Raw genomic sequence first — 56,872 nt, forward strand, 5'->3', positions numbered from 1 at the left:
ATCCTGGACAACGGGAAGCTGCGGTTGCCGAAGGTCGGTGACCTGCGGGTGCGCTGGTCGCGGCCCCTGCCCTCGGACCCGTCCCCGGTCACGATCGTGAAGGACGCGGCGGGACGGTACTTCGCCTCGTTCGTGGTCCAGACCGGCGAAGGCGAGACGCTGCCGCCGGCCGCCTCTGAGGTCGGTATCGACCTGGGGTTGACGCATTTCGCGGTCCTGTCCGACGGCACGAAGGTCACGGCGCCGAGGTTCCTGCGCCGCGCGGCCCGCGCACTCACACGGTTGCAACGAGCCCTGTCCCGCAAGAAGCGGGGCAGCCAGAACCGCAAGAAGGCCGTCGTGAAGGTCGCTCGGGCGCACGCCCGGGTGGCTGACACGCGGCGGGACTGGCAGCACAAGCTGTCCACGGCGATCATCCGCGACAACCAAGCGGTGTATGTCGAGGACCTGTGTGTGGCCGGTCTGGGCCGGACCCGGTTGGCCAAGTCCGTGCATGACGCCGGCTGGGCCGGTTTCACCGCGATGCTGGAGTACAAGGCCGCCCGCTACGGGCGCGCCTTCGCCAGGGTGGACCGGTTCTTGCCGTCCACCCGCATGTGTTCGGACTGCGGCAGGGTCAATGAGAAGATGGCGCTCGACGTCCGGTTGTGGACTTGCCCATGTGAGTCGGTTCACGATCGGGACGTCAATGCCGCCAGGAACATCAAGGCCGCCGGGCAGGCGGACTTCAACGACCGTGGAGCGCGGGTAAGACCGGGACTCGTCCCGGTACCGCGCGGCGAAACGGTAACCCACCCGGACGCCGCGCGGTCCACGCGCGGCGTGGAGGGAATCTCCGTCCTTAGACGGAGAGGATGTCAACCGTGCAGGCGGCGGTAGGCGGCCGCCGCGCCGGGATGCAGCGGCAGCCCCGCCGTGCCGATCAGCGTGCGCACGTCCAGGAACTGGGTGCCCAACGCCTGGTCCGGCACCAGCCGCGCGGACTGCTGCACCAGCACCCGCACCACGGCGGCGGCGATCTCATCGGGCAGCGTCGGCGCGCACACCAACAGGTTCGCCACCCCGACCGTCGGCACCTCGCGCACGAGCCGGTACGCCCCGGACGGCACCGGGGCCTGCTCGTACACCGCGCCGTACCTGGCGCGCAGGCGGTCGGACGCCTCGCCGAGCGGCAGCAGCCGGATGCCGACCTGCTCGTCCAGCTCGGCGAGCTTCGGCGTCGGCACCCCGCCGGACCACAGCAGCGCGTCGATCCGGCCCGCGCCGAGCGCGGCGACGGCGTCGGCCAGCGACAGGTGCTCCACCCTCGCGGCCAGCCCGAGCAGCTCGAACATCCTGGCCCCGACCACGGCCGCGCCGGAGCCCTGCGCGCCGAGCGACACCAACCGGCCGGCCAGGTCCTCGACCGCCTGCACCGGCGAGTCGGCCCGCACCACCAGCTGCATGTAGTTCTCGTACACGCGGCCGAGCGCGTGCAGCGGCACCGGCTGGTCGAACGGCGCGGTGCCGGCCGAGGCGGCCAGCGCGGTGTCGGCCAACACCAGCCCGAGGTCCGCGCCGCCCGCGCGCACCCGGTTCAGGTTGTCCTGGCTGGCCGAGGTCTCCATCGCGGAGCAGCGCAGGTTCGGCTCCGCCCGGTTCAGCTCGGCGGCGAGGAGCCTGGCGAAGTCGAGGTAGAAGCCGCCGACCTCGCCGGCCGCGATCACCAGGGCGCGCGGCGCGCCCCGGTACTCGCTGTCGGCGCAGCCACCCAGTGCGGGCAGCAGCGCGACCGCCGCGCCGCCGATCGCCAGCCGCAGCACCGATCTCCTGGTCGGGTTCACAGGGCTGGCTCCAGCCGCAGCACCGATCTTCTGGTCGGGTTCACAGGGCTGGCTCCAGTGGGAGGCGGACGTGCACGGCGAGGCCGTGTGGCTCGACCGCGCGGACGTCCAGTCCGCCGCCGCGCGCCGCCACCAACTTGTCGGCGATGGCCAACCCGAGGCCGGTGCCCCGCGCGCCGCCGTCGCGGCTGGACCGCCAGAACCGTTCGGTGGCCCTGGCCAGCTCGTCGGCCGGTAGTCCGGGACCGTCGTCGGCGACCACCACCGTGGCGATCTCGGCCGTGCGGTCGGCCGAACAGGTCAGGCGCACCCGCGCGCCCCGGCCCGCGTACTTCACCGCGTTGTCCAGCACCACGTCCAACACCTGGGTCAGGTCCGAGTCGGAGCAGTGCGCGAGGATCGACAGGCCGCCGTCCTCCGGCACGCACAGCAGCACGCCCGCCTGCTCGGCGGCGGGCTGCCAGGCGTCCACCCGTTCCACCAGCGCCGCGCGGACGTCCGCGAACTCCGGTTCGTGCCGGCCGGCGGCCAGGGCCGTGCCGGCGCTCTCCGCCGAAGCCAGCGCCAACAGCCCGTCCAGCAACGACTCCAGCCGCTCCACCTCGGTCACCGCCGAGTGGTAGGTCCGCTGTCCCTCGTCGGCGACCCGGCCGGCCAGCGAGTCCATCCGCAGCCGCAGCGCGGCCATCGGGTTGCGCAGCTGGTGCGAGGCGTCGGCGACCAGCCTGCGCTGCTGGTCGGCGGCCTCGGTCACCGCGTCAGACATCCGGTTGAACGAGCCGGCCAACGCGCGCAGCTCCCGAGGCCCGGCCGTCACGCCGACGTGCGCGGCGCGCTGACCGGCCGCCACGGCCCGCACGCCGCGCTCCAGCTCGGTGAGCGGCCGCAGCACCCACCTGGCGACCACCATCACCAGCAGCACGGACGCCACGGCGGCGGTCAGCGCGCCCGCGAGCACCAGCGCCCACCGCTGCGTCACGTCGCCGGCCGCCACCCGCACCGAGGCGCGCAGCAGCACCGCCCCGGTGACCCGCGTCCCGGTGCCGACCGGCCGCGCGAACAGCACGTCCTCCCGCGACCACGGCAGCACCGTCGCCACCGGCTGGCCCGCCTGGTTGCGCAGCGCCGCGTCCAACCGGGGCGCGAGCGACGGGTCGGTGGCGCGCAGGCCGCCGGACTCGACCACCGGGCGCCGCCGCGCGTCCACGACCACCACCGAATCGCCGTACAGGTCGGTGTAGGCGCGCACCTCGGCGTTGAGCTGGCCGGCGTCCCCGCCGCCGGTGGCGGGCTGGGCGAGCGCGGCGAACCGGTCGACGTCGGCGGTGCGGTCGATCACGAACCGCTGGGTGCGTTCGGCCGCCGTGCTGGTCAGCAGTGGAAGCGCGAACGCGGTCACGGCGGTCGCCGAGAACAGCAACAGCACCACCAGCAGGCGTTTGCGCACCCTGAGGCTCCTCAAGTACCGAGTCGGTAGCCGAAGCCGCGGATCGTGACGATCAGGCCGGGGCGGTTGAGCTTGGCGCGCAGCTGGGTCAGGTGCACGTCCAGCGACCGGGACACCGCGAGGTAGGCGTCGCCCCAGACCTCGTCCATCAGCTGCTGGCGGCTCACCGCCGTGCCCTGCCGGCTGGCCAGCACCGCGAGCACGTCGAACTCCTTGGTGGTCAGCCCGGGATCCGCGCCGCCCACCAGGACCAGGCGGGCGTCCAGGTCGATCTCCACGTCGGCGACGCGGACCGTGCGGCCGACCGGCGCCGTCCGGCTGGCCGCGCGGCGCGCCACCGCGTCCATCCTGGCCAGCAGCTCGGCCAGGCGCGGCGGCTTGACCAGGTAGTCGTCGGCGCCGAGCCGCAGGCCGCGGACCATGGTGCGCTCGTCGGCGCGCGCGGTGAGCACCAGCACCGGCACGGCGTCGACCCTGCGGAGCTTGCGCAGCACCTCGAGGCCGTCGCCGTCGGGCAGGCCGAGGTCCAGCAGCACCAGGTCGGCGTCGCGGTGCCTGGTCAGCGCGTCCGCGCCGCGCCGGACCCTGGTCGGGATGTGGCCATGCGCGCCGAGCGCCTCGACGAGCGCGCCGGCGACCCCGTCGTCGTCCTCGACGATCAGCACCCGCACCGCGACATCCTCTCCACCCGACCGCACCGACAACGCGAGACACCAGTAGACCACCGGCGCGGGCCGGGGACCGCGTCGCGCGGGGTCTCCGTCCTAAGGCAGTGCAAGGTCTTGCCGCGCCGCCTTGCCCCGCGTCGCGTTGGTGCCGAAGGTGAGGGCCGTCACGCGAGGAGGCTGGAAATGACAGTTGGGGCGGGTCAGCGAGGACAGCGCCTGGCCGGGGGTGATCGGCGGGTCACGGCGAACGTGGTCCGGGGTTCGCTCGGCAATCTGATCGAATGGTACGACTGGTACGCCTACAGCGCGTTCAGCATCTATTTCTCCAAGGTGTTCTTCCCGGACGGCAATCAGACCGCGCAGCTGCTCAACACGGCCGCGGTGTTCGCGGTCGGCTTCCTGATGCGGCCGATCGGCGGCTGGCTGCTCGGCCGGTTCGCCGACCAGTTCGGGCGGCGCAACGCGCTGACGGTGTCGGTGCTGCTGATGGCACTCGGCTCGCTGATGATCACCTTCACGCCGGGCTACAAGTCGATCGGCATCGCCGCGCCCGTGCTGCTCCTGTTGGCCAGGCTGTTGCAGGGCCTGTCGGTCGGCGGCGAGTACTCGACGTCGGCGACCTACCTGTCCGAGGTGGCCACCCCCGGTAAGCGCGGCTACTACTCCAGCTTCCAGTACGTGACGCTGGTCGGCGGGCAGCTCATCGCCCTTGGCGTGCAGTTGGTGCTCCAGAGCTGGCTGACCAAGCCCGAGCTGACCAGTTGGGGCTGGCGCGTCGCGTTCGGCGTCGGCGCGTTCGGCGCGCTGGCCGTGATGTGGCTGCGGCGGGGCATGGACGAGTCGGAGAGCTACCAGCAGGAGACCGCCAAGGGCGCGCAGGCGCCGGGTTCGCGCGGCACGCTGCGGGTGTTGTTGCAGTACCCCAAGGAGTGCCTGCTGGTGGTCGGCCTGACCCTCGGCGGGACGGTTGCCTTCTACACCTACAGCACCTACGCCAAGAACTTCATGGTGAACACCAGCGGCATCGACGCCAAGACCGCGACCTGGATCATGTTCTTCGCGCTGCTGGTGTTCGCGGCGCTGCAACCGTTGGCCGGCAAGCTCTCCGACCGGATCGGCCGCAAGCCGCTGCTGTTCGGCTTCGGCATCCTCGGCACGATCCTGACGGTTCCGCTGCTGACCCTGTTGGCTGGCACGAAGAATTCATTCGCCGCGTTCCTGATCATCTTGGCCGGCCTGCTGATCGTGACCGGCTACACGTCGATCAACGCGATCGTCAAGGCGGAGCTGTTCCCGACGAAGATCCGCGCGCTCGGGGTTGGCCTGCCCTACGCGCTGACGGTGGCGATCTTCGGCGGCACCGCCGAATCGATCGGCCTCTCGCTGAAGCAGGCCGGCAGGGAACCGCTGTTCTACTGGTACGTCTCGGCGTGCATCCTGATCTCGCTGGTCGTCTACTTCTTCATGCGGGAGACCTCCAAGGACTCCCGGCTGGAGCAGGGGTCCGCGACCGTCACCGAAGGCTGAGCCCGCGTCGGCCGCCGTGCGCCGGCACGGCGGCCGAGCTCAGCCGATCCCCTGGCCGGGAGCCAGGATGTGCCTGGGGTCGAAGCGATCCTTCGCCTCGCGCAATCCCGGCCAGGCCGGCCCGAAGTGCGCGGCCCAGTCCGCCTGCGCGAGCGCGACCGCGCTGACCGGGTAGCCGGTTCCGCCCGTGGCGCGGACGAGGTCGTAGAGCGCGCGGTTGGCCGTGGCCATCCGCCGCGCCAGCTCGGCGTCGTTCGGCGGGAAGCGCAGCACGTTGAACTGGAAGACGACGTCCTCGTCCGGCAGGCGCAGCAGGGGAGTGGCGAACCGGTCGGCGCGCAGCGGGGACAGCACGATCCGGCCGAACTCGCCGAGGTCCGCGCCGGTCAGGTCGGCGAGGACGCCGCCGACGAGGTCGTCGACGGCGGAACCGCCGACGAACGAGGTGAACCACGGATGGGGATCGGACCACCGGCCGATCGACCGCAGGTGCTTCTCCAACGGGGACAGCCGGTTCAGGAAGTCCACATAGGACAGTTCGGTGATCGCGGCGTCGGCGCGTTCGTCGGACAGCCCGGCGAGCACGAGGTCGTCGTCGGGCCGCGCGTCCTGGGAGTGCAGGACCGCGGCCTCCAGCTGGTGCCGCCAGCCATCGCCGTCGACCAGAACGGCGCCCTGCACGACGTCGACCCGTTGGGCCGCAAGCAACAGCCGCTGGTCGGCGGTCAGCGCGGGCAGGTCGCGGTAGCGCAGCGTGTACTGGCGCGCCCGGTCCATCGCCGGCACCAACCGCAGGGTCGCCCTGGTGATGACGGCGCACTGGCTGAGCCCGCCGCGCACCGCGTCGAACAGGTCGCGGTGCCGGTCGCGCGAACAGGTCAGGGCCCTGCCGTCGCCGGTGACGACGTCGAGTTCGATGACCTGACAGCTCGCCGCGCCGTGCCGGTGGGTGGTGCCGCCGATGCCGCCCGCAGACACCGTGCCGCCGACGGAGAGTTCGAGATAGTCGGGCAGCACCGGGGGTGTCAGACCGTGCGGCAGGGTGGCGGCGAGCACCGTGCCCCAGGTGGCCCCCGCGTCGACGACCACGCGGTCGCCGCCGACCTCGTGCACGGTCCGGAAACCGCTCAGGTCGAGCACGACGCCGTCCTCGACCAGCGACCTGCCGTACACCGAATGACCTTGTCCCCGCGCGGCGAGCGGCAGCCCGAGACCGGCCGCCCAGCGGACGACAGCCGCGATGTCGGCCGTCGACGCCGGCCGCGCCACCCAGCGCGGTTGCCTGGTGACGAGCCCGCCGAAGTCCGTCGCCGCCGCGTCGAGCGCGTCGGGATCGTCGGTGAGCTCGCCGTCCAGCGCGGGCGGCCGACTTCCCTCGCTCGGCCCCGAAACGGGCGGAACACCGGCTATGTTCATGCGTCACATCGTATCGACGCAGCGGTTGGGGACTGGCGACAATGCACCCGCGTTCGGCACTCCTGGTGCTCGACCTGATCAACGACCTCGTGCACCCCGACGGCACGCTGGCCGCCTCCGGCCCGCTCGCGCACGCGACCGACCGTGGCGTGCTGGACCGCGCGGCGGTGGCGGTCGGGCGCGCGCGGGCGGCCGGTGTTCCGGTGATCTACGTGGTCATCGGCTTCTCGCCGGATCTCTCGGACTTCCCTGCGGACTCGCCGCTGTTCGGCGTGGTGCCAGACGAGCTGGTGCCGAGGCTGGGCACCTGGGGCACGCAGGTGCACGACGCCGTGCGGCCGGCCGACGGCGAGCCCGTGGTGCGCAAGAGCAGGGTGAGTCCCTTTCACGGCACCGAGTTGGCCGAGCTGCTCGAGGCGCGCGGAGTCGACACCCTGCTGCTCGCCGGCGTCACCACCGACCTCGTGGTGCTCTCGACCGCGCGCGAGGGGCACGACCGGGACTACCGGATCGAGGTCCTGGAGGACGCCACCGCGACGGCCGACCAGGAACTGCACGAGGCGGCCCTGTCCGTGCTGCGCCGCACCGCGACGATCACGACCGTGGAGCAGGCGCTGCCCGCCTGACGGGCGCTCGCGGGTCACGCGCGGTCGGCCAGGGCTGCGGCCATCCGGTCCAGCGCCTCGTCGAGCACGGCAGGCGCCGCGGCGAAGGAGATCCGGACGTGTCCGGCGCCGCCGGGCCCGAACGCCGTGCCCGCCACCACCGCCACCCCGGCCGTGCGCAGCAGCCACTTCGCGAACTCCGCCGAGTCGGCGAAGCCCGCGCCGCGCACGTCGGGGAACGCGTAGAAGGTCCCGTCGGGATCCGCGCACTCGACACCCGGCATGGCGGCCAGCGCGGCGACCGTCCGCGACCGCCGCCGCCCGTACTCCTGCGCCATGTCCAGGACGAACTGCTGTCCGCCGGTCAGCGCCGCGATGCCGCCGCGCTGGGCGAAGGACGCGGCGCAGCTGACGGTGTGCTCCTGGACCTTGACCGCCTCGCCGATGAGGTCGGTCGGGCCCGCGACGTAACCGAGGCGCCAGCCGGTCATGGCGTAGCTCTTGGAGAACCCGTTCACCGTCAGCGTCCGGTCCGCGCACCCCGGCAGGGCGGCCAGGCTCAGGTGCTTGCGGCCGGCGAAGATGATCTTCTCGTAGATCTCGTCGGCCACGACGAACAGGTCGTGCTCGGCGGCGAAGGCCGCGATGTCCTCGGCCTCCTCCCGCCGCAGCGCGTTGCCGGTCGGATTGGTCGGCGTGTTGACCAGGATCGCCCTGGTCCGGTCGGTGACGCAGGTGTCGAGCAGCCGCCTGGTGATGCGGAAACCGTTGGTGGGGCTGAGCTCCACCGGAACCGCGCGGGCCCCGACCAGGTGCGCGATCGACGTGTAGCTCACCCAGCCCGGCGACGGGACCAGGATCTCGTCGCCGGGGTCGAGGATGGTCATCATGGACACGAACAGGGCGTGCTTGGCCGACGGCGTCACGATGACGTCGGTGCGGGGATCGACGGCGATGCCGTTGTCCTTGGCCAACTTCGCGGCGATCGCGGTCAGCAGTTCCGGCAGGCCGCGGCTGCCCGTGTAGTGGGTGAAGCCCGCTTCGAGCGCGGCCGCCGCCTCGGCGGCGATGTGCCCGGCCGTGGCGACGTCGGGCTGCCCGCCGCCGAGGTCGAGGATCCGCGCCCCGCCGGCACGGAGGTCCTGCACGAGGTCGTGTATGGCCACCGTCGCGGATCTCGTCAACCCGGCGAACCGTTGCGCCGCACGGGACTTCACGCGCTCACCCGCTCCCAGTCGGCGGCGGCGAGGACGTCGGCCGCGATCGCGTCGGAGTCGTGCACGAAGTCGCCCCACAGCCCCGGCCGGTTGCTGCCGACCTGCATGAACCAGCGGGTGTGCTCGGTGGGGATGCCCACCACGTACAGGCCCGTGTCCGGCTCGCCGTCCCGCGCGACCGGGTGGTACGGGCTGCCGGTGACCGCGACGCCGCCGGTGTGGAACGCCTCAGCGCCGTCGCCGTTGACGTAGCCGGTCCAGATGCCGCGCTCGCGCAGCCTGCGGGTCAGCGGGCTGAGGTCGCGTGGCAGGTCCGGGTACGGAATGCGGGCGTCGATCACCACGTCGACCGCGACCTCGGCGCCGGCGACCTGCGGGGAGGACACCGTGAAGCGGCCGCTGGCGGCGTCGCAGGCGAACCGCGCCCTCGGTCCGATCACCCGCAGCACTCCGCACTCGATCAGCGCGAGGAGCTGCCGGAGCCTGCTCGATGGCGGCCCTGCGGCGAGGAACGCGCTGCGCGGGACGTACCAGCCGAGGAAGTCGTCGCGGTGCGAGGACGGCGTGAGGCCCGAGTAGTCCACCAGCTGGCAGATGAACCGCCGGCAGTCCCGCAGCACGTCGAGGGCCGCCTTGAGCGGCGAGTCCACGTTGCCCCGGTCCGCGTCCACCAGGTCGCGCCGGATGATCGAGGCGAGCTCCCGCTCGAAGGAAGGCCGGTCGGGGAAGGACCGGTCCGCGAACGGCCGGGCCAGCGCGTCGAGGTTCAGCCGGGGGAGGTCCGCGATGCCGTGCTCGGCCGCGATCGCCACCACGTCGGGCAGTTCGGCGCGGGCGGCGACCGCCGAGGTGAACGCGGCGGCGCGCGCGGCGTCGAACCGTTGCCGCAGCGCGGTCGCGTAGTAGACGAGGTCGATCTCGGCCAGCAGCCAGGGCAGCACGTCGGCCCGGAAGTCCAGCGCTCGCACGGAGTTCCGCCGCACGCGCTGCTCGGTGAACAGCACCGGCCGGTAGCCGAACCTCGGCGGCTTCTGGTTGCATCCGCGCGCCGGCAGCGGCATCCCGCTGCGCGAACCGGCCACCAGCACCGGTTCCCGGCCGCTCGGGTGGTAGCGCAGCCCGCCGTCGTCCGCCTCGGTGAACCGGCCGCCCCTGCCGAGGCTGAACGCGGCCATCACGTCGTAGAAGGACAGGCCAAGGCCGAGCACGCCGACCGGGGTGCCCGCCGGGATCGCGTCGAGCGGCATGTCCGCCGCGGAGTCGCCCCGCAGGTAGCGCAGCCGGGGCCGGTCGGCGGCGAACTCGGCGAGGTCGCGCAGCGGCCCGGTCAGCTCCGGCTGCGAGTGTCCCGTGGTGAGCACGACCCGGTCCACCGCAAGGGATTCGCCGCCGGTCAGCGTCAGGAGGTAGCCGGTGCCGGTCGACTGGAGGTCGGCCACCCTGGCGCGGATCCGGCGCAGCGTCGTGGTGTCCGGCAGCCCGCCCTCCACCGCGTCCAGCACGAAACGCAGGTAGCGGCCGTAGTCGGCGCGCGCCGCGTAGCCGTCCGGCGAGGCGTTGACCGGGTCGATCGTCCGCCACCACTCGTACAGCGAAGGGCCGGAACCCGCCCTGGTCGGGCCGTCGTCGGGCAGTCCGGAGAACGCGGACACCATGCCGGCCACCGTGTTCAGCAGGAACCAGGGCGGCTGGTTCGTCCGGTAGATCCGGCCGGCGCCGACCTCGACCGCGTCGATCAGCAGGATCTCCACCGGCCGCCGGACCGGCCGCTCGGCCAGCCTGGCGGCCATCCGCTCCACCGCCATCAGCCCCCTCGGGCCGCTGCCGACCACCGCGACGCGGTACGCCGATTCGGCACGAGGCGCGCTGAGTTGAACTGTTCGCTCGCGCACCGCGTCAGTCGCCGATCCGGCCGACGACGCCGTCCTGCCAGCGCCCGTTGTGCCGGTCGGCCGCCGCCCGGTCGCGGAACGCGTAAGTCTTGAGCAGCCAGCGCGTGCGGGCTCGCTCGGGGTCGTTGATCTCGATGTGCTCGCGGCTGTGCAGGCCGTCCTGGTTGGCGAAGGTGAACAGGTCGCCGGTGCGGATGCGGTGCCGCTGCTTCTCCGACCTGACCAGGACGTTTTTCAACGCCAGCAAGGCGTTCTTCGCCGAGGCCGGGGCGTCGGCCGCGACGGTGGTGTGGGTGTCCACGTAGCGGACGCTGTGGTCGTTCTCCAGGATGGGGTGCGCCTCGGACACGGTGAGGGTCCGGTTGTTGTCCTTGGACAGCACGTCGAACGGGGTGACGAAGTAGGGCAGGCGAAGGGTGTGCTGGTCCTGCTCGCTCAGCCCGGCGAGTAGGGTGCGGCCGTCCACGAAGCTGGTGTAGGTGAAGTCGCCGTCCGGGCACCGCATGCCGAGCAGCGTGATGTAGTCCGCGCGGACGGGGTGGGCGGTGCGGTCGTTGTGGAACGCGAGCTCGCCGTCGCTGAACCCGGTCTGCTTGCCCCGGTAGCGGTTGATGGCGATCACGTCGATGAAGAAGTCCCCGTTGAACCTGGCCCCGTAGGACAGCAGCGGGGTGGCCACCAGCTGGCCGAACAGCTCGAGGAACGCCTCGGCCACGAAGGTCTTCTTCTTGGCGTACTTGTCCGCGAGCGGGTCCTCCTGGTCGAGCACCGGGACGACCTGGTCGACGGGGCAGTTGCGCAGGACGTGCGCGGCCGAGACGCCCTGTTCCCGGTCCGTGCGGATCCGCTCGGTCACCTCGAACAGAAAACGCGGGACCTGACCTCTGTCGATCACATCGGCGACGGCGCGAGAGAACACAGAGTAGTCGCCGTACGGATTCTTGTCGACGGTCTCCAGCGCGGCACGCAGGTCGTCGCGCTGACTGTCGGTGAAGACATGGGAAGGTTGCATGACCGTCTTTCTCAAACGTGTCGGCTCGGCGCACGGGGAACGATGTCGCGCCATACTTTGTGCCTTATCGACTAAAAGCGAGGCCACGTATTCGCGGAGACAGTTATCTAGTTGTTATCGGAGACGATGGGATGATGGGACTGCTGCCGGATCCGCCGAGGCGGCACGATTGGGGCAATTGTCGCTTCTGGCGGATGTTGCAGGCGCGATTCGGCCCAGTAGCGACCCGTCGCGGCATCGGCGACCGGGGCGTGCGGGAATGCCCTTTCCAGATCCGTGATCAGCCGTCGTAGATCGACTTTCGGCCATTCGGCCGTATTTCCTGCACGGTGTTGACGACGACTGTTCGGTGGGGTTTGATCACGGTGGCCTGGGGGCCTCGGCGCTATCGTCACCGTCGATGATAGGACGTCCGAAACCAATCATCGTACCTCGAAAAGGGATTTTCTGTGCCATTCCGAGTGACTGCCGCGCGAGTTTGACGCGAGTATGAACGATCAACAATCCGAGTCGATGTCACACCATCCCGCCTCGGTCGAGGTGATCGACTGCACACTGCGTGACGGCGAGCAGACGCCGGGCGTGTGGTTCACGGTCGAGGAGAAGGTCCACCTCGCCGAGGCGCTGTCGGCCGCCGGGGTGCGCGTGCTGGACGCCGGCTTCCCGGCATCCTCCGGCGCCGATCTCGAGGCGATGCAGGAGATGCGGCACCGCGGCGTGCGCGCCAGCATCGGCGCCACCGCGCGGCCCCTGCCGCAGGACGTCGCCGCGGCCGAGAAGGCGGGTGCCGACGAGGTCTTCATGTTCATGCCGACCAGCGACCTGCGGCTGCGGGAAACCCTTGGCATCACTCGGGATCAGGCGAGCGAGATCATGCGGGCCGGCGCGCGCGAGGTGCTCGGCAGGGGCATGGGCCTCAACGTCGTCTTCGAGGACGCCACCAGGGCCGATCCCGAGCACATGGCCGCGCTGGTCGACGAGGTGTGCAGCGACGGAACGGCCGCGCGGCTGATCCTGGCCGACTCGGTCGGCTGCGCGCACCCCGCCGGCATGCGGAAACTGGTGCGCTTCCTGGCCGAACGGCTCGACCCGGCCGTCGCGATCTGCACGCACGCGCACAACGACTTCGGGCTGGCCACCGCGAACACCCTCGCCGCGGTGGAGGCGGGCGCCCGGGCCATCACCTGCACGGTGAACGGGATCGGTGAGCGGGCCGGCAACGCCGACCTCGCCGAGTGCCTCGCCGCGCTGACCCACCTGCACGGCATCGAGCACGGCGTGGATCCCGAGAGCCTGCCCGCGTTGTCCCGGCTGGTCGAGCGGATCAGCGGCATCCACATGAGCGCAACCAAACCGGTGACCGGGTTCAACGTCTACCGGCACGAGTCCGGCCTCCACGTCGACAGCATGTTGAAGAACACCGCCAGCTACGAGTTCCTGCCGGCGTCGTGGACCGGCGGCGAACGCGCCTACGTACTCGGCAAGCACAGCGGCACCTCGCTGGTCCGGCACATCCTCGGCCGCGCGGGCGCCGAGTGCGACGACGCGACCGCGCACGAGCTGCTGCGGGAGCTCAAGTGCGTGGCCGACGAGCGGGACAAGACCGGGCACGACAGGGCGTTCCTGGCCAAGGAGGAGTTCACCTCGGCGGCGCTGGCGGGCGTTCCCGAGGACGTGCTGATCAGTGGGTACCGACGGCGTGTTGAGGAGGACCGTGGCCGGCAGGACCATCAGTGACAAGGTCATCGACGCGCACAGCGCGGACGACGACGGCACGGCCGCCTACCGCCTGGTCAGGGTGGACGCGGTGCTTGGCCACGATGCGACCACCGCGCTGCTCATCGACGACTTCGAGCGGCGCGGCCTGACCATCTGGGACCGGGACCGGGTGCTGCTGACCAACGACCACTTCTCCCCGCCGTCGACCATCGAGTACGCCGACATCTCCAACAAGTTCCTGCGCTTCGCCAGGGACAACCAGGTGACGAACCTGATGCTGGACAGGGGGATCTGCCACCAGCTCCTCGTCGAGCACCGGCTCTGCCAGCCGGGCGGACTCGTCGTCGGCGCCGACAGTCACACCGTGATGGGCGGCGGCATCGGCACCTGCGCCACCGGCATGGGCGCGACGGACATCCTGTTCACCCTCGTCACCGGCACCACCTGGCTGCGCCGGCCGGAGACGATCGCGGTGCGCTTCCACGGCGAGCTGCCGCCGACCTCCAGCGGCCGCGACATCGTGCTGGAGCTGCTGCGGCTGCTCGGCGAGAGCGGCGCCCAGTACCGCTGCCTGGAGTTCCACGACGAGTCGCGGCCCAAGCTCTCCCAGGACGACCGCTTCGCCGTGGCCAACATGGCCGTCGAGCTCGGCGCGAAGTTCGGCGTGTTCGTGCCAGACGAGGTCACCGCCGACTACTGCGTGCGACGCGACGGCGAACTGCTCGCCACGCCCGTGTTGCCCGACGCGGACGCGGTGTACGAGCGGGTACTCGACATCGACCTCAGCGCGCTGGACGCGCGGATCGCCAGGCCGTACTCGCCGGGCAACGTCGTGCCGGTCAGCGAGGTCGAGTCCGTGTCGATCTCCACCGCGTTCCTCGGCTCCTGTTCGAGCGGGCGGCTGGAGGACATCCGCGACGCCGCCGAGGAGGTGGCGGGCAGGGCCGTGCATCCGGCGGTCCGGTTCATCGTGATCCCGGCCTCGGTCGAGGTGTTCAAGCAGGCGCTGCGCGCGGGCTACGTGGAGACCCTCACCGACGCTGGCGCGACCTTCAACCACTCCAGCTGCGGCGCGTGCGGCGGCATCGACAAGGGCGTGCTCGGCGCGGACGACGTCTGCGTGTCCACCTCGAACCGGAACTTCCGAGGCAGGATGGGCCACTGGGACAGCCGCACCTACCTGGCCAGCGCGCGCACCGTCGCGCGGGCGGCGCTGCTCGGCCGCATCGGCCCCGACCTGTACCGGAACGAAGGCGCGCGGTGAACGAGATCAGCGGTCGGATCTGGCTGTTCGGCGACGACGTCAACACCGACGTCATCCATCCGCCCGCGTTCTACAGCCTCGATCCGGACAAGGTCAGGCGCGGCCTGTTCCACGGGTACGACCCGAAGATCCAGCAGGAGATCCGGCCGGGCGACGTGTTGGTTGCCGGCAGGAACTTCGGCTGCGGGTCGAGCAGGGAGACCTCGGTGCGCGCCATCAAGCTCAACCACGTCGGCGCGGTGCTGGCCGTCGACTTCGCCAGGATCTTCTTCCGCAACGCCACCAACAACGGGTTGCCCTGCCTCACCTTCACGCGGCAGGAGGACCTGCTGTCGCTTCGGCAGGGTCAGCACGTGACGGTGAACCTGGAAGACGCCACCCTGGTCACCGAGGACGGCGTGCGGATCCCGCTCGACCAGCCCGGCGCGTTCGTGCGGCGGATCTGGGCGGCGGGCGGCCTGCTCTCGTTGCTGCCGAACGGTTCCGACGCCGCGCGGTGATCTGACGCCGGCGCTCGGCCGGGCCCGCGCCGGGAGTCCTGGGCGGCGGGGACTCCCGGGCGCGGCGGAGATGTGGCAGAAATTCGTCGATCGGTGGTTTGCGCGGGGGTCGGCCGGGGTATCCCGTGGCACTGACCCGCGCGGACGAGACGGACCACGACATGGCTGAGCAGACACCGGAGTGGGGCGCCACCCTGGAGAGAACGACGGACGGCGCTGGCGGCCGCCTGATGACCACTCGCGCGTTTGAAGGGGAGCGCGGGGTGATCGTCCGGGTGGCCGGGGAGATCTCCGGCCAGAGCCGGGACGAGCTGGCCGGGCTGCTGGTCGCCGCCGTGGAGCGGTGGCCGCTGCTGGTGGTGGACCTGACCGGGGTGAACTATCTCGGCGTCGCCGGCCTTGGCGCCATCGTGTTCGCCGACCGGCACGCCAGGGAGCGCGGCCACGGCGTGCGCGTGGTGGCGAGTTCGGCGGCCACGATGGCCCTGCTGTCCAGGGTGCCGAGGAGCCTCGGGCTCGCGGTGTTCCGCTCGATGATCGACGCGCTGACCGTGTCGGTCCGCTGAACCCTCCGTGCCGCGCCGGGTGATCGCGCGCCGCACCGCTGCCCAGCCTGTCTGATGGCCGGGGTCGGGCCGTCGAACGCTCGACCCCGCGCCACCCGGCCGAAAACCGGTTGTGTCAGGCGGGCGCGTCGGCGAAGCTGGCGGCCAGCACACTGCGGTGCGTCGGCTTGGCGGCGGCGTACAGCTCGCGGCCCGCGTCGGTGAGGCACACGGAGATGCCGCGCCGATCGCTGTCGCACATGCTGCGCACGACGAGGCCCTTGGTCTCCAGCCGTCCGATCAGGCGGGACAGCGCGCTCTGGCTGAGGAACACCATGGCGCCGAGTTCCTGGACGCGGTACGCGTCCTTGACGCCCTCGGCAAGGCGGTCCAGCACCTCGAACTCGCTCGCCCCGAGGCCGTAGCGCTCGTTGAGCTCGCGGTCGAGTTCGCACCACGTCGAGGCGTGTCGACTCAACAGCTCACGCCAGGCGTTCACGACGTCTGTGTCGGTCACCACCGCATCCTAGCAGATGCACGAGCACTATGTGCAACTGAATAAAATGCACTTGCACTAGATGCAGATGCATGGAATGTTCTCTTCCGTGACCCCCTCAACGACCGCTCCGGCCACAGGCGAGCGCTGGAGCCCGAAGCTCTGGGGCGCGCTCGTGGTGCTGTGCGGAGCGCTCTTCCTCGACGGCCTCGACATCTCGATGGTCGGTGTCGCCCTCCCGTCCATCCGCCACGACCTCGGCCTGTCCACGTCCTCGCTCCAGTGGATCGTCAGCGGCTACGTGCTCGGCTACGGCGGCCTGCTGCTGCTCGGCGGGCGCACCGCCGACCTGCTCGGCCGCCGCCGCGTGTTCCTGATCGCGCTCGCGGCCTTCGCCGTCGCCTCGCTGCTCGGCGGCCTGGTCAGCGACCCGACCCTGCTCATCGCGACCCGCTTCATCAAGGGCGTCGGCGCGGCCTTCACCGCCCCGGCCGGCCTGTCCATCATCACCACGACCTTCGCCGAGGGCTCGGCCCGCAACCGCGCGCTGAGCATCTACACCGCCTGCGGCGCCAGCGGTTTCTCCCTCGGCCTCGTCCTGTCCGGGCTGCTGACCGAGGTCGGCTGGCGCTGGACCTTCCTGCTGCCCGTGCCGATCGCGCTGATCGCCCTCGTCGCCGGCCTGCGGCTGATCCCGAGGGAGCACGCCGAGGACCGGGCCGTCGGCGGCTACGACGTGGCCGGCGCGGTGACCGCCACCGCCGCCATGCTGCTGCTCGTCTACGCCGTGGTGCAGGCCCCGAGCGTCGGATGGCTCTCGGCGCAGACCGTGATCTCCTTCGTCGTGGTCATCGCCCTGCTCGTCTCGTTCGTGATCATCGAGCGGCGCACCGCGCATCCGTTGGTGCGACTGGGCATTCTCCGCTCCGGCACGCTGGTGCGGGCCAACCTCGGCGCGGTGATCTTCTTCGGCTCCTACGTCGGCTTCCAGTTCGTCGTCACCCAGTACATGCAGACCCTGCTCGGATGGACGGCGCTCCAGACGGCGCTGGCGTTCCTGCCGGCCGCGCTGATCGTGGCGTTCGCGTCGACCAAGATGGGCTCGCTGGTCGACCGCGTCGGCACCGGCAGGCTGATCTTCGTCGGCTTCGTCGCCCTGGTCGCCGCCTACGCCCTGTTCCTGCGCGCGGGCGACGCGCCGAGCTACGCGGCGGTGATCCTGCCGAGCATGCTGCTGCTGGGCATCAGCTGCGCGCTGACCTTCTCGTCGCTGAACATCCAGGCCACCGACGGCGTCGCCGACGACGAGCAGGGCCTCGCGTCCGGCCTGGTGAACACGTCGATGCAGATCGGCGGCGCGGTGGTGCTGGCGATCACGACGGCCGTGGTCACCGCCAACGCGGGCGAGGGCACGACCGGCCCCGCCGCGCTCTCGGCCGGCGTCCACCCGGCGCTGGCCGTGGTGACCGGCATCGCGGTGATCGGCGCCCTGGTGTCGCTGTTCGGCCTGCGCCGCCGCCGGGCCGCGCAGGCCGCCGTGCCCGCCGGGTCCGTCGAGGACGCCGTGCCGGTGTCCGCGGGATAACCCTCCGGTCCACTGGGGGTGGGGGCCTGCTCGCGCACGGGGGCGCGAGCAGGCCCCTTTGCCTATCACGGCAGGCCCTGGTCACGGCAGGCCCGAGTCCAGGCCGGGCCGGCCTCGGCTCAGCGCAGGCCGAGGGCGCGGGCCAGCGCGGTGGCCAGGTGCACCGGCTCGCGGTCGGTGGCCTGGCGCAGCTGGGTGCGGCAGCTGAACCCGTCTGCGAGCACCGCGGTGTCCCGGTCGGCCGCCCGCACCGCCGGCAGCAACGCCTGTTCGGCGCAGGCCATCGACACCTCGTAGTGGCCGCGCTCGAAGCCGAAGTTGCCGGCCAGCCCGCAACACCCCGCGTCGAGCACGGTCGCGTCCAGCCCGGCCGCCGCGAACACTGTCCGGTCCGCGTCGGAGCCGAGCTCGGCGTACTGGTGACAGTGCAACTGCACCACGGCAGGCGACGGCCTCGCGGCGGGCTCGGCGGGCGCCAGCCGCTCGGCGTCCGGCGCGACCTGCTCGGCGAACGTGCGCACGGACCCGGCCAGAGCCCGCACGTCCTCGTCGTCGCCGGCCAGTTCCAGCGCGTCCGAGCGGAGGAACGCTGTGCAGCTCGGCTCCAACCCGACCACCGGCACCCCGGCACTGGTCCACGGCCGCAGCGTCCGCGCCGTGCGCCGCAACACCCCGCGCGCCACGCCGAGCTGCCCGGTGGACATCCAGGTCAGCCCGCAACACACCGCGCTCCTGGGCAGTTCAACCCCGCAGCCCAGCCGCTCCAACACCGCGACGGCGTCCTGGCCGACCTCGGGATCGAAGCGATTGGTGAAGGTGTCCGGGAACAACAGCACCCGGCGCTCGCCCGTCGACGCGGGCCTGCCGGCGAACCAGGACCGCAGCGACCGCGCCGCCAGCCGGGGGATCTCGCGTTCCCGCGCGATGCCGCCGACGCGCTTGACCAGCCAGCCCAACGGCCCGCCGGTGATCGCGTTGACCAGGCGCGGCACCCGCTGGCCGAGCGCGAGCCACAGCGGCAGGAACCCCATCGAGTAGTGCGCGGCCGGCCGCAGCCTGCGCTTGTAGTGCCGGTGCAGGAACTCCGCCTTGTAGGTCGCCATGTCCACGTCGACCGGGCAGTCGCGCTTGCATCCCTTGCAGGACAGGCACAGGTCCAGCGCGTCGCGCACCTCGCGGGAGCGCCAACCACCGCGCACCACGTCCCCGGTCAGCATCTCGAACAGCAGCCGCGCCCTGCCCCTGGTGGAGTGCCGTTCCTCCCTGGTCACCCGGTAGCTCGGGCACATCACCCCGCCCGAGGAGTTCAGGCACTTGCCGACCCCGACGCAGCGCCGCGTCGCCGCCGCGACATCGCCGCCGTCGGCCCGCAGCGCCAGCTCGGCGCGGCTGGGGATGCGCGCGGGCGCGACCAGCACGCGCAGGTCCCGGTCCAGCGGCAGCGGGTCCACGATCCGGCCGGGGTTCAGCAGGGCGTCCGGATCGAACGCGGCCTTGAACCGGCCGAACGCGGCGATGGCGTCGGGCGGGTACATCCGTGGCAGCAGCTCCGAGCGGGCCTGCCCGTCGCCGTGCTCCCCGGACAGCGAGCCGCCGTGCGAGACGACCAGGTCCGCCGCGTCCTGGAGGAACGCTCGGTAGCCGGCGGCCCCCGTCGCGCTGCGCAGGTCGAAGTCGATCCGCACGTGCAGGCAGCCCTCGCCGTAGTGGCCGTAGGTGATGCCCCTGCGGCCGTGCCTGGCCAGCAGCGCGTCGAACTCCCGCAGGTAGACGCCGAGCCGCTCGGGCGGCACCGCGGTGTCCTCCCACCCCGACCACGCCTCGGAGCCGTCGGCCATCCTGGTCGCCAGGCCGGCGCCCTCCTCGCGGATCTTCCACAACACCCGCTGCTGCGCCGGGTCGGTCAGCACCACCGACCCCGTGGCGGCCGGCATGGCCAGCACCACCCGGCGCGCGGCGTCGGCCGCCTCCGCCCGGTCGGCGCCGCCGGTCTCCACGAACAGCCAGCTCATCCCCTCCGGCAGCAACCCCAGCGCCGCCGACCCCGGATCGCGCCGCCGCACCACCGCGACAAGGCCTGCGTCGATGCCCTCCACCGCGAGCAGGTCGAGGCCGTCCAGCGCCGGCACCTGGTCGGCCGCCGCGTAGGTGTCCGGGAAACCCAACACCACCAGCGCCCGCGCGCCCGGCGCCGGCACCAGCCGGACCGTCGCGCCGAGCACCGTCACACAGGTGCCCTCCGAGCCGACCAGGGCCCGCGCGAGGTCGAAGCCGCGCTCGGGCAGCAGCTCGTCGAGGTTGTAGCCGGAACCCCGCCGGGTCAGCGTCGGGAAGGCCCGCACGGTGTCGACGGTCTCGTCGCGCAGCGCCACCAGGTCCCGGTACAGCCGCCCGACCCGGTCGTTCCTGGCCGTCAGGCCGGCCAGCTCGGCCGCGTCGGTGCGGCCGACCGTCAGCGCGGTGCTGTCGGCCAGCAGCACGTCGAGGGACTCCACGTTGTGCACGGTCTTGCCCCACGCCACCGAGTGCGCGCCGCACGCGTTGTTGCCGATCATGCCGCCGAGCGTGCAGCGGCTGTGCGTGGACGGATCCGGGCCGAACACCAGGCCGTGCCGGCGCGCCCGGTCGTTGAGCCGGTCGAGCACCACGCCCGGCTGCACGGTGGCCAGGCGGCGGTCCTGGTCGACCGAGACCACCCGGTCGAGGTAGCGGGAGAAGTCGAGCACCAGCCCCGAGCCGGTCGAGTTCCCGGCGACGCTGGTGCCGGCGCCCCGGTTGGTGATCGGCACGCCGTGCCGCGCGGCGACCGCGACGGCGGCGTGCACGTCGTCGACGGAACGCGGGCGCACCACCACCGTGGGCACGTGTCGGTAGTTGGAGGCGTCCACCGAGTACACCGCGCGGCTGCCGGCGTCGGCGAGCACGTCGCCGGCCACCTCGGTGCGCAGCGCGGCGACGAGAGTCCGTGACAAGGCTTCCACGGTCCACTCCTACCGCATCCGGACCGTTCTCGGTGTGACGTGCGCCCACGGATCCGAGCCGAGTTCCTGGGTACCAGGTGGTAACGGATAACCTCACGGTCGATCACCAGCACCGATGAACAGGAGCAGCGCGTGGCAAGGTCCGTTCTGGTCACTGGCGGCAATCGCGGCATCGGCCTGGCGATCGCCAGGGCCTTCGCCGACAACGGCGACAAGGTCGCGGTGACGCACCGGGGTTCCGGCGCGCCCGATGGCCTGTTCGGCGTGCGGTGCGACATCACCGACGCGGCCGAGATCGACGCCGCCTTCAAGGAGGTCGAGGCGGAGCACGGTCCCGTCGAGGTGCTGATCTCCAACGCCGGCATCACCGACGACACCCTGCTGCTGCGGATGTCCGAGGACCAGTTCACCAACGTCCTTGACGCCAACCTGACCGGCGCCTACCGGGTGGCCAAGCGCGCGTCCATGGGGATGCTGCGCAAGAAGTGGGGCCGGATGGTGTTCATCTCCTCGGTGGTCGGCATGACCGGCCAGGCGGGCCAGGTCAACTACGCGGCGAGCAAGGCGGGCCTGGTGGGTATGGCCCGGTCCATCGCCCGCGAGCTCGGCTCGCGCAACATCACCGCCAACGTCGTCGCCCCCGGCTTCATCACCACCGACATGACCGCCGACCTGCCGGACGACGTCAAGAAGGAGTTCCTCGGCAGGGTGCCGGCCGGCCGTTACGGCTCGGTCGAGGAGATCGCCGCCGCCGTCGCCTTCCTGGCCTCCGACAACGCCGCCTACATCAACGGCGCGGTGCTGCCCGTCGACGGCGGCCTCGGCATGGGCCACTGATGACTTTCTTGTGCACGACCTGGGAACACACCAACGGAGGACCTAAGTGAGTGGACTGCTCGAAGGCAAGCGCCTGCTGATCACGGGTGTGATCACCGACGCGTCGATCGCGTTCCACGCGGCGCGCGTCGCGCAGGAGCAGGGAGCCCAGGTCGTGCTGACCGGCTTCGGCCGGATGAGCCTGGTCGAGCGGATCGCGAAGCGCCTGCCGACCCCGGCTCCCGTGATCGAGCTGGACGTCACCAACCAGGAGCACCTGGACGGCCTGGCCGACAAGGTCCGTGAGCACATGGACGGCATCGACGGCGTGCTGCACTCGATCGCCTACGGCCCGCCGACCACGCTGGGCGCCGACTTCCTCGCCGCGCCGTGGGAGGACGTCGCCACGGCCGTGCAGGTGTCGGCGTACTCGCTCAAGTCGCTGACGATGGCCTGCCTGCCGCTGATGCAGCCGGGCGGCTCCGTGGTCGGCATGGACTTCGACGCCAGGCTCGCGTGGCCCGCCTACAACTGGATGGGCGTCGCCAAGGCCGCGCTCGAGTCCGTCACCCGCTACCTCGCGCGCGACCTCGGTCCCAAGGGCATCCGGGTCAACCTCGTCGCCGCCGGTCCGGTTCGGACGATGGCCGCGAAGTCGATCCCCGGTTTCAGCGGGCTCGAGGACGCCTGGACCGAGCGCGCGCCGCTCGGCTGGGACCTGACCGACGCCACCCCGGTGGCCAAGTCGATCTGCGCCGTGCTGTCCGACTGGCTGCCCGCCACCACCGGCTCGATGGTGTGGGTCGACGGCGGCCTGCACGCCACCGGCATGTGATCCGCGCCGGCGGCCCGGCCGCCGGCGCGTCGCGGCTCCCGACCTCGGACCGTGCCCGACCGGGCACGGTCCGAGGTCGCTTCGCGTCCCGGACTGCGTTTTCCGCGAGCCACCCCAATAATTCGCGTGCAATCGACCGAATCGGTCAGCACACTGCTGCGATCGCCGACAGGATGACGCTGACCGCTCGGTGACACACCACGGCACGGGGGAGAGGCAGATGGCGGGAGCCATTAGCGCCGAAGGACTCGTGAAGACCTTCGGTGACGTGCGCGCGCTCGACGGCGTGGACCTGGACGTGCCGGAGGGGACGGTGCTCGGGCTGCTCGGGCCCAACGGCGCCGGCAAGACCACCACCGTGCGGGTGCTGACCACCCTGCTCAAGCCCGACTCCGGCAGGGCGACGGTCGCCGGCGTGGACGTGCTCAGGGAGCCGAACCGGGTCCGCAGCCTGATCGGGCTGTCCGGCCAGTACGCCGCCGTCGACGAGCAGTTGACCGGCCGCGAGAACCTCCAGATGGTCGGCGAGCTGTACCAGATGTCCGCGCGCGTGGCGAAGGCGCGGGCGATGGAGCTGCTGGAGTGGTTCAACCTCGGCGACGCGGCGGACCGCACCGCCAAGACGTACTCGGGCGGCATGCGCCGCAGGCTCGACCTCGCCGCCGCCCTCGTGGTGCGGCCGCCGGTGATGTTCCTCGACGAGCCGACCACCGGCCTCGACCCGCGCAACCGGATGGCGCTGTGGGAGGTGATCGAGTCGCTGATCGCCGAGGGCACAACGCTGCTGCTCACCACCCAGTACCTGGAGGAGGCCGACCGGCTCGCGCACGCGATCGCCGTCGTCGACCACGGCAGGGTGATCGCCAGGGGCACCGCGGACGAGCTGAAGGCGCAGATCGGCGGCGAGCGCGTCGAGGTGGTCGTGCAGGACCGCGAGCGGATCCAGGACGCGGTGGACGCGATGGCGACCTTCGCCACCGGCGAGCCGACCATCGAGCAGCACACCCGCCGGATCACCGTCCCGGTCAGCGGCGGCGCGAAGGTGCTCGCCGACCTGATCAGGGACCTCGACGCGCGGGGCGTGCAGATCGACGACGTCGGCCTGCGCAGGCCGACCCTTGACGACGTGTTCCTGTCGCTGACCGGCCACGCGGCCGAGGAGGAGACGCAGAACGCGCCGCCGGGCAGGGCCAGGAAGGGCCGAGGCGCGAAGCAGGCCGAGACGGGGGTGTCCTGATGGCCGTGATCAGTCCGGTGGCGCACGCCACCGCTCCGGTGCCCCAGGGCGGGCTGCGGCAGTCGCTGCACGACTCGCTGGTGATCGCCAAGCGCAACCTGATCCGTATGGTGCGGACCCCTGAGATGATCATCTTCGGGCTGATGCAGCCGGTCATGTTCGTGCTGTTGTTCACCTACGTGATGGGCGGGGCGATCCCGGTGCCCGGCACGGACTACAAGCAGTTCCTGATGGCCGGCATCTTCGCCCAGACCGTCACCTTCGCCACGGCAGGCGCGGGAGCCGGCATGGCGACCGACATGTCCAAGGGCCTGGTCGACCGGTTCCGCTCGCTGCCGATGGCCCGCTCGGCCGTGCTGGCCGGCCGGACGACCGCCGACCTGGTGCAGACGGCGATCACGCTGTTCGTGCTGGTCGTGGTCGCCTTCGCGATCGGCTGGCGGACCAACGAGGGCTTCCTCAGCGCGCTCGGCGGCGTCGGACTGCTCCTGCTGCTCGGCTTCGCGTTCTCCTGGATCGGGGCGCTGATCGGCATCTCGGTGCGCACCCCGGAGGCGGCGACCACCGGCGGCCTGGTCTGGCTGTTCCCGGTGACGTTCCTGTCCAACGCGTTCGTGCCGGTCGGCGGCATGCCGGCGTTCCTCCAGACGGTGGCCTACTGGAACCCGTTCAGCGCCACCGTGCAGGCGTGCCGCGAGCTGTTCGGCAACCAGGGCTCCATCCCGGTCGCCGACGCCTGGCCGATGCGGCACGCCGTGCTCGCCTCGGTGCTGTGGTCGCTGGTGATCATCGCGGTGTTCGCCACCCTGTCGGTGCGCAAGTACCGCTCGGTGCACAACTGACCCGACCACCCGCCTGCACGTCCGCCGGACGCGCGGGCGAGGATTGACGCGTGAGTTACGACGCGCTGCTGTGGCTGTCCTTCGGCGGTCCGGAGGGACCCGAGGACGTCCGACCCTTCCTCGAGAACGTGACCAGGGGCAGGGGAGTCCCGCCGGAGCGGCTGGACGAGGTCGAGCAGCACTACCAGCACTTCGGCGGGGTGTCGCCGATCAACCGGCTCAACCGCGACGCCATGGACGCGGTGCGCGCCGAGCTGGCCGACCAGGGCATCGACCTGCCGGTCTACTTCGGCAACCGCAACTGGCATCCGCTCGCCGAGGACACCGTGGCGACGATGGCCGCCGACGGCGTCCGCCGCGCCCTGGTGCTGCCGACCAGCGCCTACGGCGGCTACTCGGCGTGCCGGCAGTACGACGAGGACATCGAGCGGGCCCGCGCCGCCGTCGGCGCGGACGCCCCCGAGCTGGTGAAGCTCCGGCACTTCTTCGACCACCCGCTGTTCGTCGGCGCGTTCGCCGACGCGGTGCGGGCCGCGATCGAGACGCTGCCGTCGGCGGTCGGCTCGCGGCACCGGCTGGTGTTCACCGCGCACTCGGTGCCCTCGGCCGCCGACGCGGCCGCCGGCCCGCCGGAGGAGGGCGGCCACCGCTACTCCCGGCAGGTCGCCGAGGCGGCCAGGCTCGTCGCGGCGGCCGTCGGCGCGGAGGACTACGACGTGGTGTGGCAGTCGCGGTCGGGCCCTGCGCGCATCCCGTGGCTCGAACCCGACATCCTCGATCACCTGGACGCCCTGCACGCCGACGGCGTGCCGGCCGTGGTGGTCTGCCCGGTCGGGTTCGTCAGCGACCACCTTGAGGTGGTCTGGGACCTGGACACCGAGGCCGCCGAGCGCGCCGCCGAGCACGGGATGGCCTTCGCCAGGGCGGCGACGCCGAGCAGCGACCCGAGGTTCGCCGAACTGGTGGTCGAACTGGTCAGGGAGCACGTCGCCGGCGCGCCTGCGCGCAAGGAGTCCGACTTCCCGGTCGCCGGCTGCACCGTCAACGGCGCGCCCTGCGCGGTCGGCTGCTGCGAACGCCTCAGGCGCTGAGCACCCGTGGGTGGGCCCGCGCGCCGCGACGCGCGGGCCAACCCACGAGCGGGGTCACGGGCCGAGGACGCGGTTGGAGAAGACGCGGACCGCCTCGTCGACGGCCGCGCAGCGGGCCCGGCGCACGGCGTCGGACAGCGGCCGCAGGGCGTCCGCCCTTGCCTGCGTCGCCGAGGCCGACAGGGCGGCGCCCGGCGCGTCGCTGGACGCCACGGTCACGATGGCGGCCAGGTCGGCGGCGCGCTGGAACACGCGCAGCGCCCGCTGCGGCATGCCAGCTGGCCACGGCGTGTGCTCGGCGGCCGCGGTCAGGTCGTCGATCTCCGCTCGCACGTTCGGCCGGTGCCGCGCCACGTCGAGCGAGACGAGCGTCGAGGCCGCCGACCGCATCGCCTCGGTCAGGCCGTGCTCGGCCTCGCTGAGCGGGACGTGTTCCGCGCCGGCCGCCGTCGGCAGGTCGTACACGGTCCATCGGATCACGGACTCGGCCACGGTCTCGGGCACGATGCCGACACCGACCTCGGGCAGCACCACGGCCTCGCCCGCCCGCAGCGCCGCGGCGCTGAGCGGACCCTTGCCGCCGAGCCCGCGCAGGTCGCCGGGCACCGGCAGGGCGAGGCGGCCGCCGGTGGCTCCGGAGCGGCGCAGGGCGGCGAGCAGCAGGGCTGGGCCGGCGGGTGGTTCGCCGGGACCTGGCAGATCGAGCGCGGTGGCGGTGCCGGCATCGTCGGCAAGCACCTCGTGCAGCTCGGCCCAGGTGTTCAGGGCGTCGAGGACGTCGTCGGCTGCGGCTGCGCCGTGCAGCCACCCGGACGTCCAGACGACCAACGTCGCGCTTGGACAGGACACGACGGTCGAGATTACGTGGCTTTGCCCGGCAGGCTCACGCCGGCTCCGCACAGGGCGCGCACCGCCCCCGTGATCACCACGCCTGTGGTGGAAAGTCCACCACGGCTGTGGTGATCAGGGTGTGATCCCGCCGACGTGCCGTTCCAGCAGGTCACGGAACACCCGCTGGCCGGCGGGGTCGGCGAAGGCCCGACGCGGCACAACGTACAGCGGACTGCGGGTCGACGCTCCGGTTCGCAGCACGAAACTCCGCGCCGTCTCCCGCCAGCCGGCCAGCGTCGACCAGTCCAGCTCGCTGCGCGCGGCCCCGACGACGGCGGCGCTCGCCGGCTCCGACTCGGACCCGGTCACGGCCATCCGCAGCGAGCCGTCGTCGGCCGTCCCGGTGACCTGCCGGCTCGCCAACGGGTGCGCCTGAAACGCGCCGCGCGCCTGGAGCGGCGGGATCGCCGCGATGACGGCCGCCGCGACCAGCCCGAACGCCGCCGGATACGGGTCGCCGACGACGAGCAGCACCACCGAGAAGGCCGCGAGGGCGAGGGCGAACCAGGGCGCCCACCGCGCGATCGGCACCACCGCCCGCAGCGCGTCCCGCCAGTCCGCCGGCTCCGGCGTCCAGCTGAAGTCGACGCTGCGCTCCGACTGCTCGTTCACCCGTTCGTGCTCCCTCGCTGTGATCTGTTACGAACATTGGGGATGTTTGCACGCTGCTTTCAGCCAGGTCTCAGGTACGTGGCACATCGTTGTTCGTATGGAGGCAGCCCAGGAATCCGGATCCGCGCGCACCGCCTCGGCGACGGCGCTCCTCGATCGTCCTGACGCGGCCTCGGCCGCCGAGGACGCGACTCCGGCCGCCCAGCCGCCCGCCCTGGCCAGAGGCCACCTGCGCCAGTTGGACATGGTGCGCACGCTGACCTTCCTCGCCGTGATCACGCTGCACTCGATCTCGGCGACCCTGGTGGTCACCGGCACGGCGACCAGCGCGGTGATCATGTTGCTGCACGCGAGCCGGTACGCCTTCGTGTTCCTCACCGTCTTCGTGCTCGTGCACGCCAACCGGGGCCGCAGGCTGAAGGTCGGCAGGTTCTGGCGGCGCAGGCTGCTGCTGATCGGCGTGCCCTACGTCGTGTGGACCGCCATCTACCTGGCCATCGGCCTGCACAGCGGCGTCGTCGACCCGAACAACCTCGCCAAGACCAGCCTCGACGACCTGCTCACCGGCGGGGCCACCTACCACCTGTACTTCCTGCTGATCTCCGCCCAGGTCTACCTGGCGCTGCCGGCGCTGCGCTGGCTGCTGCGGGTCACCACGGGCCGGCACGGCTACCTGCTCGCGGCCGCCGTGCTGGTGCAGGCCGCCGTCGCCGCCGTCATCCAGTACGCGCCGCTGCCCACCACCGACGACACGACGCTTGGCTGGCTGGCCCTGCACGCCAACATGCTGCTGCCCACCTACGCCGTGCTGGTGATCGTCGCTGCCGTGGCCGCGACGCACCTCGACGAGGTGCAGGCCTGGGTGGACCGCAATGGTCGGGCGATCCGGTGGATCGTGGCCGGGGCCGCTGCGGCCACGCTGGCCTGGTTCGCCGTCAACGTGCTGGTCGTCGGGCAGGCCCCGTGGCAGGCGTCCGGCGCGATCCAGCCGCTGTACGTGTTCTGGCCGGTGGCCGCCGTGCTCGGTCTCTATGCCCTCGGCTGTGCCTGGGCGCGGCAGGCCAACCCGCCCGGCGCCCGCGCGCTGTCCTGGGCCTCGGACGCCTCCTTCGGGATCTTCCTGGCGCACCCCGCGATCCTCCAGTTCGTCACCACCGAGCTGGGGCTCGGCGTCGACGGCGGCTCCTCGCACTCGGGCATCACCAGGCTGCTGCTGGCCGTCGGGCTCACCCTGGTCGGCTCCGCCCTTCTGGTGAGCCTGCTCCGCCGGACGGTCCTGTCGCTGCCGCTGGTCGGCCGGCCGCGTCGCGCGGACGGCTTCGGGCTCGGCCACCGCAGGTGGGTGCCGATCGGTGCCGAGACGATCCCGAACCGGTAACACGCCGGACGTTCACTCGAAAGTGTGTTAAAGCTCCCTCGCCGCGGCCGCCGGGCCGCCGCGAGGGGGAGCGAGCGCGGTGTCAGTCGTCGAAACCAAGCCCGAGGCCGACCCGGCCAGCGGCGTCCGGTGGCGGGAACGCGTCGCAGGGACGGTGTTTCCCGTCGGCATCGGCACCGGACCGCCCCGCTGGGCGTACCCGGCCGCCTTCGCCGCCTCGGTGGCCTACCTGCTGCTCATCCCGGCCGGGCGGAGCAGGCTGACCCACGTCTGGGCCGAGGACGGCGCCAGGTTCCTGCTCGACGCGCTGACCCGGCCGGTCGGATCAGCGCTGATCGCGCCCTACGACGGCTACCTGCACACCGTGCCGAGGCTGTGCGCCCTGGTCGTGGCGGCCCTGCCGCTGCCATGGGCCTCGGCCGGCCTTGCCGTGTCCGCCGCGCTGGTCCGGGCCGCCGTGGCGCTGGTCGTGTTCGCGGCCTCGGCCGGCATGCTGCGCTCCCTGCCGGTGCGGCTCGCCGTGGCGGCCATGGTGGTGCTGCTGCCCGTCGGCAACGCCGAACCGCTGGACAACATCGCCAACCTGCACTGGTTCCTGCTCTACGGCGCGTTCTGGGTGCTGCTGGCGCGCGCTCGGTCGCTCCTCTGGAACGCGCTGGCCGCCGGGTTCGTGTTCCTGACCGTCACGTCGAGCGCCCTCGCACTGCTGCTGGTCCCGCTCGCGGCGGCCAGGCTGGTGCTGCCATGGCGGCGGGACCAGCTGATCACCGCTGGCTTCGGGCTTGGCACCGCGGTGCAGGCGGTCGCCATGCTCGGCACGCACCGACCGTCCCACTGCACCGGGCCGGTCGACGTGCCCGGCGCGATCCTCAGCGGCCTGCTGCGCGTGCCGCTGGCCGCCTACACCGGCTCCGAGCAGGTCGCCAGGCTCTATCCGGTCACGCACTACTGGCCGGCCGTGCTCGCCCTCGTCGGCACGCTCGCGATCGCCGCCCGCACGCTGCGCGGCGGCCCCCGGTCGGCAGCCGTCCTGGCGGCCGCGGGCCTGCTGCTGAGCGCGCTGCTGATCGCCGCCGACCTGGTGGTGAACTGGCAGCCGGGCCTGCACGTCGACGCGCCCTTGGTGGTGGCGAACGCGCAGCGCTACAGCGTGGCGCCCTGCCTGTTCCTGCTCACCGCCGTCGCGGCAGGCCTTGACCGGCTGCCCGCGCCCCGAACCCGCAGGAGAGCGGTGCTCGGGGCGCGGTTCGCGCTGCTGGCCGTGCTGACGGCCGCCGTCATCGCGCAGCTTCCCGGGTCGTGGGGGCGGTTGGACGGCCCGACCTGGGACGACTCGGTGACCGCGGCCGTCAGCGACTGCGCGCAGGGCGGCGACTCCACCCGGCTGCACCACCAGCCCGTCGGCTGGTTCTTCGATCTGCCCTGCGCCGCCGTGCCGAGGTGACGCGCGGGACGCTCAGAACCGGACGTCCTCGCCCGGCGCGAGCAGGTGCAGCCGGTCGGCGAGCCCGGCCTGGTCGAAGGCGGCCACCAGGGTGTCGCCGCCCTGGCTGAAGTGCGCCCAGCCCTCGAAGTGCAGCGGCACGACCTGGCCGGCGTCCAGGATCTTCGCCGCCTCAGCCGCCAACTCGCTGGTCAGCGTCAGGAACGCGCCCTCGAGCAGCGGGGTGCTCGCGGCGCCAGCGAACAGCACCGCGACGTCGACGGTGGCGAACCGCTCGGCGATGGCGCGCACCACGTCCAGCGAGGCGTTGTCGCCGCTGACATACACCGTGGGCAGCCCGTCGCCGGACAGCACGAACCCGGTGACCTCGCCGACCAGCGGCTCGCTGCCGTCGGGCCCGTGCTGGGCCGGCACGCCGGTCACCAGCAGCACGCCGCCGTCCGGTCGGGGCAGTTCGACCTCGGTCCAGTTCGGCACCGCTCGCACCGCGCCGCCCAGCCGACCCTCCGCCTGGCCGGTGGACAGCACCAGCGGCGCGTCGGCGAGGTACTCGCGGCCGAGCCGGTCGAGGTTGTCCGGGTGCTGGTCGTGCGACAGCAGCACGGCGTCGATCGGGCCGACCTCGGCCGGCGCGATCGGGCTGTCCATCGTCTTGGTCAGCGACCGGCTGCCGATCGGGTACTCGCCCGGCGCGTCGAAGGTCGGGTCGGTGAGCAGCCGAAGGCCGCCGACCTCGATGATCGACGTCGGTCCGCCGAGATAGCGGACGGTCAGGTTGGTCATGATGTCGCCCCAGTGGTTGATGTTCGTCAGCCGTCGAATCATAGGTGCGTGAAATCGCTGGAGTTGCTCCACGTCGACCCGGCCGACAATTCTGCGTAGCGTCGAAGAAGTGAATCCCGTGCCATCCCGCTTGCCCCTGACGGCCGGAGAGCTGCGCGAGGCCGGATACCAGCCCCGCAGCGTCAAGGCCGAGATCCGGGAGAACCTGCTCGCCGCGCTGCGCGAGGGGAGAAACCCCTGGCCAGGCATTGTCGGCTTCGACAGGACGGTGCTGCCGCAGCTCGAACGCGCCCTGCTAGCCGGCCACGACTTCGTGCTGCTCGGCGAGCGCGGCCAGGGCAAGACCCGGCTGCTGCGCACCCTCACCGGCCTGCTCGACGAGTGGACGCCGGTGATCGAGGGCGCCGAACTCGGCGAACACCCGCTCGCCCCGATCACCCCGGCCTCCCGCCGCCGCGCCGCCGAGCTCGGCGACGAACTGCCGGTCGCCTGGCGGCACCGCTCCGAGCGCTACACCGAGAAGCTGGCCACGCCCGACACCTCGGTCGGCGACCTGGTCGGCGACGTCGACCCGGTGAAGGTCGCCCAGGGCCGCAGCCTCGGTGACCCGGAGACCATCCACTTCGGCCTGGTGCCCCGCGCGCACCGGGGCATCGTGGCGGTCAACGAGCTGCCCGACCTCGCCGAGCGCATCCAGGTCGCGCTGCTCAACGTCATGGAGGAGCGCGACATCCAGGTCCGCGGCTACACGCTGCGGCTGCCGCTGGACGTCCTGCTCGTCGCCACCGCCAACCCCGAGGACTACACCAACCGGGGTCGCATCATCACCCCGCTCAAGGACCGCTTCGGCGCGGAGGTGCGCACGCACTACCCGCTCGAGGTCGACGCCGAGGTCGACCTCGTCCGGCAGGAGGCCGAGCTGGTCGCCGAGGTCGGCGACCACCTGCTCGAGGTGCTGGCCCGGTTCGTGCGGCACCTGCGCGAGTCGGCGTCGGTCGACCAGCGCTCCGGCGTCTCGGCCAGGTTCGCCGTGGCCGCCGCCGAGACGGTGGCCGCTGCCGCGCTGCGCCGCGCCGCGCTGACCGGCGAGTTCCCCGCCGTCGCCAGGCCCGTCGACCTGGACTCCGTGCCGGACGTGCTGCGCGGCAAGCTGGAGTTCGAGGCCGGTGAGGAAGGCAGGGAACAGGAGCTGCTGACGCACCTGCTGCGCAGGTCGATCGCGGACACCGCGCGGACCAGGCTCGCCGGGCTGGACCTGCGTTCGCTCGCGTCCGCCGTGGTGGACGGCCACCCGGTCGCCACGGGCGAGCGCGTCGCGGCGGGCGACCTGCTGGCCGCGCTGCCCGAGCTGCCGATCCTGCACGAGGTCGCCGGCCGCCTCGGCGCGGGCCCGACCGACCCGCCCGGCCGGATCGCCTCCGCCGTCGAGCTCGCCCTCGAATCGCTGTACCTGACCCGCCACCTCGGCAAGGACACCGACGAGGACGACCGAACCGTGTATGGGGGCTGACCAGGTGAGCGGGTACGGACGGAGATACCGGTACGGGCGGTGGCAGGGCGGCGCCGACCCGCTGGCCCCGCCGCCGGACCTGCGCGCCGCCCTCGACGAGCTCGGCCGCGAGGTCATGGAGGGCTCCTCGCCGGCCGCCGCGCTGCGCGAGCTGCTGCGCAGGGGCCTGTCCGGCACCAGGGGCCTTGACGAGCTGACCACCCGGCTGTGGCAGCGGCGGTCGGAGATCCAGCGCCGCAACCGGCTGGACGGCACCCTCCAGGAGGTCCGGCAGCTGCTCGACCGGGCCCTGGAGGCCGAGCGGCGGGAGCTGTTCCCCGACCCGTCCGACGACGCCAGGTTCCGCGAGGCTCAGCTGGACGCGCTGCCCACCGGCACGGCCGCGGCCGTGCGCGATCTCGCCGAGTACGACTGGCAGTCGGCGCAGGCCCGCGAGGCCTACGAGGAGATCCAGCGGCTGCTCGGCAGCGAGCTGATGGCGCAGCGCTTCCAGGGCATGAAGGAGGCGCTGCGCAACGCGGGCCAGCAGGACGTCGAGCGGGTGCGCAGGATGCTCGCGGACCTCAACGACCTGCTCGCCGCCCACGCGAGCGGCGAGGAGGACACGGAACAGCGGTTCCAGGACTTCATGCGGCAGCACGGCGAGTTCTTCCCGGAGAACCCGAGCAACGTCGAGGAGCTGATCGACGCGCTCGCGGCCCGCGCCGCCGCCGCGCAGCGCATGCTCAACTCGATGACCGCCGAGCAGCGCGCCGAGCTGGCCGAGCTGAGCCAGCAGGCGTTCGGCGACTCCGGCATCGGCCAGCAGCTCGCCCAGCTCGACTCGATGTTGCAGGGCCTGCGGCCGGGGGAGGACTGGTCCTCGTCCGGCCGGTTCCGGGGCAAGAACCCGCTCGGGCTCGGCGAGGGCGCGCAGGCCATGGCCGACCTCGCGGACCTCGACGGGCTGGCCGAACAGCTCGCGCAGTCCTACCCAGGGGCGCGGCTCGAGGACATCGACTTGGAGGCGTTGGCCCGCCAGCTCGGGCCGGAGGCCGGCGTCGACGTGCGCAGGCTCGCCGAGCTGGAACGGCAGCTGCGCGACCAGAACCTGCTCGAACGTGCGCCCGACGGCAGCCTGCGGCTCACCCCGAAGGCGCTGCGCAGGCTCGGCGAGACGACGCTGCGGCGGATCGTGGCGGGCGTCCGCTCGCGGCGGGGTGACCGGGACAGCGACCGGGCCGGGTCGGCAGGCGAGCCGACCGGGTCGTCGCGGGCCTGGGAGTTCGGCGACAGCGAGCCGTGGGACGTGTCGCGGACCGTGCGCAACGCCGTGCTGCGCACCGCGTCGACCGGCGGCGGCGAGGTCGCCATCGACGTCGAGGACGTGGAGATCACCGAGACGGAACAGCGGTCCCGCGCCGCGGTCGCGCTGTGCGTGGACACGTCGTGGTCGATGGTGCAGGACGGCCGCTGGGTGCCGATGAAGCGCACCGCACTCGCCCTGCACCAACTGGTGCGCACCAGGTTCCGCACCGACGCGCTGGAGCTGATCACCTTCGGCCGGCACGCGACCACGGTGGACATCGGCGAGTTGACCGCGCTGGAGGGGGCGTGGGAGCAGGGCACGAACCTGCACCACGCGCTGCTGCTGGCCGGCCGCCACCTGCGCCGGCACCCCGACGCGCAACCGGTGGTCCTGGTCGTCACCGACGGCGAGCCGACCGCGCACCTCGAACCGGACGGCGAGGCCGAGTTCAACTACCCGCCGCTGCCCCGCACGCTGGCCAAGACGCTGGCCGAGGTGGACGGGCTGGCCAAGCTCGGCGCCTCTGTCACGGTGTTCATGCTCGGCGAGGACCCGAAGTTGGCGGCGTTCGTCGACCTGGTCGCCAGGCGCAGCGGCGGCCGCGTCGTCGCACCGGACCCGGACGGCCTCGGGGCCGCCGTGGTCGGGGACTACCTGCGCAGCCGCAAGAGGAGGGGGTGACTCTCCCCTCCGGGCGATATGGGGGATAAGCGCCCGGAGGGGAGAGGTCACGGCGGCTTTCGGCGTCCCGCCCGATCACCGCGCAGCAACTCGAGCAGCCGGAACTACTGCGGCACCACGTTCTCGGCCTGTGGGCCCTTCGGTCCCTGGGTCACGTCGTAGCTGACCTGCTGGTTCTCGTCCAGGGACTTGAAGCCAGCGGAGTTGATGGCCGAGAAGTGCACGAACACGTCCGGGCCGCCGTCGTCCTGCTCGATGAAGCCGAAGCCCTTCTCGGCGTTGAACCACTTCACTTTGCCTGTTGCCATCGAAACCTCTCAAGGGGAACTGTCGCCTTCAGGCGACAGGGAATTGAGCTGTCCTGTGTAGTAGACAGAACAGTCACGTATACTAGATTCGTGTCTCGGGCAGTGATCACGCACGCGGGTGGCGTGTATGACCTCGGGTACCACGTGGTGTGGTGCTCGAAGTACCGTCGCGCCGTGCTGACCGGCCCGGTGAAGGACCGGTGTGAGGAGTTGATCCGAGCCAAGGCTGCCGAGCACGGGTGGGGCATCGTGGCCCTGGAAGTCTTGCCCGACCACGTGCACCTGTTCGTTCGTCCCGACCAGACCGCCTCGCCCGCGCATGTCGCCAACCAGTTCAAGGGCGTCACCTCCCGTGTGCTGCGGGAGGAATTCCCGCACTTGAGGTCGCGGCTTCCCACGTTGTGGTCGCGGTCGTACTTCGTCGCCTCGGTGGGCGCGGGCAGCGCGGACACCGTCCGCCAGTACATCGACACCCAGTACGAACGCCCCTGGCGCAAAGTGAAGGCCGGTGAGGGATGAGGCGGTCGTTCAAGTTCCTGCTGCGCCCCACCGGCAAGCAGGCAGTTGCGTTGCGGGAGATGCTGGCCGATCACTGTTCGCTGTACAACGGGGCGTTGCAGGAACGCCGGGATGCCTGGCGGCACGTCTCGAAGACGACTGTCCGCTACGGCGGCCAGTCCGCACAGTTGAAGGACATCCGGGCGTTCGACCCGGACCAGCAGGGTCGGTGGTCGTTCTCCTCGCAGCAGGCCACCCTGCGTCGCCTGGACAGGGCGTTCGCCGCGTTCTTCCGCCGTGTCAAGACCGGGGACAAGCCGGGCTATCCCCGGTTTCGGGGCGTGAGCTGGTTCGACACGGTCGAGTTCCCCACAGACGGCGACGGCTGTCGCTGGAATTCCACCCCTGGTGACAGTGTGACTCGTGTCCGGTTTCAGGGCGTCGGGCACGTCCGGGTACACCGGCACCGCCCCGTCCTGGGCACGGTGAAGACGATCAGCGTGAAGCGGGAGGGTAACCGCTGGTACGTGATCCTCTCCTGTGCCGAGGTCCCGGCCGTCCCGCTGCCCGCCGTCGGCCAGACCGCCGGGATCGATATGGGTGTCGTGCACTTCCTGACCGCCAGCGACGGGACGCATGTCCCCAACCCGCGTTACGAGCGTGCTGCCGCAGCCGGGCTGGCGGACGCCCAGCAGGCCCTGTCCCGCTGTCGGCGTGGCTCCAACCGTCGTCGCAAGGTACGCGGGAAAGTCGCCGCCCTGCACGGCAGAATCCGGCGGCAGCGCCTGGACCACGCGCACAAGACCGCGTTGGCCGTGGTCCGCGCCTACGATGTCATCGCCTGCGAGGACCTGCGGATCGCCAACATGGTCCGTGCCCCCAAACCCAAACCCGACCCCGAACAGTCCGGCGTGTTCCTGCCCAACGGGGCCGCGGCCAAGGCCGGACTGAACCGATCGATCCACGACGCGGGTTGGGGGGTATTCCTGGGCGTCCTCGCGGACAAGGCTGAAAGCGCCGGTCGACGACTGATTCCGGTGGATCCCCGCGACACGTCCCGTACCTGCACGCGGTGTGGGCACGTATGCGGAGACAACCGCGTTACCCAGGCCGAATTCGTGTGCGTGGCGTGCGGACACACCGCCAACGCTGATGTGAACGCGGCGTTGAACATCGCTCACAGGGCCGGGCTGGTCCTGCGCGAAGCCCCAGCGGCTTAGCGAGAAGCCGCCTGCTTCAGCCGGCGGAGGAGTCACGTTTCTCAGTCCTTGCGAAGCCGCACGAGCGCGTTGCGCGCGCCCACCCCGCGCCGATCATCCGGCGAGGGCACCTGATCGTCGCCCACCCTGATCGGCACGAGAACGGCCCGCCGACAGAACCACCCGGACGTGGCGGCGTGGTCCAGCCGATGGGGTCACCGACCGCCGGCGGCCAGCTGGCGGCCGCGCCGACCCGGCACGGCCGACCACGACGGGCGCCGCCTGCGCGCCAGCGCGTAGCAGCCGTCCAGCGACTCGATCACCGACGGCCAGTCGCAGTGCGTCGGCAGCACGGCCCGGTTGTGCTCGGTGACCCGCTCCCGCAGGCCGTGGTCGGTGGCCAGCTCGACCACCGCGTCGACCAGCTCGCCGAAGGTGTCGCAGAGGATGCCCTCCTTGCCAGGCCGGACGAACTCGGTGATGCCCCCGCTGGTCCGGCCGATCACCGGAAGGCCCGCGATCCGTGCCTCCAGCGCGGCGAGGCCGAAGGACTCCAGCTTCGCCGGGGCGATGAACAGGTCCGCGGTGGCGAGCAGGTCGTGCACCTCCGTCCGGTCGAGCCGGCCGGCCAGCTCGACCCAGCCGGTCATCCGGTGCTTGCGCAGGTAACGCTGCATGCCGGCGCGGGCGGGACCGTCCCCGGCCACGGTCAGCCGCAGCTCGATGTCCGCCGGGATCCGCTGCCGTGCCCTGCGGAGCATGCGCAGCAGCGTCATCGGCTGCTTGCGCGGCGCCAACCGGCCGACCGCGATGACGTGCACCTGGCCGCGCTCGACGGCGCGGGTGTTGTCGCCGCGCTGCCGCCAGCCCTCCAGGTCGATGCCGTTGGGCACCACGCGCACGTCCGCGCGGCCCGCGCTGGCCTGCCGGATCAGCATCGCGGCCGCCTCGCTCACCGCCGTGGTCACCACCGGCCACTCGCACCAGCGGAGCGTCGCCTCCAGCGCCCGGTACAGCGCCCGGCTCGCCGCGCCCCACATGCTGTGCACGGTCACCACCGTCGGCAGGCCGCTGCGGACGGCGGCGCGCACCGCGGCCCAGCCGAACGGCGACACCGCGCCGACGTGCACGTGCACGACGTCCGGGGCGATCGTGCGGTAGAGCCTGGTCAGGTGCCGGCCCGCGCGCGGATGCACCGGCAGCTCGTAGGGCAGGTTCGCGATGACGTGGTGCACCGGCACGTCGGGGTCCGGAGGATGGTCGCCGGGGGGCGTCGCGGTGATCACCGCGACCTGGTGGCCCGCCGCAGCCTGGGCCTTGGCCAGGCCGGCGACCTGGACCTCGATACCTCCCAGCCGTGGCAGGAAGCAGTCGCTCACGTGGACAACCCTCACGATCCCCCCTCTTGCCGACTCTGCGGGCGGATACCACTGCACCCGATCCTTGACCGAGTTCAAGCGATTCTCAGCCAATTCCCGCAGCCTTGCCGGATCGGGCGAAGACGCCCCCTGACATCCCCGCCGACCCGTCAACCTCGTTGCCCGTGTGATCCGAACAATATCCGCGGCAACCCGCAAAACGGACCCCGTCGACACGCGTCGGGCCCCACGGAGGTCATGCGCCGCCGTCCTCGCAAAGGGGTGCGATACTAGATCGAGTGCGGCGAACCTGCGTTTTCTTCCACGCGCATCCGGACGACGAAGCGCTGTTGACCTCGGGAACCATGGCGCGGCTGGCGGCCGAGGGGCATCGGGTGGTCCTCGTCGTGGCGACCTCCGGCGAGGAGGGTCTCGCCGCCGCCGCGCTCGCTGGTGATGTTGGTCTCGGCGCCGTCCGGACGCGAGAGCTGCACGCGTCCGCGGCCGCGCTCGGCTGCGCCAGGGTGGAGTTCCTCGGCTACGCGGACTCCGGTCTCGACGGCGCCGCCGAGCAGCAGCCGGGCAGACCAATGCCGTTCGTGCGGGCCGATCTCGACGAGGCGGCCGGGCGGCTGGCGGCGATCCTCCGCGAGGAGAGCGCCGATCTGCTCACCATCTACGACCCGGCCGGCGGGTACGGGCATCCCGATCACGTGCGCGTGCACCACGTCGGCCTGCTGGCCGCGCGGCTCGCCGACGGCCCGCGCGTGCTGGAGGCCACCGTCGACCGCGACCTGCTGCTGCGGGCGCTGCGCCTGGCCGCCACCGTGTACCCGTTCCCGCCGGAGTTCGACCTCGGCCAGTTCGAGCGCGCCTACCGCCCGAGGCGGGAGATCACGCATCGGTTCGACGTGCGCCGGTACGCCGACGCGAAGCGGGCGAGCATGGCCGCGCACGTCTCGCAGGCCACCGGCGGCGACTCGCAGCGCACGCTGGCCGCGCTGCTGCGGCTGCCGCGACCGGTATTTCGGCGGGTGCTCGGCACCGAGTGGTACGTGGACCGGGGACGTCCCGGCAGGCCAGTCGAGCCAGGTGATCCCGCCAGGCCCGCCGAGTCCGGTGAGCCCGGCAGGCCCGCTGAGCCCGGTGGGACCGCTGAGCCCGGTGGGACCGCTGAGCCCGGTGGGACCGTCGAGTGGCCTTCGATGGTCGGGGAACTGCCATGAGCAAACGGCTTAGGCAGGTCGTGTTCGGCGTGGTGTCGCTGGCCGTGGCCGTGGTGCTGGTCGCCGCCGGGATCCCCGCGCTGGCCGGCGCGGGCTGGGACGGGATCCTCGAACAGTTCAACCACCTGACCGGCTGGGAGCTGGTCATGCTCGGCGCGATCTGGCTGGTCAGCCTGTACGCCTACACGTTCGTGCTGACCGCGTCGCTGCCCGGCCTCACCCACGCGCAGGCCCTGACGCTCAACGGCGTCGGCAGCGCCGTGAGCAACGTGCTGCCCTTCGGCGGCGCGCTCGGCGTCGCCGTCACCTTCACCTTGGCGCGCAGCTGGGGGCACCGGGCGCAGGCCATCGCCGTGTCGGCGCTGACCACCGGCATCTGGAACGTGCTGGCCAGGCTGTCGCTGCCGACGTTCGGGTTGGCCGCGCTGCTGATCGGCGGCGACCTGCCGGACGCCAGGCTGACCTTCGCGGCGGCCGTCGCGTTCGTGGCCTGCGCGGTGATCGTGGCCGCGACGGTCGCGGTGCTCGCGCGGGAGTCGATCGCCGCGCGGCTCGGCCGGCTGATCGACCGGATGGTCCGGCCGCTGCCGGCGCGGTTCCGGCCCGCGCCGGGCTGGGCGGAGCAGGGGCTGCGCAACCTGCGCACCGGCACGGTCGACCGGGTGCGCAGCAAGTGGGGGCAGCTGACGCTCGGCATGGTTGGCCACCTTGGCATGCAGGGCGTGCTGTTCGTCGCGTGCCTGTTGGTGACCGGCGGCTATCCAGGTCTGTCCAAGACCATCGCGGCGTTCGCGGTGAGCCGGGTGCTGACCACGGTGGTGGTCACGCCGGGCGGCGTCGGCATCAGCGAGACGGGCACGCTCGCGCTGTTGATCGCGCTCGGCGCGCCGGCCGCGCCGAGCGCGGCGGGGGTGCTGTTGTTCGCCCTGTTCGCGTTCACCGCCGAGATTCCCGTCGGCGTCCTCGGCTGGGGCGTGTGGACCGTGATGCGGCGGTGGCGGCGCGAGCCTCCACCGCAGGAGCCGGCGTCGGACGGCCATGGGCTGACCGCGGCCGGCCATTCGGGCGGCTAGGTCGGAGGGCGGACCGGCTTGCGGCGGTCCGTGTGTCGCCCGTTCCGGTCCGGCCGCCGCGCTGGCAGGATCGCGGCATGGAACGCGTGCTGGGAATCGGTGGATACTTCATCCGCGCCTCGGACCCCGCTGCCCTGGGTGCCTGGTATCGGGACTGCCTCGGCCTCGACGCCGATGAGAACGGCGTGTGGCAACAGGAAGTAGGCCCCACCGTCTTTGCGCCGTTCGAGGTCGGGACCGACTACTTCGGCTCCCGTTCCCAGCAGACCATGCTCAACTTCCGGGTCCGCGACCTGGACGCCATGCTCGCACAGCTTCGCAGCAGGGGCGCCGACGTGGCCGACGAGACCCAGGACATGGACGGCGTCGGCCGTTTCGGCTGGGTCGCCGACCCCGAGGGCAACCGCATCGAGCTCTGGCAGCCCGCCCAGTAGGTCGGATGGGGTGTGGTGGTCAGGCGTCCTTGGCGGGCAGCGGCTTTGGGATGTCGGCAGTGTCGTGGTCGTGGTTGTCGCCGGTGCTCTGCTGCGCCGGGATGGACCGCTCCGGGACGGATCGGCTCGTCTCCTCGGGCGGGGCCTGCGCGGGTGCCGCCGGTGCGGCGCCGGTCGACTTCTCCAGGAACCGCAACAGCTCAACGGGGAAGGGCAGCACCAGCGTGGAGTTCTTCTCGGCGGCCACCTCGACGATGGTCTGGAGCAGCCGCAGTTGCAGCGCCGCCGGGGTGTCGGCCATCGTCATGGCCGCCTCGGACAGCTTGTAGGAGGCCTGTAGCTCGCCGTCGGCGGTGATGACCCTGGCCCGCCGCTCCCGCTCCGCCTCGGCCTGCCGCGACATTGACCGCTTCATGCCCTCCGGCAGCGCGACGTCCTTGATCTCCACCCGGTCGATGCGGATGCCCCAGCCGAGCGCCGGGCTGTCGATCATCATCTCCAGGCCCTGGTTGAGCTTCTCCCGGTTGGACAGCAGGTCGTCCAGCTCGCTCTTGCCGATGATCGACCGCAGCGAGGTCTGCGCGACCTGGGAGATCGCGAACAGGTAGTCCTGCACGTCGATCACGGCCCGCACCGGGTCCTCGACCTTGAAGTACACGACGGCGTCGACCCGGACCGTCACGTTGTCGCGGGTGATGCCGTCCTGCGCGGGCACCGGCATCGTGACGATCTGCATGTTGACCTTCTGCATCTTGTCCACGAACGGCGCGATCATCGCGAGTCCGGGTCCGCGCACCTGGGGCCGGACCCGGCCGAACCGGAACACGACCCCGCGCTGGAACTGCTTGACGACGCGGGCGCTCGCGGCGCCGCTGATCGCGCCGACGGCCAGTATCGCGAGGATGATGTCAACGACCATCGCACCCAACTCCTGCGTTCGCGGATGGGGCTCGTCATGGACCACGGGCTACTGCCGATCTTACCCCGAATCGCCGTGTGTCAAGCGTGCTGACCTGGCAATTCGGCCGTCCGCCGACGCGGCGGCCGCAGCGCGGGGCGTCGGGCGCGAAACCGCTCCTCAGGCGGCGTTCGGGGCCGGCACCTGGTCGAGTGCGGTGTAGACCGGCTTGCCCTCGGCGCGGGCCTGTGCGGTCATCTCGTCTGCCCCGGCCGACGGGCCGCCGACCCGCAGCACCGCGTCGCAGCGGGACAGCAGCTGCCTGGCGATGGGGTGGAAGACCTCGTCGAAGATCTCGTCGCCGACCCTGGTCGACCCGGCGAGTTCGATCAGCGGCAGCGCCAGCGCCTCGCCGGTGACCGGCAGGTGCCCTGCCCGGAACAGGCGCAGCGCGGCCTCGTTCATCGTCGCGACGTTGGCGGCGAGCCTGGCCGGGTCGTCGCCCGTACCGGATCGGTACGGGCCTGCGACGAGGATCATCAGGGGTGCGGTCATCGTTCTCCTTCGGTGGAGCGGAAACCGTTGCGTCGCAACGGGGTCAGGCGAGGACGACCTCGACGCCTGCGGCGCGCACGGCGTCGAGGGTGTCCAGAGCGGTGCCCGGTTCCTCGGCCGCGGTGTCGGTGACGAACGTGTCGACCGCGTCGAGGGTGGCGACCTGGGTGAAGGTCTGCACGCCGAGCTTGCTGGCGTCGGCGACCACGACCGTGCGGGCGGCGCGGTGCAGCGCGATCTGCTTCACGGTGGCGTCCTCCATCGCGAACTCCGACCAGCCGAGTTCGCGGTGCACGCCGCCGATGGACATCAGGAAGCAGTCGAACCGCAGCTGTTCCAGCATCCGCAGGGTGAGGTGGCCGACGAGGCTGCGTTCGCCGGGGCGGGACTCGCCACCGAGCACGAGCAGCCGGATGCCCGGCTGGTCGGCGAGCCGGTTGGCGGCCTGGAGGCTGAGCACCGCGACGGTCAGCGGACCCCGGGCGGTGAGGTAGCCGGCGAGGTGGGCGGTGGTGGTGCCGGCGTCGAGCAGCACGGTCTCGCCCGGCTGGACGAGGTCGGCGGCGGCCGAGGCGACGCGGCTCTTGGTGGCCGACTGCCACTGCTCGCGGGCGGCGAACCCGGCGTTCTCCGGGCGGGTGCCCAACGCCACCGCGCCGCCCCTGACGCGCTGGACCAGGCCCTGGCGCTGCAACTCGTCGAGGTCGCGGCGCACGGTCATTTCGGAGACGCCGAGCCGGCCGGCCAACTCGGTCAGGGAGATCTGCCCGCCGCCGCGCACCAGGCGCAGGGTCAGGTCGAGACGATCAGCGACAGCCACAAGGACTTTCTATCACAGCGGCTGTGAGGAATGGTAGAAGCGTGTGAGATTGTGGCTGGGGTGGTGCCCCGCCGCGCGGCGGGGCACCACGGGCGGACTACCGGACGTAGTCCCAGGCGCCGTACCGCACGGTGCTCGCCGACCAGTCGCCGCCGAGCGCGGCGACGAACTGCTTGACCAGCGGCTGGTCGGCGGTCGCGGCCACCAGCACGAGCTTGTGGTCCTGGGTGACCGAGCCGCCGCCGAGGCGGTCGCGGGCGGCCGGGTTGGCGACCAGTCCGTTGTAGAGGCGCTGCCAGTCGACGCCGGGCACCTCCACTTCGAACGCGTTGGTCCTCGGCGAGGTCTGCGGCAGGTGCTCGAAGGTCAGCACCGCCTCCTGGTGGTACTGCTTGCGGATCAGGTCGGCCACGTCGTGCAGCCGCGTGGCGCTGAAGCCGTCGACGTGGAAGTCGCGCGAGCGCTCGTAGGTGGCCTGCTTCAGGTCCGGCGACCAGTACACGCCGTCCAACAGGGCCGAGCCGCGCACGCGACCCCCGTTGTCCGCCACGATCCCGGCCACCTGGCACGCGAAACCGACCAGCCGGGTCTTCAGCCTCGGGTCCTGCGGGTCGGTGATGATCGCGGTGTTCGGCGTCGCGAAGATCTCGGCCGCCGCGCCGGCGCCGCGCTCGTCCGGCTGGGCAGTGGGCGCGGCCAGCGCGCTGCCGGCGCCGCCCGTCAGGATCGCCACCGCGATGGCGAGAACCGCCGCGACAGAACGACTTCTCATCAATGAGCCCCCATCCGTGTTTGACCGTTTCCGGCCACCCAACGTATCGGTCCGGCCACGGGTCGCACACGGATTTGCGGGCGGTTCCAGCCCGTGGACGCGCGGTTTGCCGCCTTCGGTGAGGCTCAGCCTTCGGTCAGGCTCAGCGTTCGGTGCGGCTCAGTCGACGGTCGGGCTCAGGAGAGTTGCCGCCCGAGGAAGTCCAGCAGCAGGCGGTCGACCTGCTCGGGCAGCTCCAGGTTGAGCATGTGGCCCGCGCCGGGCAGATCGACGCGTTCCGCGCCGGGCACCTCGGCCAGCAGGCCGGCGATCGCCCGGATGTCGCTGGAGTCCAGGTCGCCGACCATCGTCAGCAGGGGAGTGCGCAGCTCGCCGAGCCGGTTGGCCGCGTCGAGCTCCTGCGCCCCGCCGACCATGCCGGAGTGCGGGGTGATGCTCCGCAGGCTGATCTGCCCGAGGCGCTCCCGCAGCCCGGGGTCGAGCTGGTCGGGGGTGCGCAGCGGGCCGTCCACCCAGGCGCGCAGGAACCACTCCACACCCTGCGGGAGGTCGCCGGCGGCGAAGAACTGGAACGCCGAGTTCATCTGGCCCAGCGTCACCGGCTCGACGAACGCGTAGCCGGAGATGCCGGGGGAGATCGCCACGAGCGCGTCGACCAGGTCGGGGTGGGCGAGCGCGAAGTCGACGGCGATCCTGGCGCCGAGCGAGAGCCCGACCAGCGCCGCGCTGCGCACGCCGAGGCCGGCCAGGAGTTCGCGCAGGTCCTCGTAGTGCCGGAAGTCGCCGGTCGAGGTGGACGAGCGCCCGTGGTTGCGCGCGTCGTAGCGGATCACCCGGTATCCGGCGTCGGCAAGCAACGCGAACTGCTCGTCCCACGTCTCCGCCGTCAGCATGCCGCCGTGCAGCAGCACCACCGAGGGGCCGTCGCCGGCCGACTCGTAGTACAGCTCGCCGTCGGTGACCGGCAGCAGCCCGGTCGCGCGGTCGGTCCCCATGCCTCGATTATCGCAGCGACGCCGGGCCGGCGAGTCCGTTTTCACCTGGTCCGCGACACCTCCGACGTCCCAACCAGCGGACGGTCTTTCCAGCGCAACCGCTCGGGTTAGGGTCGGACATATGCAGACCTGGTCATCTCACCCCGTGCCGAGGGTTGCGGGGCAACCCCGCCCCCTGCGGCTGTTCGACACCTCGGCAGCCGAGGTCCGTCCCACCGCGCCGGGCAGAACCGCCAGGCTGTACGTCTGCGGCATCACGCCGTACGACGCGACCCACCTCGGCCACGCCGCCACCTACCTGGCCTTCGACCTGGTGCACCGGCAGTGGCTCGACAACGGTCACGAGGTGCACTACGTGCAGAACGTCACCGACATCGACGACCCGTTGCTGGAGCGGGCCGAGCGCGATCAGGACGACTGGGTGGTCCTCGGCATGCGCGAGACCGCGCTGTTCCGCGAGGACATGGAGGCACTGCGGGTGCTGCCGCCCCGCCAGTACGTCGGCGCGGTGGAGTCCATCCCCGAGATCGTCGAGGCCATCGGCAAGCTGCTCGCCAACGGCGCGGCCTACCGGGTGGACGACGCGGAGTACCCCGACATCTACTTCGACCACGCCGCGGGCGGTCGGTTCGGCTACGAGTCGAACTACGACGAGGCGACCATGCTCAGGTACTTCGCCGAGCGCGGCGGCGACCCCGACCGGGCCGGTAAGCGGCACCCGCTCGACGCCCTGCTGTGGCGCACGGCGAGGGATGGCGAGCCGTCCTGGCCGTCGGAGTTCGGCGACGGCAGGCCCGGCTGGCACATCGAGTGCAGCGTGATCGCGCTCAACCGGCTCGGCAGCGCCTTCGACGTGCAGGGCGGCGGTTCGGACCTGGTGTTCCCGCACCACGAGTTCAGCGCGGCGCACGCCGAGACGCTGACCGGCGAGCACCCCTTCGCCAGGCACTACTGCCACGCCGGCATGATCGGGCTTGACGGCGAGAAGATGTCCAAGTCCAGGGGAAACCTGGTGTTCGTGTCGCGGCTGCGCGCCGACCGGGTCGACCCGATGGCGGTGCGGCTGGCCCTGCTGTCCGGGCACTACCGGCAGGACCGCGCGTGGACGCAGGACGTGCTGGACACCGCGCTCCGGCTGCTGGCCACCTGGCGTGAGGCCGTGGCGCTGCCCAGCGGTCCTGCCGCGGACGGCGCGGTCGCCAGCCTGCGCGACCACCTGTCCAACGACCTGGACACGCCCAACGCGATCGCCGCGGTCGACGCCTGGGCGGCCGAGGCGCTGCTGCGGCGCGGCACCGACGCCGAGGCGCCGACCTGGATCCGCGACGCCGTCGACGCCCTGCTCGGCGTCGAACTGTAGATCCGACACCAGGAGCACCCGTCGCGGCACGCCCGCGGCGGGTGCTTCGTCGTATTGGCGGCGCGGCGGTACCACCAGTTGGCCGAAGGTCATGGTCTGTCAACGGTGAAGAAACCTGGTTTGCGCTGTTGGTCAGGTGGGTAACCGTCGAGCGGACAAGTTGACCCTTTCGACGACGGGGCGAACACCCCTAACGTCGCGGCACGGGAGGATCGGGACTGAGTCGGGCAGTTCGGATTCCGAGGAGGACGCGCGTGACGGTCGAACGGGGTCTGCGGAGGCACGTGGACGGCCCGGTGTCGTCAGCGACTCGACGTAGCCAAGGACGGCTCCCAGGTCAACGACAGTCGATTCTAGGTTCGGTTGACCACTTCTGCGACGGACGCACCGCCGATCCGTCAGTCGAGTCGACACTTTCCGTGGAAAGGCTGCCGTTGGCCACCGGGTGACGCCCACGCCGGACGGGCCCGCCACGGTCGACGTCGTGGCGGGTTCGTCGCTGCCCTAGGGGGTGTCCTGCGGATCTTGTTCGATGGGAGTCGGGATCGAGGTGGTTCCTGGTGGTGCCGCCGGGCCGGCCTCATACCGGGTTGTATTTGGGTGGTTCGGCGGTGCCGCCAGGGGCCGCCTCGGCCCGGCTAGCGCGGACAAGATCCACGGGACGCCCCCTAGTTCTCTTCTGTGACAGAGCCTTTCCCCTTCGGGCAACGTTTTGGAGCCTTGTGCTGGGGTGGCGAACGCGATTTCATCGCCAGGCCGGGCGGAATGATCTGGGCCCTCCCGTACGCCTCGCTCCGGTGCGTTCGACGGGTCGGGCACGCCCAGGAGGGGACGGGTATGACATCCGGCGGACATCCCGCGCGGTCGCCCAGTTTCCTCGTCGCGCTGCTGCGCCGAGGCGCCCCGGTGATCGCGGCGACCCCGGACGACCTGCCCGACCGGGCGGTGGATCCGACGCCGATGCCGGGCTGGCAACGGATCTCGATGATGTCGGTCGCGGCCGAGGCGGCCGTGGCCGACACGCTGCTGATGCGCGCGTGCCGCTACGTCGTGCTCGTCCCGCTGCTGTACCGGATCGCGGTGCTGCCTCCCGTGCTGCTCGCGTTCGTCTCGGTGCACGGTCTGGCCGACATCGCTCCCGTGCTGGTCACGGCCGTGGTTTCGGTGCTGCTCAACGTGTTCGGGGCGGCGTGGGTGCTGCGCGTGACCGGTTTCCGCGATCGCGTCGCCAGGGTGCTGCTGTCGCTGGACGCCGCCGTCGCCCTGCTGCTCAACCTGGTGGTGAGCGCGACGATGCCGGCCGCGTCGCACGGTGCGGCGACCCAGGTGTCGTGGACGTACCTGATCGGCTCCGTCGGGCTGTGGACGCTGGCCTGGGGCGTGCCGGCCGGCGTGGCGCTCGTCGCGGCCAGCGTTCCGCTCCAGGTGGCCATGTCCTGGTCCGCTGGCGACGCGGTGCGCTACGGGTTCGCCGCGACGCTCGGCAACACGCTCGAGTTGGTGGTCGCGATGGTCACGGCCGTCGGCGGGCTGGTGCTCGTCGGCCTCGGCAGCCGACTGGCGCTTGGGGTCGGCATCCGCAGGGGCCGCGAGGCCGAACGCGCTCGCGCGCAACGGAATCTGCACGACACCGTGCTGCAAACCCTTGAGGTGCTGGCGATGTCGCTGCCCGGCGACGCGGAGCACGCGCCGGAACGACTGGTCGAACTGCGCCGCGTCGCCCGCGCCCAGGTGCTGCAACTGCGGCGCAGCCTGGACGAGTCCGCCGACGGAGCGACCCCGTCCAGCCTCGGCGAGGACCTCGCCGGGCTGGCCACCGAGATGGCGCGGGAGGGGCTGCGGGCCCAGCTCGTGATCGCCGATGTGGACGATGACACACTGTCCGAGGTGCGGCGGCTGGCGGTGCGCGACGCGGTGCGGGAGGCGTTGCGCAACACCGTGAAGCACGCCGGCACCCTGGAGGTCGTGCTTCGGGTCGAGGAACAGGAAGGCGGCATCGCGGTGATCGCCCGCGACTACGGCGTCGGGTTTGCCGAGGAGGACCGGCCGCCCGGCTTCGGCATCAGCAACTCGATCGCCGCGCGCCTCGCCGAGGTCGGCGGGACCGCCAGGGTCGACTCCCGGCCGGGACGCGGCACCAGGGTGACGTTGTGGGTGCCCAGGTGAGGACACCGGCGGCGCTGGCGGCGGTCGCGCTGACGCTGGCCGCGCTCGCGGCTCCGCCGTCCGCGGGCAGCGCCTCGGCGGCGTCCTGTGCCGCGCCGGAACCGGCCGACACCAGTAAGATCGAGACCGCGCCCTGGCCGCAGCGGCTGTTGGCGCCAAAGGGAATCTGGCCGATGTCGGAGGGCAACGGTCAGCTCGTCGCCGTCATCGGCACCGGCGTGGACGGCGCGAACGCGCAGTTCGGGCCCGACCAGGTGCGCCCGCCGATCAGCGCGGGCCAGGAGGCCGCCGAGGTGGGCGACTGCGACGGCCGGGGCACCTTCGCGGCCGGAATCGTTGCGGCGAAAGAGGATCCGTCGACCACGTTCACCGGGGTGGCGCCCCGCGCGCAGCTGCTGCCGGTCCGCTACGTGCAGTCGACCGGCGGATCGAGCCAGGGCGGTGGCGACCCGACCGCGTTGGCGTCGGCCATCACCAAGGCGCGGACGGCAGGCGCGACCGTGCTGTTGGTCGTCGTCCCGGCGACCTCGGTCAACGACGCGCTGCGGGACGCGGTGAAGCAGGCGCTGGCCGCCGGCGCGGTGATCGTGTCGCCGGCCGTCGGCGCGGAGGCGGGCGTGCAGAGCTACCCGACGCAGCTGCCCGGCGTGATCGGCGTCGGCGCGATCAAGGAGGACGGCACGCCGGTGCAGCTGGAGGGCGGCGACACCATCCTCGTCGCGGCCCCCGGCGACGACCTGACGAGCACCTCGGCCGGCGCGGCCGGCCAGTTCGGCCGCCGCGCGCACGTGCGGAACCCCGCGTTCGCCGCGGCCTATGTCGCCGGAACGGTGGCGTTGATGCGCTCCTACCGGCAGCTGCGGCCGGAGGACGTCGCCGACCGGCTCGCGCGGACCGCGGCCCACCCGCCGGGCGGCGGCCACGATCCGCGCCTCGGCTGGGGGACGCTGAACGCCTACGCCGCGGTGTCCGCGGAGCTGCCGCCCGCCCAACCTGTTGCGGCGAAACCCGTTCCGCAGCAGGGGATCGCGCCGGCCGCGGCGCCGGTCGTGGCGGCGGGAGAAGGCCGGCTGGCCGGGATACTCACCGTCCTCGGCCTGGTGTTGGCCGTGGCGATCGGTTTCGCCGCAGCCGCGCTGCGTCGGGGCAGGGCACGAGGTTGGCGGTCCGGCCGGCTGGGTTGATGTCCTTGCGGCGCGCGTCCTGTTGCGCGTCGACGAACGCCGCCAAGGGTTTCGGGACTATCGCTCCACCACGTCGATGCACGGCGTGGCGCCGCCGACCACGACGTCTCCCGCCCCCGACCGGGCGATGTGCACGCCGAGGTAGCTGCCGTCCCGGCTGAACTGCGCGGCGACCTCCGCCGGGCTGTCCCGGTTGGTGACCGTCCAGCCGTCCTCGGTCAGCGCGGGGATCACCGAGTCGGCCAGCCGCTGCGCCGATTCCAGCGTGGCCGGCACCCTGACGTTGTACTCCCAGCGGAACGTCCTGCCAGGCTCTGCCGGGTCGCAGTCGAGACGCTCGTTCATGGTGACCGTGGGGCTCGCGCCGAACACCGCCGAGATCCGGTCGGCGACGGCACGCAGTTCGTCGGCGCGGTCGGTGAGCTCGGCGGCGGTGTCGGTCACGAGTCATCCTCCACAGTGGACAGTAGTCACGGTCCGTAGTACGGCGGCGTCGGGTCGGGGACCGGCGGCGGAACCGGCGTGACGATACCGCCGGTGAAGACGCCGTACATATTCCACCACGCGTCCGAGTGGTAGGTGAAGATGTCGGTGTGCGCGCTCACCCCGTGCAGCGGGTGGCCGTCCGGGTAGTTGCCGGTGACCAGGTCGGTGACGCCGGGGAACGTGTTCGGGTCGGCACCATGGCCGTAGCCGAGCAGCTGGACGCCCTGGATGTCCCCGATCGGGTCGCCCGGCGCGGTCATCGAGTAGCGCTGCACCTCGGACTGCGTGTTGTGCAGGTCGCCCGGCGTCCACACGTCGTGCCCCATGCCCGCGGACTCGATGTGCAGCACGCGGTTGGCGTCGAGGCCGTCGTGCTCGGCGAGCCCGACCACCGCGCCGCCGTAGCTGTGGCCGGCGAAGGTGACCTGGGCGTCGCCGGCGCCCTGCGCGTTGATCTGGTCGCGCAGCTGGTGCGAGAACGTCGCGAGGTTGGGCGCCATCGCCTCCGAGTAGCTGGGGTCGGCCGCGCCGCCGAGCCCGAGGGACTGCGGGTTGTCCCCGTCCGCCCAGACCACCATGGCCAGGCTGTGCGTCGGATCGGCCTCGACGAAGCTGCGGCCGTCGGCGGCGTACTTGTCGAAGTTGGCCATGTTCGTGAACGTGCCGGGCACCAGCACACCCACGTTCTTGGTGTTGCTGTTGATGTCCCCGACCAGCTCGGCGATGCGGCCGTTGCCGGCGGGGTCGAACGCGATGATCTTGCGATCGTTCTGGAGGATGTCCTGGTAGAGGTCGATGCGCGACTGCGACTTGGCCAGCCGGTCGGCGAGGTCGCCATCCCCGTCGAAGAACCGGCCGAGCCACGAGCGGTCGTCGTGCGCGTGCTGCTCGGCGAGCAGCATGGCGTGGTTGCGCTCCTCGGCGGTCAGCGCGTCGGCGATCCTCGGCCGGTTGGCGGCGATGCGGTCGGCGAACGCGCCGCCGCCCGCGCCGGCTCCGGCCGCGGCGCCCTTGCCGGCCACCGGGGCGACGGTGTCGCCGCCGAGCAGCGCGCGGAAGCCGTCGGCCACGGTTCGGTCGCCGTGCCGGTAGTTCGCCGCGCCGTTGGTCAGCCCGCCCGACAGCACGCCGAGCCTGCGCAGGTGCGTGTCGAGCTGCTGGCCGGCCGCCGTCAGCGTGTTGCGGTGCGCGCTCGCGGCCTGCTGGGACTGCGGCAGCCCGCCGAACACATGCGGGGCGAGGGGAGTGGCGTCGAGCCCGGTCCGCGCGCCGCGCAGCCGGCCGGCCTGCTCGGTGAGGTGCCCGGCCGCGTCGGTGAGCCGCTGCGGGGCGACCCGGTACGCGGCGTGCCCGCCGGCCCCGCCCGCGGCACCGGCGCCGCCCGCCGGGGGAGTGCCCGTGGCGTGCTGGCTCGCGGTGCGGGCGCGGGACAGGAAGCGCCGGTACTTGCCGTCCGCGTAGGTCGACCACGGCCCGAAGTTCCTGCCATGGTTGGAGATCGCGTACGCGTGCCTGGCGTTGGTCGCCGGGTCCAGGTTGGCCTGCGCGTCGCGCTGGGTGCGCTCGGCCGCCGTGCCGTGACCCGGATTGAGCGACCTGATCTGCCACAGCCCGACCGAGGCTCCCCAGGTGCCGTTGCGCAGACCCAGATCGCCCAGCTCGCCGGGATTGCCACGGGACTCGGCCAGTGCCACCGCGACGGCCGTGTTCAGGGCGTTGCCCCGGAACCCCGCCTGGTAGGCGTACTGGGCGATCTGCTGGTCGGACAGCGGCGCCACCGGGGGCTCCTTTGCTTGTCGGGTAAGGAAACTACTCCTCGCCGAGCACTGCGGGCGCCACGATCGCGGACTCGCCCCAGACGTTCTCGGTCTCCACCAGCCACGGCGGGATCCGTCGTCCGCCGCCCATGTCGCCGCCGCCCATGCCGCCCATCGGCATCATGGGCATCATCGGGCTCATCGCGCGGGCGCCGCTCGCGGCAGCACCCGCCGCCGCGCCCGCCGCCCCGCCGATCAGGCCGGAGGCCGAGCCCGCCGCGTTGCCGAGCATGCCGGGGGCGGCCGAGGGGACGTCCCCGGCGGACACGCCGCCGCCACCGACCCCTCCGGACGACATCGCGCCGCCAAGCGACGGCGTCTTCCCGCCGCCAGCGCCGCCGAGCCCGCCTGCCCCCTCGCCGAGCTTGGGTGAGGCGCTCGGGTTCGCTCCGGTCGGGTTCGCCTGGCCGTCGTCGGCCTTCTTGCGGTTCGCCCAGGACGGCACCTTCGGCATGAGCGAGCCGAACCGGCCGAACGCGGCGGCCGACGCGGCGGCGAGGCCGGCGGTGAACATGTTGCCGAACAAGGGATTGCCGGTGTTGGGCTGAGTCGGCAGGCCGGCAGGCCCACCCGGCACGACCGGGTGGGTCGGCAGCGGCAGCGTGGTCGGCCGCCCCGGCCCGCCGGGCAGCGGGGCGCCCGGCGCCAGGTTGCTGATGATCGGCCGACCCGTGATGCCGCTCGGCCCCGCCGGGGTCGGCTGCGCGCCGGGCGCCGGCACGTTGTCGGCGTTGGGGGACGGCGGAATCGCGTCCTCGACCGACGAGTAGTCGCCGGCCAGCGCGTGCATGACGGCGACGGCCTTGGCGTGCGCGTCGTTGGCCGCGACGACCGCGCGCTGCTGACTCTGCACGGCGGCCACCGCGCCTGCGTGCTGCTGCTGCAACTGCGCGATGGCCGCTGGCGAGGTGTTGCCGTCCACCTGGAGCGGCGTGGTCGCCAGCGTCACGGTGGTCGGCGACAGGTCCGGCACCGCGACCGGAGCTGGCATCTGCGCGCGCGCCACGTCGAGGGCGTCCGCCGCGTTGTGGATCAGGTTGCGCATCGAGAACGCGGTGTCGGCGACCTTGCGGATGCCGTCGGCCAGGTCCGAGATCATGGTCTTGTACTGGTTCGCCGCTCCACCCGTCCAGCCCTCGGTGAAGCCGGCGAGCTGCGCCTCCAGGCTGCCGGCCTGGTCGTGCAGCTTGCCGCCGGTGGAGTCCCACGCCTCGGCGGCCTGTCGCGCCGTGGCCGGGTTTCCCTTGTGCAGCATGACGAACAGGTCCAGGTGACTGAACCGGGAGAAGTCCGTGGTGACGTGCCCGCCGGTCATACCTGGGTGTCCTCTCCACCGGTCAGCGCGTCATCGCCGATCCCGAACGGGATCCCGATGGCCGCGACTGCACTCGTCGACGGTGTGACGTCGTAGCCGCCGGACCAGTTCAGCGCTGCGGCCACGTCCTCGTCGGTGCGCTGGTAGCCCTCGGCGACCGTCTTGGTGACGTTCTCCGCGAACGCGATGGCCTGCTTCACCTGCCCGAGCAGTCCGTGCATCTCCTCGATCGCCGCGCGATTGCTCTCGCTGAGCGACGTCGCCTCGCCGAAGTCGCCGAGCAGCACCGGTTGGCCTGCCGACTCGGTGAGCTGGTCCATCGGTTTGAGCATCCCGTCGAGCTGGGTCTCCAGCTCGCGGGCGAAGTCGGTCAGCGACTTGAGGTGAACGAAGTAGGACGTGTCGGGCATCGCGTGGACCTCTCAGGCGCGTCGCCTGCCGGAAGCCGCTGGTGGACGCAGGGGGAGCGCCACCAGCGGCGGGCCGGATCAGGCGAAGTAGCTGGTGTTCCGGTTCTCCAGCGCCTGCTGGAGGTCGTGCGCCTCGTGCACCTTGCCGGAGAACTGCGCGATGATGTTCACGATGTCCGCGGTCGCGGCGCGCAGCCGGGTCTCCGCGGCCTGCGCGGCCGTGCCGGCCGCGCTGCCCGAGGCGTACCAGGTGTCCTTGATGGGCTGCAGGTTCTGGTGCAGCTGCTCGAGGTAGTCGTTGAGCGCCTTGGCCTTCGCGGCCAGCGACTCACCGCTCACCTGAAGCGCGCCGAATTCGACGTTGATCTGGTCGGCGATCATGTGCCCGCCATCCTTTCCTGGTCGATTGGTCAGGTGTTGGTGAGCCGGCCGAAGACGCCGCCGCCGGCGTCGACGGTGTTGCCCAGGCTGGTCAGGCTCTGCGCGACGGTCGAGTCGCCGGTGCCGTAGTTGTGGAAGCTCTGGTTCACCAGGTTGGACATGGTGTCCAGCTCACGGCTCGCGATGGTCATCTTGTCCTGGAGCTGGGTGTGCAGCTGCCAGAACGCCGTCGCCTGGTCGCCCGCGTACCGGCTCAGCGTCGAGACCAGTTCGCTCTCCAGATCCGACATGGTCTTCTTGGCGTTCGCCGAGCACTCCTCGAAACCCTGCACCGCGCGCGTCATGGCTGCGGAATCGCTCTTGTAGCCAGGATTGTTCACGCGGCACCTCCTCTCACTAGCCGGGGATGTCGCCGGAGCGCCTTCTCCGGCTTTCGCGAGGCAAACACTAGGAAAGCCCCGCCCACGAGCAAACGGCACAAGTGCCGGTCGAACTGACGGCACTATTACCCACAGGGGCCGGCGCCGGTTGCCGACGCGGCCGCCTGCGGGGTCCTCACGAGGCCGGTGGAGTCCACGCGACCTGCACCAACGCGGTGCCGCTGCGGCGGCGCACCAGCTGCCCCCGGCCCGGCGGCTGCGGGCCCGGCTTCACGTCGCCGATCAGCGGACCTTCCTCCTTCGCCCCCGACATCACCAGGCCGGGCGAGCCGAGCTCCCGCACGCGCTGCATGACGGGCTCGAACAGGGCCCGCGACGCGCCGCCGCTGCCCCGCACGATCACCAGGTGCAGGCCGATGTCGCGGGCCTGCGGCAGGAACTCGTGCAGCGGCGACAGGGGATTGCGCCCGGTGGTCGCCACCAGCTCGTAGTCGTCCACCAACAGGAACAGCTCGGGACCCGACCACCAGCTTCGGTTGCGCAGCTCCTCGGCGGTGACGTCGGGGCCGGGCAGCCGCGTCTGCATCGCCCTCGCGACCTCCGCGACCAGCCCGTTGAGCACCGGCTCCGCGCCCGCGTAGCCGAGCAGGTGGTCGCCGGTGACCGCGTCGAGCAGGCCGCGCCGGTAGTCCACGACGATGATCGCGGCCTCCTTGGCGGTGTAGCGGGCCATGATGCCGGCGGCGATGGTGCGCAGCAGCCCGGTCCGGCCGGACTCCACGTCGCCGAACGCGAGGAAGTGCGGGTCGGCACCGAAGTCGAGGTAGACGGGCTTGAGATCGGCCTCGGCGAGCCCGAGCGGGATCTTCCTGCCCGGCACCTCCGCCACCCCTGGCAACGCCGTCAGGGACACCTCACGGGGCAGGAGCCGCACCTGTGACGCGGGCTTCCCCGGCCACGCCTTGGTGATCCTGGCGACCAGGTCGGTCGCGCCGGCCGCCGCCGTCGCGCCGCGCTGGTCGCCGTCGACCCGCGCCAGCGCGGTGAGGAAGTGCAGCTTGTCTCCGGTGAGCCCCCGGCCCGGCGCGCCCGCCGGCACGTTCAGCGCGGCGCGCCGGTCGATCGCGGAGTCCGCCGGGTCGCCGAGCCGCAGCTCGAACCGGGTGCCGATGCTGTCCCGCAGCTGCGCCCGCGCGGCCATCCAGGTGCTCGCCGAGACCACCACGTGGATGCCGAAGCCGAGGCCGCGCGCGGCCAGCTTCGTGATCGCCTCCTCCAACGCCTCGTACTCCTGGCGCAGCGTCGTCCAGTCGTCCACCACCAGGAAGACGTCGCCGAACTCGCGCCCGTCCGCGCCGCTCTCGGCGAACTCCGCGCGCCGCTGCCTGAACGTGGCGATGGAGTCGATCCCGTTGGCGGCGAAGAACTGTTCCCGCTCAAGGAGCAACGTGACGACCTCGGCGACCACGCGCCGGCACCGTTGCGCGTCCCGCCGGTTGGCGTACCCGCTGACGTGCGGCAGGCCGGCGATCGGCCCGAGCGCGCCGCCGCCCATGTCCAGCACGAAGAACTGCGCCTCGGCCGGCGTGTGGGTCAGCGCGAGCACGCCGATCAGGCTGCGCAGCAACGTGCTCTTGCCGCTCTGCGGCGCGCCGACCACGATGGCGTGCCCGGCGGCGCCGGACAGGTCGGCCCACAGCAGGTCGCGGCGCTGCTCGAACGGCTTGTCCACGATGGCGACGGGCACCACGAGGCGTCCGTTGCCGCCCCAGCCGAGCGGGCACAGGCCGCGCTCGGGATCGACGCCGAGCGGCGGCAGCAGCTGGTCCAGCGTCGGCGGCTCGTCCAGCGGCGGCAGCCAGATCTGGTGCGCGGCCGGCCCCCGGCCCGTCAGCCGGGACACCATCGCGCCCATGATCGTCTCGGTCGCGCCGCCCTGCTCGACGGCCGCGGTCCTGGCGGGCGCGACCTCGCGCGGCGGCGGGAGCCGCAGCGGGGCCAACGTGAACGGCACGACGGCCCGCTGCTGCGCCGGGCCCGCGATGACCTGCCCCCTCGGCGGCAGGTCGCCGGAGACGTAGGCGGCCTTGAGCCGGATCAGCGTCTCGGTGTCCACCTTCAGGTAGGCCGAGCCGGGCACCGGCGGCAGCTGGTAGGCGTCGGGCACGCCGAGCACCGACCGGCTCTCCGCCGCGGAGAACGTGCGCAGCCCGACCCGGTAGGACAGGTGCGAGTCCAGCCCGCGCAGCCTGCCCTCGTCCAACCGCTGCGAGGCAAGCAGCAGGTGGATGCCGAGGCTGCGGCCGAGCCTGCCGATCATCACGAACAGGTCGATGAAGTCGGGACGGCTGGACAGCAGCTCGCTGAACTCGTCGATGATCACCAGCAGCGACGGCAGCGGCGCGAGGTCCGCGCCGTCCGCCCTGGCCTTCTCGTAGTCCCGCACGGACGCGTGGTTTCCGGCCGCGCGCAACAACTCCTGCCGGCGCACCAGCTCGCCCTTGATCGCGTCGGCCATGCGGTCGACCAGCGCAAGGTCCTCGGACAGGTTGGTGATCACCGCGCAGGTGTGCGGCAGCTCCGTCATGCCGGCGAACGTCGCGCCGCCCTTGAAGTCGATCAGCGCCAGGTTCAGCGACTCCGAGGAGTGCGTCACGGCCAGGCCCGTCACCAACGTGCGCAGCAGCTCGCTCTTGCCGGAGCCGGTCGCGCCGATGACCAGCCCGTGCGGCCCCATGCCGCCCTCGGCGGACTCCTTCAGGTCGAGGTCGACGGGCCTGCCGTCCGGGTCGACGCCGATCGGCAGCCGCAGCCGCTCCCGTGCGCTGCGCGGCCGCCAGGTGATGTCGGTGTCCAGGTCGCGCGGGTCGCCGATGCCGAGCAGGCCGGGCAGGCCGAGGTTCGAGGCCATCGGCGTCTCGGTCACCACCGGCGCGCCCCGGTCGAACGGCGCGAGCCGACGCGCCAACGCCTCGGCCGACGCAGGGTCGAACTGGTCGGGGCGACCGAGGAACGCGATGCCCTGCTCGCCTTCCTCGCCGACCAGCATGCCCATCCGGTCGCCGCCGAGGTGCAGGCACAGCGTGCTCTGGTCCGGCAGGCGGGTCGGCGTCTCGCTCGTCACGTCGAGCA

General features: G+C 72.1%; 51 protein-coding genes (1 of these 51 cut by a window edge). 25 read left to right on the forward strand and 26 right to left on the reverse strand.

Going from position 1 to position 56,872, the window contains the following annotated elements:
- Window positions 1-879, forward strand: an 879-nt coding sequence (locus tag F0L68_RS01365; protein ID WP_223198402.1) for an RNA-guided endonuclease InsQ/TnpB family protein, incomplete at its 5' end; no start/stop codon positions are given.
- Here the strand turns inward: F0L68_RS01365 and F0L68_RS01370 are convergent.
- Genes F0L68_RS01370 through F0L68_RS01380 form a run of 3 tightly spaced genes read right to left on the reverse strand, consistent with a single transcriptional unit; the run spans window position 858 to window position 3,941 of the window.
- Entirely contained in the window at window positions 858-1,823 is a 966-nt protein-coding gene (locus tag F0L68_RS01370; RefSeq protein ID WP_149847533.1) for a TAXI family TRAP transporter solute-binding subunit, read from the reverse strand. The genes F0L68_RS01365 and F0L68_RS01370 overlap by 22 nt on opposite strands.
- 40 nt (window positions 1,824-1,863) lie before the next feature.
- A complete protein-coding gene (locus tag F0L68_RS01375; RefSeq protein ID WP_149847534.1) occupies window positions 1,864-3,270 on the reverse strand; it encodes a sensor histidine kinase in 1,407 nt (468 codons plus the stop codon).
- Window positions 3,271-3,281: 11 nt separating this feature from the next.
- A complete protein-coding gene (locus F0L68_RS01380) occupies window positions 3,282-3,941 on the reverse strand; it encodes a response regulator transcription factor (protein WP_149847535.1) in 660 nt (219 codons plus the stop codon).
- Between the two features lie 180 nt (window positions 3,942-4,121).
- Here F0L68_RS01380 and F0L68_RS01385 point away from each other — a divergent pair, with 180 nt between their 5' ends.
- Window positions 4,122-5,465 (forward strand): MFS transporter, encoded by a 1,344-nt coding sequence (locus F0L68_RS01385; protein WP_149847536.1) that lies wholly within the window; start codon window positions 4,122-4,124, stop codon window positions 5,463-5,465.
- 39 nt (window positions 5,466-5,504) lie between these two features.
- On the opposite strand, the gene F0L68_RS01390 is transcribed toward F0L68_RS01385, so the two are convergent.
- Window positions 5,505-6,881 (reverse strand): FAD-binding protein, encoded by a 1,377-nt coding sequence (locus tag F0L68_RS01390; RefSeq protein ID WP_149847537.1) that lies wholly within the window; start codon window positions 6,879-6,881, stop codon window positions 5,505-5,507.
- A 41-nt stretch (window positions 6,882-6,922) separates the two neighbouring features.
- On the opposite strand from F0L68_RS01390, the gene F0L68_RS01395 reads away from it, so the two are divergent.
- Window positions 6,923-7,507, forward strand: a complete 585-nt coding sequence (locus tag F0L68_RS01395; protein WP_149847538.1) for a cysteine hydrolase family protein — start codon at window positions 6,923-6,925, stop codon at window positions 7,505-7,507.
- A 14-nt stretch (window positions 7,508-7,521) separates the two neighbouring features.
- Here the strand turns inward: F0L68_RS01395 and F0L68_RS01400 are convergent, their stop codons facing one another.
- From F0L68_RS01400 to F0L68_RS01410, 3 genes are read right to left on the reverse strand one after another with little or no spacing between them, the layout of a single operon-like run.
- Window positions 7,522-8,703, reverse strand: a complete 1,182-nt coding sequence (locus tag F0L68_RS01400; protein ID WP_149847539.1) for a pyridoxal phosphate-dependent aminotransferase — start codon at window positions 8,701-8,703, stop codon at window positions 7,522-7,524.
- Window positions 8,700-10,595, reverse strand: a complete 1,896-nt coding sequence (locus F0L68_RS01405; protein ID WP_149847540.1) for an FAD/NAD(P)-binding protein — start codon at window positions 10,593-10,595, stop codon at window positions 8,700-8,702. The genes F0L68_RS01400 and F0L68_RS01405 overlap by 4 nt, the downstream gene beginning before the upstream one ends.
- A 4-nt stretch (window positions 10,596-10,599) precedes the next feature.
- A complete protein-coding gene (locus F0L68_RS01410; RefSeq protein WP_149847541.1) occupies window positions 10,600-11,607 on the reverse strand; it encodes a TauD/TfdA family dioxygenase in 1,008 nt (335 codons plus the stop codon).
- Window positions 11,608-12,120: 513 nt separating this feature from the next.
- Between F0L68_RS01410 and F0L68_RS01415 the strand changes: the two genes are divergently transcribed.
- The 4 genes from F0L68_RS01415 to F0L68_RS01430 all read left to right on the forward strand — a co-directional run bounded on the left by F0L68_RS01415 (window position 12,121) and on the right by F0L68_RS01430 (window position 15,656).
- Entirely contained in the window at window positions 12,121-13,344 is a 1,224-nt protein-coding gene (locus F0L68_RS01415; RefSeq protein ID WP_188316328.1) for a LeuA family protein, read from the forward strand.
- A complete protein-coding gene (locus F0L68_RS01420; protein ID WP_149847543.1) occupies window positions 13,322-14,590 on the forward strand; it encodes a 3-isopropylmalate dehydratase large subunit in 1,269 nt (422 codons plus the stop codon). The genes F0L68_RS01415 and F0L68_RS01420 overlap by 23 nt, the downstream gene beginning before the upstream one ends.
- Complete coding sequence (locus F0L68_RS01425; protein ID WP_223198403.1) at window positions 14,587-15,090, forward strand: LeuD/DmdB family oxidoreductase small subunit; 504 nt, start codon at window positions 14,587-14,589, stop codon at window positions 15,088-15,090. The genes F0L68_RS01420 and F0L68_RS01425 overlap by 4 nt, the downstream gene beginning before the upstream one ends.
- 161 nt (window positions 15,091-15,251) lie before the next feature.
- Window positions 15,252-15,656 carry an STAS domain-containing protein gene (locus F0L68_RS01430; RefSeq protein WP_149847544.1) on the forward strand — a complete coding sequence of 135 codons (405 nt, stop codon included), beginning with the start codon at window positions 15,252-15,254 and terminating at the stop codon, window positions 15,654-15,656.
- 115 nt (window positions 15,657-15,771) lie between these two features.
- On the opposite strand, the gene F0L68_RS01435 is transcribed toward F0L68_RS01430, so the two are convergent.
- On the reverse strand, window positions 15,772-16,152 hold the full coding sequence (locus F0L68_RS01435; protein WP_223198404.1) for a MarR family winged helix-turn-helix transcriptional regulator: 381 nt from the start codon (window positions 16,150-16,152) through the stop codon (window positions 15,772-15,774).
- 76 nt (window positions 16,153-16,228) lie between these two features.
- On the opposite strand from F0L68_RS01435, the gene F0L68_RS01440 reads away from it, so the two are divergent.
- Window positions 16,229-17,716: an MFS transporter gene (locus F0L68_RS01440; RefSeq protein ID WP_149847730.1), complete on the forward strand. Its 1,488-nt coding sequence runs from the start codon at window positions 16,229-16,231 to the stop codon at window positions 17,714-17,716.
- 119 nt (window positions 17,717-17,835) lie between these two features.
- Here the strand turns inward: F0L68_RS01440 and F0L68_RS01445 are convergent, their stop codons facing one another.
- Entirely contained in the window at window positions 17,836-20,697 is a 2,862-nt protein-coding gene (locus F0L68_RS01445; protein WP_149847546.1) for an FAD-binding and (Fe-S)-binding domain-containing protein, read from the reverse strand.
- A 132-nt stretch (window positions 20,698-20,829) separates the two neighbouring features.
- Between F0L68_RS01445 and F0L68_RS01450 the strand changes: the two genes are divergently transcribed.
- The 5 genes from F0L68_RS01450 (at window position 20,830) to F0L68_RS01470 (ending at window position 25,518) form a co-directional block, all read left to right on the forward strand.
- On the forward strand, window positions 20,830-21,534 hold the full coding sequence (locus F0L68_RS01450; RefSeq protein WP_149847547.1) for a beta-ketoacyl-ACP reductase: 705 nt from the start codon (window positions 20,830-20,832) through the stop codon (window positions 21,532-21,534).
- Between the two features lie 46 nt (window positions 21,535-21,580).
- Window positions 21,581-22,348 carry an enoyl-ACP reductase FabI gene (gene fabI / locus F0L68_RS01455; RefSeq protein WP_149847548.1) on the forward strand — a complete coding sequence of 256 codons (768 nt, stop codon included), beginning with the start codon at window positions 21,581-21,583 and terminating at the stop codon, window positions 22,346-22,348.
- 220 nt (window positions 22,349-22,568) lie between these two features.
- Complete coding sequence (locus F0L68_RS01460; protein ID WP_149847549.1) at window positions 22,569-23,585, forward strand: ATP-binding cassette domain-containing protein; 1,017 nt, start codon at window positions 22,569-22,571, stop codon at window positions 23,583-23,585.
- Window positions 23,585-24,427 carry an ABC transporter permease gene (locus F0L68_RS01465; RefSeq protein WP_149847550.1) on the forward strand — a complete coding sequence of 281 codons (843 nt, stop codon included), beginning with the start codon at window positions 23,585-23,587 and terminating at the stop codon, window positions 24,425-24,427. Before F0L68_RS01460 ends, F0L68_RS01465 begins: the two co-directional genes overlap by 1 nt.
- Before the next feature lie 50 nt (window positions 24,428-24,477).
- Window positions 24,478-25,518, forward strand: coding sequence for a ferrochelatase (locus F0L68_RS01470; protein WP_149847551.1), 1,041 nt, complete (start codon window positions 24,478-24,480; stop codon window positions 25,516-25,518).
- Window positions 25,519-25,572: 54 nt separating this feature from the next.
- Here the strand turns inward: F0L68_RS01470 and F0L68_RS01475 are convergent, their stop codons facing one another.
- Window positions 25,573-26,367, reverse strand: coding sequence for an Rv1486c family protein (locus F0L68_RS01475; RefSeq protein ID WP_149847552.1), 795 nt, complete (start codon window positions 26,365-26,367; stop codon window positions 25,573-25,575).
- A gap of 114 nt (window positions 26,368-26,481) precedes the next feature.
- Complete coding sequence (locus tag F0L68_RS01480; protein ID WP_188316329.1) at window positions 26,482-27,021, reverse strand: YcxB family protein; 540 nt, start codon at window positions 27,019-27,021, stop codon at window positions 26,482-26,484.
- A gap of 97 nt (window positions 27,022-27,118) precedes the next feature.
- Here F0L68_RS01480 and F0L68_RS01485 point away from each other — a divergent pair, with 97 nt between their 5' ends.
- Together F0L68_RS01485 and F0L68_RS01490 are read left to right on the forward strand one after the other, a co-directional pair.
- Entirely contained in the window at window positions 27,119-28,399 is a 1,281-nt protein-coding gene (locus F0L68_RS01485; RefSeq protein WP_188316330.1) for an acyltransferase, read from the forward strand.
- Window positions 28,400-28,478: 79 nt separating this feature from the next.
- Entirely contained in the window at window positions 28,479-29,843 is a 1,365-nt protein-coding gene (locus tag F0L68_RS01490) for a hypothetical protein (protein WP_149847555.1), read from the forward strand.
- Window positions 29,844-29,855: 12 nt separating this feature from the next.
- Here F0L68_RS01490 and F0L68_RS01495 read toward each other — a convergent pair whose 3' ends face one another.
- On the reverse strand, window positions 29,856-30,668 hold the full coding sequence (locus tag F0L68_RS01495; RefSeq protein WP_223198405.1) for an MBL fold metallo-hydrolase: 813 nt from the start codon (window positions 30,666-30,668) through the stop codon (window positions 29,856-29,858).
- 67 nt (window positions 30,669-30,735) lie between these two features.
- On the opposite strand from F0L68_RS01495, the gene F0L68_RS01500 reads away from it, so the two are divergent.
- Both F0L68_RS01500 and F0L68_RS01505 read left to right on the forward strand, forming a co-directional pair.
- Entirely contained in the window at window positions 30,736-32,136 is a 1,401-nt protein-coding gene (locus F0L68_RS01500; protein ID WP_149847556.1) for an ATP-binding protein, read from the forward strand.
- Window positions 32,126-34,105, forward strand: a complete 1,980-nt coding sequence (locus tag F0L68_RS01505) for a vWA domain-containing protein (protein WP_149847557.1) — start codon at window positions 32,126-32,128, stop codon at window positions 34,103-34,105. Before F0L68_RS01500 ends, F0L68_RS01505 begins: the two co-directional genes overlap by 11 nt.
- Before the next feature lie 104 nt (window positions 34,106-34,209).
- On the opposite strand, the gene F0L68_RS01510 is transcribed toward F0L68_RS01505, so the two are convergent.
- The gene (locus tag F0L68_RS01510; protein ID WP_149847558.1) at window positions 34,210-34,413 is read right to left on the reverse strand and encodes a cold-shock protein; all 204 of its coding nucleotides are present in this window, start codon (window positions 34,411-34,413) and stop codon (window positions 34,210-34,212) included.
- A 90-nt stretch (window positions 34,414-34,503) separates the two neighbouring features.
- On the opposite strand from F0L68_RS01510, the gene tnpA reads away from it, so the two are divergent.
- Window positions 34,504-34,932 carry an IS200/IS605 family transposase gene (tnpA, locus tag F0L68_RS01515; protein WP_149847559.1) on the forward strand — a complete coding sequence of 143 codons (429 nt, stop codon included), beginning with the start codon at window positions 34,504-34,506 and terminating at the stop codon, window positions 34,930-34,932.
- Window positions 34,929-36,131: an RNA-guided endonuclease InsQ/TnpB family protein gene (locus tag F0L68_RS01520; RefSeq protein WP_149847560.1), complete on the forward strand. Its 1,203-nt coding sequence runs from the start codon at window positions 34,929-34,931 to the stop codon at window positions 36,129-36,131. Before tnpA ends, F0L68_RS01520 begins: the two co-directional genes overlap by 4 nt.
- A 194-nt stretch (window positions 36,132-36,325) precedes the next feature.
- Here the strand turns inward: F0L68_RS01520 and F0L68_RS01525 are convergent, their stop codons facing one another.
- Window positions 36,326-37,489 (reverse strand): glycosyltransferase family 4 protein, encoded by a 1,164-nt coding sequence (locus tag F0L68_RS01525; RefSeq protein ID WP_223198406.1) that lies wholly within the window; start codon window positions 37,487-37,489, stop codon window positions 36,326-36,328.
- A gap of 278 nt (window positions 37,490-37,767) precedes the next feature.
- Here F0L68_RS01525 and F0L68_RS01530 point away from each other — a divergent pair, with 278 nt between their 5' ends.
- From F0L68_RS01530 to F0L68_RS01540, 3 genes are all read left to right on the forward strand, one after another.
- The gene (locus F0L68_RS01530; protein WP_149847562.1) at window positions 37,768-38,694 is read left to right on the forward strand and encodes a PIG-L deacetylase family protein; all 927 of its coding nucleotides are present in this window, start codon (window positions 37,768-37,770) and stop codon (window positions 38,692-38,694) included.
- Window positions 38,691-39,767: a lysylphosphatidylglycerol synthase domain-containing protein gene (locus tag F0L68_RS01535; protein WP_149847563.1), complete on the forward strand. Its 1,077-nt coding sequence runs from the start codon at window positions 38,691-38,693 to the stop codon at window positions 39,765-39,767. Before F0L68_RS01530 ends, F0L68_RS01535 begins: the two co-directional genes overlap by 4 nt.
- 77 nt (window positions 39,768-39,844) lie before the next feature.
- Window positions 39,845-40,201, forward strand: a complete 357-nt coding sequence (locus F0L68_RS01540; protein ID WP_149847564.1) for a VOC family protein — start codon at window positions 39,845-39,847, stop codon at window positions 40,199-40,201.
- A gap of 19 nt (window positions 40,202-40,220) precedes the next feature.
- Here the strand turns inward: F0L68_RS01540 and F0L68_RS01545 are convergent, their stop codons facing one another.
- The 5 genes from F0L68_RS01545 to F0L68_RS01565 all read right to left on the reverse strand — a co-directional run bounded on the left by F0L68_RS01545 (window position 40,221) and on the right by F0L68_RS01565 (window position 44,241).
- Window positions 40,221-41,120, reverse strand: coding sequence for a slipin family protein (locus tag F0L68_RS01545; protein WP_149847565.1), 900 nt, complete (start codon window positions 41,118-41,120; stop codon window positions 40,221-40,223).
- A gap of 159 nt (window positions 41,121-41,279) precedes the next feature.
- A complete protein-coding gene (locus F0L68_RS01550; RefSeq protein ID WP_223198407.1) occupies window positions 41,280-41,654 on the reverse strand; it encodes a DUF4406 domain-containing protein in 375 nt (124 codons plus the stop codon).
- Between the two features lie 43 nt (window positions 41,655-41,697).
- Window positions 41,698-42,474, reverse strand: coding sequence for a DeoR/GlpR family DNA-binding transcription regulator (locus F0L68_RS01555; protein ID WP_149847566.1), 777 nt, complete (start codon window positions 42,472-42,474; stop codon window positions 41,698-41,700).
- A gap of 97 nt (window positions 42,475-42,571) precedes the next feature.
- A complete protein-coding gene (locus F0L68_RS01560) occupies window positions 42,572-43,246 on the reverse strand; it encodes a hypothetical protein (RefSeq protein ID WP_149847567.1) in 675 nt (224 codons plus the stop codon).
- Window positions 43,247-43,422: 176 nt separating this feature from the next.
- Complete coding sequence (locus tag F0L68_RS01565; protein WP_149847568.1) at window positions 43,423-44,241, reverse strand: alpha/beta fold hydrolase; 819 nt, start codon at window positions 44,239-44,241, stop codon at window positions 43,423-43,425.
- A gap of 121 nt (window positions 44,242-44,362) precedes the next feature.
- Between F0L68_RS01565 and mshC the strand changes: the two genes are divergently transcribed.
- The 3 genes from mshC (at window position 44,363) to F0L68_RS01580 (ending at window position 48,951) form a co-directional block, all read left to right on the forward strand.
- Window positions 44,363-45,601 carry a cysteine--1-D-myo-inosityl 2-amino-2-deoxy-alpha-D-glucopyranoside ligase gene (mshC, locus tag F0L68_RS01570; RefSeq protein WP_149847569.1) on the forward strand — a complete coding sequence of 413 codons (1,239 nt, stop codon included), beginning with the start codon at window positions 44,363-44,365 and terminating at the stop codon, window positions 45,599-45,601.
- 837 nt (window positions 45,602-46,438) lie between these two features.
- The gene (locus F0L68_RS01575) at window positions 46,439-47,767 is read left to right on the forward strand and encodes a sensor histidine kinase (RefSeq protein WP_149847570.1); all 1,329 of its coding nucleotides are present in this window, start codon (window positions 46,439-46,441) and stop codon (window positions 47,765-47,767) included.
- A complete protein-coding gene (locus F0L68_RS01580; protein WP_149847571.1) occupies window positions 47,764-48,951 on the forward strand; it encodes a S8 family serine peptidase in 1,188 nt (395 codons plus the stop codon). The genes F0L68_RS01575 and F0L68_RS01580 overlap by 4 nt, the downstream gene beginning before the upstream one ends.
- A gap of 57 nt (window positions 48,952-49,008) precedes the next feature.
- Here the strand turns inward: F0L68_RS01580 and F0L68_RS01585 are convergent, their stop codons facing one another.
- From F0L68_RS01585 to eccCa, 7 genes are all read right to left on the reverse strand, one after another.
- Entirely contained in the window at window positions 49,009-49,395 is a 387-nt protein-coding gene (locus F0L68_RS01585) for a hypothetical protein (RefSeq protein WP_149847572.1), read from the reverse strand.
- A 26-nt stretch (window positions 49,396-49,421) separates the two neighbouring features.
- Window positions 49,422-51,215: an alpha/beta hydrolase gene (locus F0L68_RS01590; protein ID WP_223198408.1), complete on the reverse strand. Its 1,794-nt coding sequence runs from the start codon at window positions 51,213-51,215 to the stop codon at window positions 49,422-49,424.
- Window positions 51,216-51,246: 31 nt separating this feature from the next.
- On the reverse strand, window positions 51,247-52,569 hold the full coding sequence (locus tag F0L68_RS01595; protein WP_149847573.1) for a WXG100 family type VII secretion target: 1,323 nt from the start codon (window positions 52,567-52,569) through the stop codon (window positions 51,247-51,249).
- Entirely contained in the window at window positions 52,566-52,979 is a 414-nt protein-coding gene (locus tag F0L68_RS01600) for a DUF2563 family protein (RefSeq protein WP_149847574.1), read from the reverse strand. Before F0L68_RS01600 ends, F0L68_RS01595 begins: the two co-directional genes overlap by 4 nt.
- Before the next feature lie 78 nt (window positions 52,980-53,057).
- Window positions 53,058-53,360, reverse strand: coding sequence for a hypothetical protein (locus F0L68_RS01605; protein WP_223198409.1), 303 nt, complete (start codon window positions 53,358-53,360; stop codon window positions 53,058-53,060).
- Between the two features lie 29 nt (window positions 53,361-53,389).
- Window positions 53,390-53,740, reverse strand: a complete 351-nt coding sequence (locus F0L68_RS01610; RefSeq protein WP_223198410.1) for a WXG100 family type VII secretion target — start codon at window positions 53,738-53,740, stop codon at window positions 53,390-53,392.
- A gap of 175 nt (window positions 53,741-53,915) precedes the next feature.
- Window positions 53,916-56,872, reverse strand: the 3' portion of a protein-coding gene (eccCa, locus tag F0L68_RS01615; protein WP_149847575.1) for a type VII secretion protein EccCa. It continues 1,024 nt past the right edge of the window; the window shows 2,957 of its 3,981 coding nt (coding positions 1,025-3,981); its start codon lies beyond the right edge, outside the window; the stop codon is at window positions 53,916-53,918.

The organism is Solihabitans fulvus (assembly GCF_008386585.1).
In the GTDB taxonomy this organism is placed as follows: domain Bacteria; phylum Actinomycetota; class Actinomycetes; order Mycobacteriales; family Pseudonocardiaceae; genus Solihabitans; species Solihabitans fulvus.

What these genes read in the sequence shown, in the direction of transcription:
- F0L68_RS01385 (WP_149847536.1), top strand. Translation starts at nt 4,122, where the DNA reads ATGACAGTTGGGGCGGGTCAGCGAGGACAGCGCCTGGCCGGGGGTGAT.
- F0L68_RS01390 (WP_149847537.1), bottom strand. Translation starts at nt 6,881, where the DNA reads ATGAACATAGCCGGTGTTCCGCCCGTTTCGGGGCCGAGCGAGGGAAGT.
- F0L68_RS01395 (WP_149847538.1), top strand. Translation starts at nt 6,923, where the DNA reads ATGCACCCGCGTTCGGCACTCCTGGTGCTCGACCTGATCAACGACCTC.
- F0L68_RS01410 (WP_149847541.1), bottom strand. Translation starts at nt 11,607, where the DNA reads ATGCAACCTTCCCATGTCTTCACCGACAGTCAGCGCGACGACCTGCGT.
- F0L68_RS01415 (WP_188316328.1), top strand. Translation starts at nt 12,121, where the DNA reads ATGTCACACCATCCCGCCTCGGTCGAGGTGATCGACTGCACACTGCGT.
- F0L68_RS01430 (WP_149847544.1), top strand. Translation starts at nt 15,252, where the DNA reads ATGGCTGAGCAGACACCGGAGTGGGGCGCCACCCTGGAGAGAACGACG.
- F0L68_RS01440 (WP_149847730.1), top strand. Translation starts at nt 16,229, where the DNA reads ATGTTCTCTTCCGTGACCCCCTCAACGACCGCTCCGGCCACAGGCGAG.
- F0L68_RS01460 (WP_149847549.1), top strand. Translation starts at nt 22,569, where the DNA reads ATGGCGGGAGCCATTAGCGCCGAAGGACTCGTGAAGACCTTCGGTGAC.
- F0L68_RS01465 (WP_149847550.1), top strand. Translation starts at nt 23,585, where the DNA reads ATGGCCGTGATCAGTCCGGTGGCGCACGCCACCGCTCCGGTGCCCCAG.
- F0L68_RS01485 (WP_188316330.1), top strand. Translation starts at nt 27,119, where the DNA reads ATGGAGGCAGCCCAGGAATCCGGATCCGCGCGCACCGCCTCGGCGACG.
- F0L68_RS01495 (WP_223198405.1), bottom strand. Translation starts at nt 30,668, where the DNA reads ATGATTCGACGGCTGACGAACATCAACCACTGGGGCGACATCATGACC.
- F0L68_RS01505 (WP_149847557.1), top strand. Translation starts at nt 32,126, where the DNA reads ATGGGGGCTGACCAGGTGAGCGGGTACGGACGGAGATACCGGTACGGG.
- F0L68_RS01510 (WP_149847558.1), bottom strand. Translation starts at nt 34,413, where the DNA reads ATGGCAACAGGCAAAGTGAAGTGGTTCAACGCCGAGAAGGGCTTCGGC.
- F0L68_RS01520 (WP_149847560.1), top strand. Translation starts at nt 34,929, where the DNA reads ATGAGGCGGTCGTTCAAGTTCCTGCTGCGCCCCACCGGCAAGCAGGCA.
- F0L68_RS01535 (WP_149847563.1), top strand. Translation starts at nt 38,691, where the DNA reads ATGAGCAAACGGCTTAGGCAGGTCGTGTTCGGCGTGGTGTCGCTGGCC.
- F0L68_RS01540 (WP_149847564.1), top strand. Translation starts at nt 39,845, where the DNA reads ATGGAACGCGTGCTGGGAATCGGTGGATACTTCATCCGCGCCTCGGAC.
- F0L68_RS01545 (WP_149847565.1), bottom strand. Translation starts at nt 41,120, where the DNA reads ATGGTCGTTGACATCATCCTCGCGATACTGGCCGTCGGCGCGATCAGC.
- F0L68_RS01550 (WP_223198407.1), bottom strand. Translation starts at nt 41,654, where the DNA reads ATGACCGCACCCCTGATGATCCTCGTCGCAGGCCCGTACCGATCCGGT.
- F0L68_RS01560 (WP_149847567.1), bottom strand. Translation starts at nt 43,246, where the DNA reads ATGAGAAGTCGTTCTGTCGCGGCGGTTCTCGCCATCGCGGTGGCGATC.
- F0L68_RS01565 (WP_149847568.1), bottom strand. Translation starts at nt 44,241, where the DNA reads ATGGGGACCGACCGCGCGACCGGGCTGCTGCCGGTCACCGACGGCGAG.
- mshC (WP_149847569.1), top strand. Translation starts at nt 44,363, where the DNA reads ATGCAGACCTGGTCATCTCACCCCGTGCCGAGGGTTGCGGGGCAACCC.
- F0L68_RS01575 (WP_149847570.1), top strand. Translation starts at nt 46,439, where the DNA reads ATGACATCCGGCGGACATCCCGCGCGGTCGCCCAGTTTCCTCGTCGCG.
- F0L68_RS01595 (WP_149847573.1), bottom strand. Translation starts at nt 52,569, where the DNA reads ATGACCGGCGGGCACGTCACCACGGACTTCTCCCGGTTCAGTCACCTG.
- F0L68_RS01600 (WP_149847574.1), bottom strand. Translation starts at nt 52,979, where the DNA reads ATGCCCGACACGTCCTACTTCGTTCACCTCAAGTCGCTGACCGACTTC.
- F0L68_RS01605 (WP_223198409.1), bottom strand. Translation starts at nt 53,360, where the DNA reads ATGATCGCCGACCAGATCAACGTCGAATTCGGCGCGCTTCAGGTGAGC.